The sequence below is a fragment of the Actinocrinis sp. genome, assembly GCF_035650855.1.
In the GTDB taxonomy this organism is placed as follows: Bacteria; Actinomycetota; Actinomycetes; order Streptomycetales; family Catenulisporaceae; genus Actinocrinis.
Genome location: NZ_DASRGV010000134.1, coordinates 1 through 41,044, shown reverse-complemented (window position 1 = coordinate 41,044; position 41,044 = coordinate 1). Strand labels below are relative to the sequence as shown.

Here is a 41,044-nt window from a genome sequence, read left to right as displayed (position 1 = left end):
CCTCGCGGAGACCAAGGGCTCCATCCCGGCCGCGCGGTTCGCCGACTTCGAGGAGGCCAGGCGCGCACACAAGACGCTGGTGGTCAAGCACCAGCGGATGCAGGAGCGAGCGCTGGCCAAGACCAGCGCGATGGCGTTGGCGGTCCGCCGGACCCGCTACCGGCTTCTCAACTCCCTGCCGAACAAGTACCGCATGCTCGACAAGGTGATCAACGCGCAGCACAGCGTCGACCCGGTCGACCTGCGCGCCGCGAATCAGCAGGCCGCGACGGTGGCCTGAGACCGAGGGGAAAGCGGAGCGAAGATGACTTCCGAAGCCGAAGCCGTTGCGCACGGCCACGATCCCGACCGGCTGATCGCCGTCGTCGGGGTGGCCGGGCGCTTCCCGGGCGCCCCGGACGCCGACGCGTTCTGGCGGCTGCTGACCGAGCGCCGCGACGCGATCCGCCCGGTGCCGGCCGACCGCTGGGACGCGGCGGCGCAACTGGATCCGGAGAAGTCGATCCAGGCGGTCGGCGGCTTCCTCGACGAGGTCGACCAGTTCGACCCGACCTTCTTCGGCATCTCCCCGCGCGAGGCCGAGGACATCGACCCGCAGCACCGGCTGATACTGGAGGCCAGCTGGCGGGCCCTAGAGGACGCGGGTCAGCAGGCTGCGAAGCTGAGCGCGACCCGTACCGGCGTCTACGTCGGGGCGTCCTGGCACGACTACGAGATCGTGCGCAAGGAGCGCGGCGCGGGCGCGACGCAGCACAGCGCGGTCGGCAACGCGCTCGACGTGGCCGCGGCGCGCGTCTCCTACTTCCTCAAGCTGCGCGGCCCGAGCCTGACGGTCGAGACAGGGTGCTCATCCGGTCTCGTCGCGCTGCACCTGGCCGCGCAGGCGTTGCGGCAGGGCGAGATCGACGGCGCGATCGTCGGCAGCGTCAACCTCATCCTCGACCCCTTCGTCTCGATCAACCTGACCCACTTCGGCGGCCTCTCGCCGACCGGCCGGTGCCACGCCTTCTCGGCGAAGGCCGACGGTTTCGTGCGCGGCGAAGGCGTCGTCGCGCTCTACATCAAGACCCTGTCGCAGGCTCTGGCGGACGGCGACCGGATCCACGGCGTGATCGTGCGGACCGTGGTCAACAACGACGGCGGCGGCGAAAGCCTGGTCACGCCCAGCGCTGAGGGCCAGGAGGAACTGCTCAGGCTGGCCTACGGCGACGGCGCGATCCCGCTGGACCGGCTCGCGTACATCGAGGCGCACGGCACCGGCACGCGCCGCGGCGACCCGGTCGAGGCGACCGGCGTCGGACGGGTCATCGGGCAGGGCCGGGACCGGGCGCTCGGGCCGGTCGGCATCGGCTCGGTGAAGACGAACATCGGACACCTGGAGGCCTCGGCCGGTTTGGCGGGCCTGGTGAAGGCGGTGCTGTCGCTGGAGCACCGCGTCGTGCCGCCGACCCTGCATGCGGACGAGCTGAACCCTGATATCCCCTTCGACGACCTGAATCTGCGCGTCGTGCGCGAGCCGCTGGAGCTGCCGCAGGACGGCCCGGTGTACGTCGGCGTGAACTCCTTCGGCTGGGGCGGCACGAACGCGCACGCGGTGCTGATGACCGCGCCGCCGAGTAGTGCCCCGGCGCAGGGAGCGAATTCGGATACCGACGCACTGGCGCCGATTCTGCTCCCGCTGTCCGCCCAGCGCGAGGACGTGGTCAAGCAGCGAGCCGCCGACTTGGTCGCCACCCTCCCCGAGACTCCCGAGGACCTGCTTACCCTCGCCGGCACCCTCGCCCACCGCCGGGACCACTTCCCGATGCGGGCCGCATTCGCCGGCTCGAAGCAGGACGTCGCCGGGGCGTTGGCGCGGTTCGCCGAGGATCCGGAGGCTGAGATTCCCGGTGTGGTCAGCGGCCGGGCGCGCGAGCGCGGCAAGATCGCGTTCGTATTCCCCGGCCAGGGCGCGCAATGGTCCGGCATGGGTCGCGAGCTGTACGCGAACAGCCCGACGTTCAAGGCCGTGATTCACCGCTGTGCCGAAGCGCTCAAGCCGTACTTCGCCTGGGACCTGCCCTCGATCATCGCCGGCGAGTCCGACGAGGAGTGGCTGACCCGCATCGACATGCTCCAGCCGGTGCTGTGGGCGATGTCCCTCGGCCTGGCCGAGCTGTGGCGCGAAGCAGGGGTCGAACCGGACGTCGTGATCGGCCACAGCCAGGGCGAGGTGACCGCCGCGACGCTCGCCGGGATCCTCTCCTACGAGGACGGGGCGCTGGCGATGGCCCGGCGCAGCGCCATCGCGCGGCGCGCCTCGGGCAAGGGCCGGATGCTCGCGGTCGATCTGGACGTCAAGGGCGCGCGCGAGGCCCTGGCAGGGTTCGAAGAACTCGTCTCCCTGGCCGTGAACAACGGCCCGAGCTCGTGTGTGCTGTCCGGCGAGACCGAGGCCGTGCTCACGCTCAAGGAGATCCTGGACGGCGAGGGCGTCTTCTGCCGCCTGGTGAACGTCGACTACGCCTCGCACAGTCCGCAAATGGACGAGCTGCGGCCCGACCTGCTCACCGCCCTCGAATCGATGCGGCCACGCAAGGGCGACATAGCCCTGATGTCCACCGTGCGCGTCGAAATGCTTGACGGCTCCGAGATGGATGCCGAGTACTGGACTGACAACCTGCGCCGACCGGTGATGTTCGCCGACGCGATGTCGAAGCTCTTCGACGACGCCACGCTCCTCGGCGACACGGTCACCCACGTCGTCGAGATCAGCCCGCATCCGATCCTCGCCCCGGCGATCGAGCAGTTGGCCGCGTTGCGCTCCGAGCCGCCGGCGGTCCTGTCCACGCTGCGCCGCGATACGGGTTCGGCCGCCGACTTCGCGCTGGCACTCGGCCGCGGCTACGTCTCAGGGCTCGAACCGTTCGCCGCCGTGTCGGCCGACCGTACGGTTCAGGTCCCTCCGTATCCGTGGCAGCGGTCGAGCTACTGGGTTCCGGCCGGACGGCGGCGCGCCGGCGTGTCGGGCGGCCTGGAATTCGCGCTGGCACCTGCGGTCTCGGAACACGACACCTGGCACGGCACGCTGGACCTCGGCGTCGACGAACACCCCTGGCTGGCCGACCACAAGGTGCACGACGCGGTGGTCGTTCCCGGCGCGGCGATGATGGCGCTCGCGATGAGCGCGGCCCGCGCGAGGGCGGGCTCCGTCCCTGGCGCGCTCGACGGGTTCGCCTTTCGCAGCGACCTGACACTCGCGGGCGAACCGGCGAAGGTCAGCGCGGTATGGCGGGACGACGTGACCGAGGGCGGCAGCTTCATTCTCAAATCACTGGCACCAGGCGCCACGGAGTGGACCGAGCACGCCTCGGCCCGCATTCGGCAGCCGCGATCCGATGCGCCCACGGTCCGGGACTTCCCCGTGCAGCTGGCCGAAGGCGCCGAGGCCATCGACGTCACCGAGTTCTACGAAAGCTGCGCCGCTCGCGGCCTCAACTACGGTCCCGCGTTCCAGGGCGTGCAGAGCCTGCACATTGACGAAGCGGCCAGCGCCGCACTCGGCGAGATCCGGCTGCCTGACCGCTGTCGCGCAGGTGCCCGCGCGCACAACCTGCACCCGGCGCTTTGGGACGCCGCGCTACAGGTCTCACTGGCGCTGGTGGACGGCGCCGCGACCGTGGTCCCGGTGGCCGTCGAGCGCGTGCACGTCGTCCAGGAATTGGCCGAACCGGTGCTCGACGCATGGTCGTACGCGGTGCGCCGCGACGACACACACATCGACGTGTTCGTATACGACGCCGACCGGCAGCCGTTGCTGACGATGGAGGGGCTGACGCTCCAGGCGCTGGAGTCGGCGGCCTTGGATGACGGCGACGCCGAGCGTGTGCACCGGCTCGCCTTCCGGGCCGAGGCGCTACCCGCGGCGGAGGAAAGCGAAGCCGCGTCCGCGGAGCCGGGCAACTGGATCGTCGCAGAGGTCTTCGACGGTACCGGCATCGGTTCGTCCCTCTCCGCCGCGCTGTCCGCTGCCGGACAGACCGCCGCCCGCGTCGGGCTGACCGGCGAGCGCGCCCAGGACACGTCCGCCTGGAGCGAAAAGCTGAGCTCCTCCGGCAGCCAGCCGAACGCAGTCGTCTTCGTCGCACCGCCGGCTGCCGCCGGACTCACCGAGCAGCGCGAGGCCCTGCTCGCGCTGACGGCACTGGTGCGCAGCGTGCTCGACCTGCCGCTTCCGCCGCGCCTCGCGGTGCTCACCACCGATGCCCAAGCGGTCACCGCGTCCGACCAGCCCGATCCCGGCGCGGCGCTGTTCTGGGGATTCACCAGGGTCCTGCGACGCGAGCACGCCGAGCTGCAGCCCTGCCTGCTGGACATCTCAGCGTCCGACGACGCCGCTGCCATCGCGCGCGCCCTCGCCACGGAATTGCTTGCCGACTCCGGAGAGGACCAGATCGCCCTGCGCGGCGAGCGCCGCTACGTCGGCAGGCTGGAGCGCGGCGAATCCGCGGCGTACGACGAGGACGACGCACCGTCCGCGCCGTGGCGCACCGTCTTGCAGCCGTTCCGTCTCGCGGCATCGCGGCCCGGTTTCTGGGACGGCATGGTCTACCGGCCGCTGACCCGGTGTGCGCCCGGCCGCGGTGAGATCGAGATCGAAGTCACCGCCACCGCGCTGAACTTCATCGACGTGATGAAGGCGATGGGCACCTACCCCGACCCGTCGGGCGGCGCCGACCTGCTCGGCGGCGAGGCCGCAGGACGGGTCACCGCGCTCGGCGAGGGAGTATCCGAGTTCGAAGTCGGAGATCGCGTCGTCGCTTGCGCCTTCGGCGCAGCGGCCTCACACGTCACCGTGCGCGCCGACCACGCGCGGCGCGTCCCCGCGGGGATCCAGGACGCCGAGGCCGCCGCGCTGCCGTTGGTCGTCACGACCGCTTGGTACGGCCTGGTCGATCTGGCCCGGCTGGAGCCCGGCGAGTCGGTGCTGATCCATTCGGCAGCGGGCGGTCTCGGCCTGGCCGCGGTCCGCATCGCCCAGCGCCTCGGCGCACGCATCCTGGCCACCGCGGGCAGCGAGCGCAAACGCGAGTTCCTGCGCGGTCTCGGCATCGCAGACGTCTTCGACTCACGAAGCCTGGAGTGGGGCGAGGCAGTGCTCGCGGCCACCGGCGGCCGGGGCGTCGACGTGGTGCTCAACTCGCTCACCGGCGCCGCCATCCCGCTCGGCCTGGACGTTCTCGCCGAGGACGGACGATTCGTCGAGGTCGGGAAGAAGGACATCTACAACGGCCGGGCGATCGCGCTGACCGCCTTCAAGAAGGGGATCAGCCTGGCCACGGTGGACCTCGCCGGGCTGATGGCCCGCCGGCCGCAGCGCTTTGCCCGCCTGCTGGCCGACGTCTGGAAGCTCGTCCAGGACGGCGGCATCGAGCCGCTGCCGACCATCCCGTACCGCTTCGCCGACGCCGCCGAGGCGCTGCGCGCGATGTCGCACGGCTCGCACATCGGCAAGTTCGTGCTCGTCGATCCCGGCACCGTCACCTCGGTCGCCCCGGAACCCTTGCCCGCGGGGCGATTCCGGACCGACGGCACGTACCTGCTCAGCGGCGGACTCGGCGCGCTCGGCCTCTCGCTCGCGCAGTACCTGGCCGACCGCGGTGCAGGTGCCATCGCGTTGCTGGGCCGATCCGCGCCGAGCGAGCACGCGGCCGAGCGCATCAGCGCCCTGCGAGAGCGCGGCGTGCAGGTGCGGACCGTCGCCGTCGACGTCACCGACGCTGACGCCCTGGACGCCGCCCTCACCGCGCTGCGTTCCGAACTGCCACCGCTGCGCGGAGTCTTCCATGCGGCCGGACTGCTGGATGACGCGACGATCCTCAACCTCCAGCCCGAGCAGCTGGACCGCGTGATCGCCCCGAAGGTCGACGGCGCGCGGAACCTGGATCGCGCGACCGTGGCCGACCCGCTGGACCTCTTCGTGCTGTTCTCCTCCGCCGCCGCGCTGATCGGCAACGCGGGTCAGGCTGCTTACGCGGCGGGGAATGCGTACATGGACACGCTCGCCGAGGCACGGCGCCGACGCGGCCTGCCAGGCCTGAGCGTCCAGTGGGGGCCGTTCGAGGACATCGGACTGGCCGCCGCGGACGCCAACCGGGGCGCGCGGCTCTCGGACCGGGGCATGGGCGGATTCACCGCCGAGGAAGCATGGCCGGCCCTCGCCCGCTTCCTGGGCCGCGACCAGCAGGTGGTCGGCTACGTGCCGCTCAACCTGCGCCAGTGGTTCGACGCCTACCCCGAGACAGCCGCGCAGAAGAGCTGGTCAACGCTGCGCCAGGCGGCGCAGGACGGCGGCGGCGCGGCGGCAGGCAGCAGCGAGTTCCTGGCCGGGCTGCTGGCCGCGGCGCCCGACGACCGTCCGGCGCTGGCCGAGGCCAAGGTGCGCGAGCTGGCCGGACGTGTGCTGCGTCTGGAACCGGCCGCGATCGACCGGGAGACCCCGTTCAAGGCGCTGGGCCTCGACTCGCTGATGGGCCTCGAGCTACGCAACCGCCTGGAAGCCGCGTTCGGGCTCAAGCTCTCGCCGACGCTGCTGTGGACCTACGGCAGCACCCGCGCCCTCTCCGAAGTGCTCTGCGAAAGGCTTTCCGAACCCGCCGCCGCTTGAGCCGCCAGACCACCCGCACCCGCACCGCCGAAGACGAGGACTGTGTCAGCCATGGAACCGAGCAGCAGCACCGAGAACGGCTCGGCGAGCGCCGTCACCCCGCTGTCCCGCGCCCTGGACACGATCAAGCGGCTGCGCGCCCAGCTCGACGCGGGGCAGGGCGGCAAGCCGCCGATCGCGATCGTCGGCGCCGGCCTGCGGCTGCCCGGCGGCGTCCACGACCTCGACGGCTACTGGGAGGCGCTGGAGTCCGGCCGGGACCTGATCCGGCCGCGGCCGCAGCAGCGCCTCGCGCCCTTCGCCCAGCAGTGGGCGAAGCTGCCGAACCTGGGCAGCTTCCTGGACGAGGTGCTCGGCTTCGACGCCGACTTCTTCGGCATCAGCCCGCGCGAGGCCCGCGCCGTCGACCCGCAGCACCGGCTGATGCTGGAGGTGGCGTGGGAGGCGCTGGAGGATGCGGCGCTGCCGCCGGATAACCTGCGCGACGCGCGGGTCGGCGTGTACGTCGGCATCACCGGCCGGCAGGACTATCAGGACTGGAAGAGCAGCGGGCCGGACGCGTACTGGGCGACCGGCAACGGCCACAGCTTCGCGGCAGGCCGGATCGCGTATGTCCTCGGATTCACCGGTCCGGCGGTCGCGATCGACACCGCGTGCTCCTCCTCCCTGACGGCGATCCACCAGGCGGTCAGGGCACTGCGACACGGCGAGATCGACGTCGCGCTGGCCGGCGGCGTGAACCTCGTGCTCTCACCGGGCTCGACCGAGCTGATCGCGCAAACCCGCTCGCTCGCCCCCGACGGCCGGTGCAAGACCTTCGACGCGCGCGCGAACGGCTACGTACGCGGCGAGGGCGCCGGCGTCATCGCGCTCAAGCGGCTCGACCAAGCGATCCGCGACGGCGACCGCATCCATGCGGTAATCAAGGGCTCTGCCACGAACCAGGACGGCCGCTCCTCGGGCTTCACCGCGCCGAACGTCCTGGCCCAGATCGCAGTACTCGAAGCCGCGCTCGCGGACGCAGAACTCGCACCGGCCGACATCGGCCTGATCGAGGCGCACGGCACGGGCACGGCGCTCGGCGACCCGATCGAGATGGACGCGATCGTCGCCGCGCTCGGCCGCAAGAACGGCGGCGCTCCGCTGCACGTCGGCTCGGTGAAGGCGAACATCGGCCACCTGGAGGCGGCATCCGGGATTGCTGGCGTGCTCAAGTCGATCCTCGTGCTGCGCAATGGGATCATCCCGCCGCTGGTGCATTTCAGGACGCTGAACCCGCGCATCGACCTCGACGGTACCGGCGTCACGGTCTCGGGCAGCGCGCAGCCCTGGGACCGCAGCGCCGCGGGAAGCCACGTCGGCGTCAGCTCGTTCGGCATCGTGGGCACGAACGCGCACGTGATTCTCGGTCCGGCCGACGCGGTTGCGACGGGTGCGACGGGAACGCGGCCGGGCGCCGACGCGGCGACGGGTGACGTCGCAGGCTTCGAACTTTCCGCGAAGAGCGAAAGCGCGCTGCACGAACTCGCCGGGCGCCTGGCCGAACGCCTCACGCACCTGCCAAGCGAGCAGTACGCAGCGTTCGCATACACGACCACGCACGGCCGAACCCGGCACCCGGTTGTGGCACGCGTCGCCGCGCCGACTCCGGCGAAGGCGCTCAACGCGCTGCGGGCGCTCGCGGCCGGCAAGAACTCGAAAGCGGTCACGGTCCGCGAGGGCGCGGCTGTGGCGCAACTGCCCGAGCTGGCGGGATTGGCGCAGCTGCCACGCCAGGTGATCACGCTGCCGACCTACCCGTGGGAGCGCGACATCCTCGGCCCGGAAGGCGTGCCGCTGCTGATCAGCGGCGGTGCGCAGGGCCCGGCAGCCGAGGACTCGGCGGCAGAGAACGTCGAGGTCGAGGCCCCCGGCGAGGATGCGCCGTTCGCCGAGCAATCCGCAGTCCCGATGCACGAGCTGGACTGGCAAGAGTTGTCCGGCTCAGCGGGACAAACGCAAGGCGCGGACCGGGAGGTCGTCCTTGCCGGCGACGACGCCGAGCTGATCGAACTATTGGCTGCCAGCGCTGAGGCAAACGGGCTAACACATGCGATTATCGGCCCGGCGGCGCCGGACTGGTCCGCGATTTGGGAAGAGCGCGGCGCGCAGTCGGAGGCGGGTGCGGGGGCGGGGGCGGGACAAAGCCGACCGATCAGCTTGATTCTTGCGCAGAAGGCGACGCCGCTGCCCGAGACATCAGCCGTTGTGGAGGCGTCCAATCCCACTGCGGCAGGAGCGGAGCTGTGCGCGGCGGTCACCGACGCGGTACGCGCCTTCGCCGACTCCGGTCTCGCCGGCCAGGTCTACGCACTCACTCGCGCGACGCGACAGGTCACCGGCCAGGACTCGATCATCGCCGGAAACCACGGCCTGCTGCACGGATTGCTGCCTGTCCTCGGGCTCGAATACTCCTCTGCCTGGGGTGGTGTCATCGATCTGCCCGCCTCGCCGACCGCGGACGATGCAAGCACCGCTCTCTCACTCGCCAGCTCGCGTTCGGACGCAGCGCCGGATGCAGCCTCCGACGACCTGCTCGCAGTCCGCGAGGGTCGCGCTTACGGTGCACGGATCCGACCGGTCGCGGCCGACTGGCGGCCTGAGCTGCCGGTTCACTCGGACGCGACCTACCTGCTGACCGGCGGGCTCGGCGGCATCGGGCGCGAGATGGCGCTCGACCTCATCCGGCGCGGCGCCCGTCACTTGCTCCTGCTCGGTCGCACGCCCGAGGCCGACCTGCACGCCGCAGCTGCCGCCGCGCTCGGCAACATGCGTGCACTCGGCGCGCGGGTCGTGTACAGCAGTGCGGACGTCGAGAGCCACGCGAGCCTCGCCGCCGCTATCACAGCAGCCTGCGACGGCGACGGTGGATTGCCGCCGGTGCGCGGCATCATCCACACGGCGGGCGGCCTGCCGCACAAGCCGCTCGCCGAGGCTACGGCCGCCGACTTCGCCGACGGACTGCGCGGGAAGTTCGCCGGCGCCTGGTGGTTGCACCTGCTGAGCCGCGACCGTACTTGGGATCTGGACTTCTTCGCGCAGACCTCGTCGGCCTCCGCGCTGTGGGGACACGAGGGCCGCGGCGCGTACACCGCGGCAAACGGTGGCCTCGACGCGATCGCCGCCTACCGCGATTCCACGGGATTGCCCGCGACGGCCATCGCATACGGCGCGTGGGCGCTCGACGGCATGGCTGACGAGGCCGGACGGCAAAACCTCGGCCGAGTCGGCATCATCGAGATGGACCCGGCGACCGGCTGCTCGACGCTGGCCGCTCGCTCTGCGAGTCCGGGTGGGTTCCTGATCGCCTGCCCTGTGGACTGGTCCCGGTTCACGACCGTGATGGGCACGCTGCGTCGCAGGGCCTTGTTCGACGACGTTCGGGATGCCGGCGGCGCGCTCGGGGCGGACGTTGCTGTCGGCGCGACCGGCGTGGCTGCTGGCGCGGATGGTTCGACCGGCGCGGCGGGTGCTGCCGGGTCGACGCCGCTGCGTGACGAGCTGCTGGCGCTCCCCGAGAATGCGCGCGGCGAAGCCGCAGCCGTGCACATCGGCCGCATGCTGGCCAAGACGCTCGGCTACCCCGAAGGCCGCGCGGTGCCACCGGACACAGGGTTCTTCGATCTTGGCCTCGACTCCATCATGGCTGTCGACCTCGCACGTGACTTGTCCGTGGCATTCGCCGTGAAGCTGCGTGTCGCAGAGGTCTTCAACAATCCACGCCTCACCGCACTATCGGAGCACATCGCCAAGAAGGTCGCGGCAGGACCGGCGAATGTGACAGCGAAGCCGGTGCCCCCAGCTACGCAGGCGTCCAGTCCCACGCGCAGCGCGATGCAGCCGACAGCCGCTGTGGCGCAGACTTTGTCCGCCACAGCGGGACAATCGGCCGCGTCACAGTCGTCACCTGGGACGATCGCGTCTCCCGCCGAGCCGATCGCCATCGTCGGCATGGCAGGCCGCTTCCCCGGCGCCGATTCCGTCGACGAGCTCTGGGAGCTGCTGCGCGAAGGCCGCGATGCGGTCGGACCGGTGCCAGCTAATCGGTGGGACAGCGCCGCACTGCACGACAACGACCCGTTGCGCGTCGGCACCATCAGCACCGACCAGGGCGGCTTCCTGCGCGACATCGACCGCTTCGACGCCTCCTTCTTCGGCATTCCGGCCCGCGAGGCCGAGAGCCTCGACCCGCAACAGCGCCTCCTGCTCGAATCTGCCTGGCACGCCCTCGAAGACGCCGCGATCGACCCGAAGAGCCTCAAGGGCAGCAAGACCGGCGTGTACGTCGGCGTCACGAACTCCGACTACTCCCGGCTGCTTGAGCGCGGAGGGCTGAACCAGCTCGACGCCTACTTCGGCAGCGGTACCTCACTCAACGTCGCCGCAGGCCGGATCTCTTACCTACTCGGGCTTTCCGGCCCGGCGATGGCTGTAGACACCGCGTGCTCGTCTTCCCTGGTCGCCCTACATCTCGCCATCAGGTCCCTGCGATCTGGGGAGACCGATCGCGCGCTGGCCGGCGGCGTGAACGTGATCGTGTCGCCGGAGTGCTCGGTCGCGATCAGCCGTGCGCACATGCTCTCGCCGGACGGCCGCTGCAAGACCTTCTCCGCCGATGCCAACGGATTCGTCCGCGCGGAAGGCTGCGGCGTGCTCGTCCTGAAGCGACTCAGCGACGCGCAGCGCGACGGCGACCGCGTACTCGCTGTGTTGCACGGAAGCGCGGTCAACCAGGACGGCGCGTCCTCCGGGCTCACCGTGCCCAATGGAGCCGCGCAGAAGCAGGTCATCGCCGCCGCGCTGACCGACGCGCGGATCGACGCCGCTGCGGTGTCGTATCTGGAGGCGCACGGCACCGGCACCTCCCTCGGCGACCCGATCGAGCTCAACGCCGCCTGGGCCGTCTTCGGCAAGGACCGCAAGCCGGGCGAACCGCTGCACGTCGGCTCGATCAAGAGCAACATCGGGCACTGCGAATCCGCCTCGGGCATGGCAGGGGTCTTCAAGACGGTACTCGCGCTTCGGCACCGTCAGCTCCCTGCGAGTCTGCACGCCGAGACGCTGAACCCGTTCTTCCCCTGGGACGAGGTGAACATCCGCGTCGTGGACGCGCTCACCTCCTGGCGCACGGGCGACCGGCCCCGCTACGCGGCGGTGTCTAGTTTCGGCTTCAGCGGCACGAACGCGCAGGTGATCCTTGGTGAGGCGCCGGAGGCGGCGTCGGTCGCGGCAGGCGCGGCGGCCAAGCCGAAGCCCGTCGCCGAGGGGGAACAGACGGTCCCGCACCTGGTGCCGATCTCCGCGCCCGACCCCGCCGGCCTGCGCCGGCTCACCGAGCTCTGGGATGCCCGCCTGGCGAGCGCGACAGAGGAAGAACTCGCCAGCCTGGCGACCACCGCGGGTTCCGGCCGCGCGCATTTCCCGCTGCGCAGGCTGCTGCTCGGCGCGGACAAAGCGGAACTGCTCGCGGCACTTCGCGGGCATGGCGGCGACGCCCTCGGGGACGGTCCCGAGGCTGGGCGCAGGGGCGAGCCGGCCCGCACCAAACCGCCGAAGGTCGGCTTCCTATTCTCCGGCGCGGGCAGCCAGTACTTCGGCATGGGCCGCGAGCTGTACGAGACCGAGCCGGTCTTCCGCGAGACCATCGACGCCTGCGACGTCATCGCCGCGCCGCAACTCGGCATCTCGCTGCTCGACCTGATGTTCTACGGCGCCGACGAGGAGCTGATCGACCAGATCCGGTTCACCCAGCCGACCACCGTCGCGCTCGAACTCGCCCTGGCCGCGCTCTGGAAGTCCTGGGGCGTGACAGGGTCCGTCGTCACCGGCCACAGCGTCGGCGAGATCGCCGCGGCGGTCTACGCCGGAGTCATGGACCTGGAGACCGGCCTCACCCTCGTGGTCAACCGGGCCAGGCTGATGCAGGGCACCGGCAGCGGCGCGATGCTCTCCCTGGCCGCGCCGCTGGAGCGGGTCGAGGGCTGGCTGCGCGGCACCGACTGCGACGTGGCCGCGATCAACGGACCGCAGTCCATCGTCGTCGCCGGGCTGCCCGACCAGATCGAGACCGTCGCCGAACGAGCGCGCGCCGAGGAGGTCAAGGCACGGGTGCTCACCATCTCAGCGGCCGCACATTCCCGGCTCATCGACGCGATGCTGCCCGAGCTGCGGTCCATCACCGCGCCGATGACCTTCAACCGGCCGCACACCCCGGTCATCTCGAACCTGACCGGCAAGGTCGGCGGCCCGGACGACTTCGACGCCGAATACTGGCTCCGGCACGTGCGCCAGCCGGTGCGCTTCCACGAGGGCGCACAGCAGCTCGCCGGACTCGGCATCGACGCAGTGCTCGAACTCGGTCCCGACCAGACCCTGATCAACATGATCACCGCGGCCGAGCTCGTGCCGCACGGCGGCGCCGCGCCCTCCCTCAACCGCGGCGCTCCCGACCGCGCGATCATGCTGACGGCGGCCGGAATGCTGTACCGGCAGGGCCAGGACCTCGGCTGGCCGGCCGTACACGCGGCCACCGGCAACCGCCGCACCGACGCCCCGCTGTATCCGTTCGCTGATACCCGCTACTGGACCAAGGTCAAGCCGGTCCAGGCCGCCGCGGCTGTCGAGCCGGTCGTCCCGGCAAAGGACCAGCCGAAGCACTGGGGAGTGGAGCTGCGCTCCCCGGCGATCAAGGGCCGTGCCTTCGCCTTCGAGCGCACCGCGGCCTTCCCCAAGCACCTCGGCGACCACCGGATCGAAGAGACCGTACTCGTCCCGGCCTCCTCGCACCTGGCGACGATCCTCTCCGCCGTCGGTGGGAACGGCAAGCCGGTCGCGATCAGCGACCTGGTATGCCGGCTCCCGCTCGTCATCAAGGACGGCGAGCAGTACGACGTCCAGTTGCTGTTGAACGAGAGCCAAGGCGCCAGCACCCCGCTCGCCATCCACAGCCTGGTGGATCCGGACCGGGGTACCTGGGAGACCCACCTGAACGCCAAGCTGCTCGGCGCCGCCTCCGCGACGGCTCGTCAGGCCCCTGACCGCGAGGCGTTCATCGCGAGCGCGGAGCGGCACATCTCCGGTGAGACCTTCTACGGCTTCTTCCGCGAACTCGGCTACACCCTCGGCCCGTCCTTCCGATGGATCGCCGAGATCTGGCTGCGCGGCGGCGAGGCGTTGCTGCGGTACGCACAACCGCCGGTCCCCGAACCGCTGGAGAACTACGAGATCTACCCCGGCCTGATCGACTCCTACTTCCAGAGCATCGCAGGGTTCATGGTCGACGATCAGGTCACGAAGGCGGCCTCGCTCGCGATCCCGTTCGCCATCGACAAGATCGCTTTCCCGGGGCGGCCCGCGCCGGGCGGGGAGCTGTGGAGCCACGTACAGATCGTGCAGTCCAAGCCGCTGCCGAACGGCCGCAAGAACGTCGAGACCGCCGACCTGCACCTGTTCAACGCCGCCGGGGAAAGCCTGATCATCGCCGACGGCTTCCGTGTTCGCCCGGTCGGCCGCACGGTCCTGCGACAGAGCCTGCGCAAGGGCACGCCGAACGCCTACGAACTCGCGTGGGTGGCATGCCCGGAGGAACCCGCACCGACAAGCGAGTCGCGGCGCATCGCAGTACTCGGCGACGGCTACGAACCGGGCAAGGCTCTCGCGGCGCGGCTTCGCGCGGACGGGCACGCGCTTGTCGGCGATCTGGCGGCGAGCAACGGATCGGCACCGGAACTCATCCTCGACGCCCGCTTCGCAGACCTCGATGACGCGCTCGACGCGATCGCGGCCCAGGAAGCGGCGCTCGACCTGTGGGCCACACTCAAGGACGCGCCACAGGAGGTGCCCTACGTCATCCTCGGCGACGGCCGCACGCAGGCCGCCGCGGTCCGCGAAGCGCTCTGGGGCATGCTCGCGGCGCTCGAAGCCGAGCAGCCGCGTCGCCGAGTCGTCCGCGTCGAGCTGGGGGAGAACTGGTCGACGGACACACTCACCGCGATCCTCGCCCGCACGGCCGGCGGAACAATCTCCGAGACCCGGCTGCGTCTGGACGCCGAAGGCCCGCGCATCCCGCGCCTCATCCCGGCGCCCGCGGCCGTCGAGCCTCCCACCTGGAACGGCAGCATCCTGATCACCGGCGGGCTCGGCGCCCTCGGCCTGAGCGTCGCGCGAACCGTTGTCGAGCAGGGCGCGCGGCACCTCACGCTGGTCGGTCGCTCCGAGCCGGACGAGACCGCGCGCGGCGTGATCGCCGAACTCGAGGGCGCGGGTGCGACGGTGCGAACGGTGAGCGGCGACGTCACCGACGCCGAGGCGGTCGCCCGAGCGGTCGCGACGGCGACCGAGAACGCGCCGCTGTCAGGGGTCTTCCACCTCGCCGGAGCGACCGCGGACCACGCCTTCGACCAGTTGACCGCCAAGGACTTCGCCACTGTTTTCGCCGCCAAGGCGCGCGGGGCGGAAGTGCTCGCCGCGGCGGTCGCCGGAATCGACCTGACCGCGTTCGTGCTCTTCTCCTCCGCAGCCGGACTGCTCGGCTCGGCAGGACAGGCGAACTACGGCGCGGCCAACGGCTTCCTCGACGGCCTCGCGGACACCCTGCGCGCCGCCGGAGTGCCCGCCACGAGCGTGGACTGGGGACCCTGGATCGCCACCGCGAAGGGCGGCATGGCAGCCAACGCGGCGACCGGACGCGCCGCCGAGAAGCTAGGAATCAAGGTTCTGACGGACTCCGCCGCCGCGCCGGTGCTCGCACTGGCCGCGACGACCTCCAGCGCGCGGCTGCTTGCGATCGACGCCGACTTCAAGCAGTACGCCGAACAGATCGGTGACCACACACGCGCCGCGCTGCTCGCGCACCTGACGAAGGACCGATCGCGCCCTGAGACCGCGACCGAGTCCACGCAGGCCGCCGGCAACGCAGCAGACGGCAACGCGGCAGACGGCGTGGCTGTGGAGACCGACGCGTCCGGCAAGGCGCGCGGCTGGCTACGCGACCGGCTGCGCACCCTGGATGCCGACGAGCGCTACGACCTCGCCCGCGACACCGTCCGCGGCTTCGCCGGAGACCTGCTCGGCGACCCGGCCAAGGTGGACGACGACTGCGGGTTCGAGGAGATGGACATGGACTCGATCATGATGATCGACCTCGGCGACCTGCTCAGCCACGCCATGGACGACGACCTGTCCGCCGTGGTGGCGATCAACTACCCGACCATCCAGGAACTCGCCCGGCATCTGGCCACCCTCGTGCGCGAAGAGGCCGGCGCGACCCAAACCCCGGACCCGGCACCGGCTCCGACCGCAGCGCCTGACCAGCACCCGGAACCGGATGCGGCCCAGCGCGAACTGACCGAGGAAGAACTCCTCGACGCGATCCGGCGCGACCTCGCCATGGAACTGTGAGGACGGAAATGGACAACAAGGAACTGCTTCACCTGATGGCGGAACAGCTCAAGCTGTCCAAGCAACTCAAGGCTCGTGTTCGCGAGCTCGAGGCGGAACGCACCGCACCGCTGGCGATCGTGTCCACCGCGCTGCGGCTGCCCGGCGGGCTGAACACACCGGAGGACTACTGGGAGTTCCTGCTCGGCGACCGCGACGTCGTCAGCGAGATCCCCGAGGACCGCCCCGGCCTGCGCTCCGTCTTCGACCCCAAGCCGAACACGCCGAACCGCTCCTACGTCGACCGCGCCGGATTCCTCTCCGACATCGCCCAGTTCGATCCGGCCTTCTTCGGCATGTCCCAGCGCGAGGCCGAGTCCACCGACCCGCAGCAGCGGCTGCTGATGGAGACCGCGTGGGAGGCGATGGAACGCGCCGGAATCGCGGTGCGGCGGCGCGACCGTATCAACGCAGGGGTCTTCATCGGCATCATGACCTCGGAATACGGCGAGCGGCTGACCAACCGCACCGGCGACCGCGAGGTGGACCCGTACTACGGCACCGGCGGCGGACTGTCGATGGCGGCCGGCCGGGTCAGCTACGTGATGGGCTTCTCAGGGCCCGCAGTCAGTGTCGACACCGCCTGCTCCTCCTCGCTCGTCGCGCTGCACCTCGGCGCGCAGGCACTGCGGCGCGGGGAATGCCGTTACGCGCTGGTCGGCGGCGCGAACCTGATCTTCTCGCCGGATCTGATGGTCTCGCTGTGCCAGAACCAGGCCCTCGCCCCGGACGGCCGGTCCAAGACCTTCACCGCCGCCGCCGACGGCTACGGCCGCGGCGAGGGCGTCGGTGTCGCGGTGCTGATGCGCCTCGACGACGCCGAGCGCGAGGGTCGGCCGATCCTGGCGGTCCTGCGCGGCAGCGCGGTCATGCACGACGGCGCCTCCTCCGGTTTGACCGTTCCGAACGGGATCGCGCAGCAGGAGGTGATCCGGGCCGCGCTCGCCGACGCCGGCGTCGCGGCGCACGAGGTCGGCGTCGTGGAGACCCACGGCACCGGCACCTCGCTCGGCGACCCGATCGAGGTCGGCGCGCTCGACGCGGTGATCGGCGCCGGGGCGCCGAACCGGACCGTGCCCGCGCTGCTCAGCACCCTGAAATCCCGGCTCGGGCACCTGGAGGGCGCGGCCGGGATCGCGGCCCTGATCAAGGTCGTGCTGATGCTCCAACACGGCGTGGTCCCGGTGGCCGTCGCGCCGGACGCCGGGCCGCTCAACGAGTACATCCCCTGGGACCGCGTCCGGCTCACCGTGCCGCGCGCGCAGACCCCGTGGCCGGCCGAATACGAGCGGCACATCGCAGGAGTCAGCGCCTTCGGCATGAGCGGAACCAACGCGCACGCCATCCTGGAGGCCTATACGCCTGTGGGACAGCCCGAAGCGCCGGCCGCCGCCAATGCACTTGCGCAGCTTGTGACCCTCTCCGCGAAGAACGCGACCAGCCTCACCGAACTCGTCACCGCGACCGCGTCGTACCTCGTCGGTACTCCGCAGGAACAACTGGCCGCGGCTGCGCACACGCTGCGTGCGGGCCGTGCCCCCTTTGAGCACCGCATCGCCGTGGTCGGCACCAGCGGCGGCGAGCTGGCCGAGAAGCTGGCCGTCGCGGTGGGGCACGCCGGCAAGGTCACCGCGAAGAACGCGCAGACCTCGGTCACGCTGCGGGTCGGCTCCGGCGTGGTGCGGCTGTCCGCTGGAATCAAAGCGCTGATCGCCGCCTATCCGCAGCTTGTCGCCGTCATCGGGGGAGAGGACCAGGCCCCGGCGGAGCGAATCAAGCGGCTGCTGCAGAGCCTCGGCCTTCGGGTCAAGGCCGAGCAGCGCACGCCGACGTCGGGCGCGGCGGCAGCCGAGCTGGCCTGGGGCGAGCGGGTCTTCCCGCTGATCACCGAGGAAGCTGCGGCGAGCCCGGCCAATCTGCTGAATGCGCTCGCTGCCCTCTTCGTCGACGGCGCGGACCTGCGGCTGGAAGCCCTGCGCCCGGCAGGCGCGCGCATCCTCGGCGACCTGCCGACGTACGCCTTCCGCCGCAAGCGCTGCTGGATCGACGAGCCAGTACTTCGCACCGTGCCCACGCAACATGCCGCCGCGTCAGACGAGAGCGCCGCGCCGCCCGACGAAGCCCCCGCGTCCGAGCGGTCCGCCGACACCGCGGAGACCGCGCAGACGGCGCTCGACCAGGAACTCATCCACGAGTTCCTCATCAGCGAGCTGATGAACATCATGCACGCCGAGGAGGCGCTGGACCACACCGAGACCTTCCTGGAGGTCGGTGGGGACTCGTTCACGGCGATGCAGCTGACCATGAGCATCGAGGAGCGCTACCAGGTCGAGATCCCGCTGGACGACTTCAACGAGGACCTCCAGATCAGCGTGCTGATCGACCGGCTCACCCGGCGGATCGTCGAGGCGCGGGTCCCGGCCGACAAGGCGAACGGCGCATGACGACTGCCTCCGGCTACATCCGTCCGCGCCCGCTGGACGATCCGGCGCTGCGCGTCATCGGCTTCCACCACGCCGGCGGCTCGGCCGCGGTCTACTACCCGCTGGCCCGCGAGCTGCCGGAGGACTGGGACCTGGTCCTGCTCGACCTGCCCGGCCGCGGCAAGCGGCACGCCGAGCCGCTGCGGCAGAGCCTGCCCGAAATCGTGGAGCTCGTCGTCGGTGAAGTGCAGCCGTGGACCGACGTGCCGTACGCCATCTTCGGGCACAGCCTGGGCGCGGTGCTCGCGATCGAGGTGGCGCGGGCGCTGGAGCACGGCGCGAGCAGCCCGCCGGCCTGGGTCGGCGTGTCGGGCCGGGCCGCCCCGAGCTTCCAGGCCCATCTGCGCGGCCGGTTGTATGAGCTCGACGATGACGCCCTGCTCAGCGAGCTGATCGGGATGGGCGGCACGCCCGAGCGGATCCAGGACGCCCCGGCCTTCGTCGAGCACTTCCTGCGCGTCGCGAGGGCGGATCTGCGCGCGGTCGACTCGTACGCGCCGCACCCGGACCGTCCGCCGATCAGCAGCCCGGTGACCGTGTTCGGCGGCGACGCCGATCCGCGCGCGCCGAAGCACATGCTGAGCGCGTGGTCCCGGGAAACCACCGGACAGGTACGGCAGCGCATGTTCCCCGGAGGCCACTTCTACTTCCTCGGTGAGGCTTTCACCGCATTCGCCCGGCAACTCGTCGAAGAGGCCGCATTCGCTGCGAGACGTGGAGCCGCGGATCTGCCACAGTGACGGGCATGAGGCGAACTTCGGGTAGTGCGCAGCGTTTCCGCGCCACGGCCGTATCTGCGGCCACGACTGTCATCGTATTGTTACTGGCGGTGAGCGGATGTAAGTCAGGGGCCCTGTCGAAGCTCGGCGGAGGGGAATCGAGCGGGGCGTCGCCTACCGCTGCCGGGTCCGGCAACGCTTCGATCGAGCCGCGTACCGCGGGGCTGCTCGCCGTGCACGACCCGAAGCAGGTCACGTACTCCATCAAGATAACGACCTGCCACTTCCTGGCCGGACCGCGCCCCGACCCGCAGTGCACCCCCGGCTCGTTCGACCCCGCGGTGACCCAGGCGAACATCCAGACGACCATCTGCCGCAGCGGTTACACCGCGACCGTGCGGCCTTCGACGGGCCAGACCGACAAGGCGAAGCACACGCTCTACACCGCGTACGGCGTGACCGCCGGGACGACCTCCGAACTCGACCACCTGGTCTCGCTGGAGCTCGGCGGGTCCAACGACGCCGCGAACCTCTGGCCGGAGATAGGGAAGGTCCCGAACGCCAAGGACACGGTCGAAAACGACCTGCACGACGCGGTCTGCTCTGGAAAAGTGACTCTGGCCGCGGCGCAGCAGGCGATCGCCTCGGACTGGACCACGGCCGAACAGCGACTCGGATTGAAGAAGTAGCACGGCTTGAAGTAGCAGCACGGCGACAACGGGGAACGATGACATATCTGTCCGGCCGCGAGCTTTCCGCGGCCTTTTACACCGAGCTCGTGCGGCCGTTGCTGGACCAGGCGGCCGCCGAGCCGGCTGGCTCGGCATTCGGTCACGCGGAACTCGGTCACGCAGACGCGGAACTCGAGAACAGAACCCTGAAGCACTCGGCGGCGCTCCTGGGAACCGGCTCCGAGGTCGTCGGCTACGACACCGAACGCTCGGTCGATCACGACTGGGGCCCGCGGCTGGAAGTGTTCCTGCGGCCCGAGGACCAACACCTGGCCGGGCAGCTCACGCGGCTGCTCGACGACCGCCTGCCAGAGACCTTCCGCGGCTATCCCGTGCGGTACTCGCGACGTAACGCGCCCGCACAGCATCACGTCACGGTAGGAGACCTCGGCGCGTTCCTGACCGGCATCCTCGGATTCGATCCCCGCGCCGGGGTGACGGTCGCGGACTGGCTGCGCATCCCGACGCAATCGCTGCTCGAAATCACCGGGGGAGCGGTCTTCCACGACGGGCTCGGCGAGCTGGGCCCGGTCATCGACGCGCTGGCCTGGTATCCCGACGACCTGTGGCGGTACGTGCTCGCCTGCCAGTGGACCCGGATCGGGCAGGAGGAGCACTTCGTCGGGCGTTGCGGCGAGGTCGGCGACGAGCTCGGATCCGCCGTCCTGGCCGCGCGCCTGTGCCGTGACCTGATCCGTCTGTGCCTGCTGATGGAGCGCCGCCATCCGCCCTACGCCAAGTGGCTCGGTACCGCGTTCTCACAGCTGCCGGCGGCGGACCAACTCGGCCCCGAGTTGCGCGCCACGCTCGCCGCGACGAGCTGGCAGGACCGCGAGAAACACCTGTGCGCCGCCTACGAGATCGTCGCCGCGCTGCACAACGACTCAGGGATGACCGAGTGGGTCGATCCGACGGTGCGGCACTTCCACGATCGCCCGTACCGCATCATCGGCGGCTACCGCTTCGCGACCGCACTGCAAGAGACGATCCGCGATCCGCAAGTGGCCGCGCTGCCCCCGATCGGCGCGGTCGACCAGTTCGCCGACAACACGAACCTGCTCAGCGACGCCGGAGCGCGGCTGCGACACCTGAACGGGCTAGGCCAGCCGTAGCCGTCTGACCAGCGCGATTACCAGTTCATCGGGGCACCGATGAGTTTTCCTCGGCCGCGTCGTTTCATCCGTGAGTAGCGTCGGTGACCAGGCCGACCGAACTGGTTGAGGAGAGCGCCATGGAATGGAAGCTGGAACTGATCGCGCTGCCCGTCGCGGACGTGGACCGGGCCAAGCGGTTCTACGCCGAGCAGCTCGGATTCAAGCTGGAGGTCGACTACCAGCCCAACGAGGACTTCCGGGTCGTGCAGCTGACCCCGAACGGCTCGCGCTGCTCGATCGCGCTCATGCGCAACAAGGAGGGCGCGAGCCCCATCAAGGGGCTGCACCTGGTCGTCACGGACATCGACGCCGCCCGGGCCGAACTGGCCGGGAACGGCGTGGACGTGAGCGAGGTCTTCCACTTCGAGGACGGCCGCCAGCTCTCCGGTCCGGACCCGCAGCGCGGCGACTACAACTCCTTCGCCTCGTTCAGCGACCCGGACGGCAACCAGTGGCTGGTGCAGGAGCGCAAGAAGGACCCGTACGAGAACTGACCGGAGCGGGAAACGTGGCTACCCAGGCAGGGACGGAGCAGACGGCCGACGTCGCGGCGGACATCGCCGCGGCGGTCGGCGGCGACGAGGCGGCATTCGCGCGGCTCACCCGGCGGTACCGGCGCGAACTTCACGTGCACTGCTACCGGATGCTCGCCTCCTTCGACGAGGCCGAGGACGCCGTACAGGAGACGCTGCTGAACGCCTGGCGGGCACTGGACGGCTTTGACGGCAGCATGCTGTTCCGGGCCTGGCTGTACCGGATCGCCACCAACGTCTGCCTCGACCAGCTGCGCCGCAATGCGCGCCGGCTGGCGAAGCTGCAGTCCTTCGCCGAGGTGCCGTGGCTCCAGCCGTACCCCGACCGGCTGCTGGACGAGGTCGCGCCGAGCGATCAGCAGCCTGACGCGGTCGCCGTCGACCGGGAGACCATCGAGCTGGCCTTCCTCGCCGCGATGCAGCTGCTGCCGCCCCAGCAGCGCGCGGCGTTCATCGTGCGGGACGTGCTCGGCTGGCCCGCGGACCAGACCGCGGGCCTGCTGGGCACGAGCGTCGCGGCGGCCAACAGCGCGCTGCAGCGAGCGCGCGCCACCATGCAGCAGAACCTCGCGACAAGCCGCGGCGAGTGGTCGGCCCCGGCCCTCAGCACCCAGGACAAGCAGCTGCTCGAGCAGTTCATCGACGCGCACGAACGCGGGGACGCGGTGGCCGCGGTCGCCATCTCCGCGCAGGACATCCGCATCACCATGCCGCCGTACCCGTACCTGTTCGACGGGATCGAGGCGATGGGCACGCTGCTCGAACGGGCCTTCGGCGACCAGCGCGAGGGCGACTGGCGGCTGCTGCCGACCGCCGCGAACCGCCAGCCGGCCGCGGCCAGCTATCTGCGCCGCTTCGGGGACTCGCGGTTCCGGGCGTTCAAGCTCGACGTGCTGCGCACCCGCGGCGGGCTGATCGCGGAGGCGACCACCTTCGGCCCGGACCTGTTCGCCGCGTTCGGGCTCCCGGAGGAGCTGCCGCAGTAGCCGTCGCAGGAGCTGTAGGAACTGCAAGACCCGCAGGAGCTGCAGGACCCGCAGGAGCTGCAGGACCCGCAGGACCCGCGGGAGCCGCCGCGACAGGCCCGACTCGCCGGGCCCGCGTCCGGCCGGTGGACTCACTCGGCCACGAAGGTCGAGTGAGTCCACTCGAACACGCGCAGCTCGCGGCCGCCGATCGTGACGGTCTCGGCCAGCGGGCGGAAGTGCTCGTGCCGGTTGCCCATGAACAGCTTGAGGTTCTCGTCGATCTCGTCCACCCGCCGCTCGCGGGCCCCGTCGATCAGCAGGCTGATCGGGATGCCGCGCAGGAACGCGTTCGGGATGTCGGGGACGGTTTCCGTGTCGGTGGCTTCCATCGCGCTCACTCCTCGTCGGTGATGCAGCAAGTCCGACAGCGCTGGATCGCGAACGAACCGCCCGGCACGCGGGTTGGAGGGGAGGGACACCAGTCCCGGGCGGTTCGCCGCTCGCGCCGCCTTTCAGCGCACTTATATGATGCGCCGACCTGCTAAATCCGAGCCTAAGCAGTGATCGAGTATCGGCGTGGTCGCCGGACTAGACGTCGAGGTCGTCCGCGATCGAGCGAAGCTGGTGCCGGGACATCGCGAGGTTCGAGCGCGACTTGTCCAGCGCGAGGTACATGAACAGCCCGCTGCCGTTGCGGCCGGTGAGCGGCCTGATCAGGTGGTACTGCTTGCCGAGCGTGATCAATATGTCCTCGATGGAGTCGTTCATCTTGAGCATCTCCATCGTGCGCGCCTTGGCGCGCACCACCTCGGTGTTGCCGGCCGCGGCCACCGTCAGGTCGAGTTCCTTGCTCGTGCCGAGTGTGCCCAGCGCCATGCCGCTGGTGTAGTCGACAAGGGCGGCGCCAATCGCGCCATCGATCGACATCGCCTCTTTCAAGGCCGCGTCCACGTTCATCGCAATCCTCTGCTCTCTCGGTGGGGAGGCGGAGGCGGGGTCCGCGGGTCGCTCGGATGCCGGTTCGGCGGCCCGACCGCGCTCGCGCGTGGCGTGCCGGCCGCTCCCGGAGGCGCGCTGCCGCCCCGAGCCGTCTTCACTTCCACTGCGCCGCACAGTCATGCGTGACCACCTCAGCCGCATCGTTTCGCGCCCGTCTCCTCGCCGCCGGCAGTGCCGCACGACTCCGCCTTGTCAACTCTCGGCGATCGATCGATCACGGAGAGGCGAACGGCGGCCACGCTAGTGCAGCGCGAGAAGCGGTCGCAGCGAAATCGCGCCGATTCCGCGAGGGGAATCGGCGCGACGTGGCGCAAGTCCGGAGGAAGTCCGTCGGGCGGCGGCCGGGTTGCCGTCCGGGTGTCAGAACCCGGTGAATCAGAGCAGCCGCGAAACAGAGCGGTCGCGAATCAGACTGACCGCGAATCACCCGACCGCGAATCAGATCAGGCGGCGGCCGCGGGTGCGCTCAAGCAGGATGCCGAGCGCGAGAGCGCCGGTCAGCAGGAACGCCGGAATGCCGATGCCGGTGTGCCCGTGGCGCATCATCATGATCAGGTACCAGGCGCTCACGCCGCCGATGACCAGCGCGCCGAGCACGGCGGCCTGCCGGTTGACCAGGCCGAGCGTCAGCAGGCCAGCGCCCGCGGCGTTGAGCGCGGCGACGGTCAGCATCGCCGGGCGGCTGGTGATCCCGGTGAACTCGGTGAAGATGTGCGCGTTGCGGCCGGTGATCAGGTTGATCGGAGCGACCGTGAACTCGAGGATCAGCGGGATGGACAGGGCAGTGGACAGCAGGCTCATCGCGATTCCTGGAGGGGGAGGGAAGGGGTCGGGCCCGGTCGTGCGGGCGCCGCCTTGCGGCGGGATTTGGCGGCGCGCAGGCCGAGGATCGTCGAGAGCACCTTGGTGCGTTTGTCCTCGATCCCGTTGGTCCGCAACAGCTGCAGCAGCAGCCACAGCCGCAGCTCGCCCAGATGCGCGGGAGAGCCGTGTACGTCGTCGAACTCGAGGAAGCCGACGTCGGCCAGGTGCTCGGCGAGGAAAGCCCGCTCGCCGCCGGGGATGATCTCGTCGCGCGCGCTGACGACGTACCGGACCGGCACGCGTACCGCGCCCAGTTCCTCGGGCGTCAGCGCCCAGCCGTGCCGGAACGCCTCAACCAGCGCGGCCTCGCTCGGCTGGCCGGTGAGCGCGACGAGGGTGTCCTTGGTGATGTGCGGGACGCGGGACCACCAGTTCTCGCTGGCGAAGAAGTGGGTGATCGGCGCGCCGACCGTCAGGATTCTGCCGATCCGCTCGTCGTGCGCGGCCGCGCGCAGCGCCATGTGCCCGCTGAAGCTGAGGGCCAGCAGCGAGACGTTGTGCTCCTGCGCGCGCCCCTTGAGCTGGTCGAGCAGGAGGCCGAGCAGCCGCCACGAATCCGGGCCGTATGGCAGCGTGTTCTCCCCGACGCCCGGCATCTCCGCCACGACCGTCGCGAAGCCCAGCTTCGCGAACCGCGGCAGCAGTTGCGCCCACTGCTCCTTGACGCTGACGATGCCGCCCATGACCACCAGCAGCGGCAGTGGGTTCGGCGCGTCCAAGCCGGCTGCCCACGCGCAGAAGGTGCCGTCCGGGGTCTGGAATTCGAGCTTTTCGATGCCCCGGCCGCGCGCGCCGCGCCAGGCGTCGAAGGATTCGACGACGCCGCGTTGCGCCGCGATCCGGTCCGCGTCGCCGTGATGCGGGAAGCGGGCCAACGTGTAGAACTGACAGGCCTGCACCGGTTTGCCGCGCGCCGCCATGGCCTGCGCTTCGGCGGACCAGACCCGTGCCCACGAGTCCGTCGCGCCCGGCTCGTCGGTGCGGATGCGGGCCAGGATCCGCTCCAGCCGCCGCGCCTTCATGCCCTGGCCCTTGGCGTGCAGGCGGGCGAACTCCTTCAGTTCGTCCAGGTCGTTCGAGCGAGTTCGAGTGCTCACGGTGCGCCCACTTCCGCGGGGGCCGCCGCGGCCGTACCGGCGGCGGCGATGCGTGCGGCGCCGCGCTCCTGAAGCTGGAAGTACGCTCCGGCCAGCACCCGCTGCTTGAGCGCGGGGGAGCGGTCCACCAGCCAGTACAGGCTGCGCCGCCCGGCCACCGCGAGCGGCTTGGAGAGCGCGAACATCCGCTCCTGGCGCAGTTGCAGCCCGCGCGAGCGGGCGATCGAGGGCTCGCGCTGCTGCTGGAAGCGTTGCAGCACCGCGGCCAGCTCGGCCTTGTCGGTGCGCGGGTAGTCGAGTACCGGCGCGACCATCGGGGCCAGCGTGACCGCGTCGATGATCGCGTGGTTGACGCCCTGGCCGAGGATCGGGGAGAGGGTGTGCGCCGCGTCGCCGATCAGCAGCAGGCCGGGCATCGACCACTGCGGGACCACGGTGGTGAAGATGTCCAGCATCGAGGTGTCCGACCAGCTGCGGATCTCCGACCGCACGGCCGCGGACAGCTCCGGGGCCAGGTCGTCGAGCCGCCGGTGCAGCGCGCCGATGCCCTCGGCCCGCAGGGCCTTGAGGCCACCCTTGGCGATGTTGAAGCCGACCCGCACGTCGTCGGGGTAGGTGGGGATGAACAGGCCGTGGTTGCCGCCGTTGATCCGGACGCGGTATGTCACGTCGTCCCACTCGGCGGGGAAGGGCAGCTTGAGCCACACCACGTCGCGGTCGAGCGGGATCTTCGTGTACTGCAACCCCGACATCTCGCGCACCTTGCTGAACCGGCCGTCCGCGGCCACGGTCAGCGCCGCCCGCACGTCGATCTGGCCCTCCGGACCGGCGACGCGCACCCCCGCGATGCCTGAGGCGTCGCGCAGCAACTCCACGGCGGTGGCGCGCTTGAGCAGGGTGAAGCAGCTGTGCTGCGCCGCCTCCTCCGCGAGCGCGGTGAGCAGCGCCGGCTGCGGCAGCTCGACCGGGTAAGGGTACGGATACGGGAAGTCGTCGAAGTCAGCGTTCATCACGACCCGGCCGCCGTCGGTGATCTCCATGCGCCGCATCTCGTGGTAGGTGCCGCGCAGCCGCCCGAGCATGCCGAGCCGGTCGAGCAGCCAGACCGAGTCCGGCGAGACGGACTCGCCCCGGAACGAGCGGTTGAAGTGCCCGCTCTGCTCCACCACGGCGACCCGGACCCCGAGCCGGGCTAACTCGAGGCCCAGCGTCAGGCCGGCGGGGCCGCCGCCCACCACGCACACTTGCACGGACAGTTCGTCGGGCATTGCGAACCCCTTCCAGGGAGGTCGGCACGGTCGCGGAAGGTCGGCGGTGCCGCGCGGCCGCTATGGCTCACGTTCAGGCTGCCCGGCGCGGCTAAAGGCCGGGTTTGGACCGCAGGGAGCGGCGCTACCAGCGTCCGAACGCGTCTTCGTCCGCTGACTCGGACTCGTCCTCGCCGAGCACCTCGGTCAGTGCGTCTACGAAGCTTGATTCGAGCATGGTGACCGCGGCGGTGTCCTCGGTCTCGCCGAAGCCCCGGTCGCCGACCGCGACGCTGACCACGTAGTCGTCGTCGACGCCGTAGGTGCGGAACATCCACTCCGAACCGGTGCCGGGCTGGCCGTCCGGCATGTTGACCGTGGCCGGGGCGCCAGGCCCGAAGCCGAAGTCGGTGAACCGGAACTGCATGCCCTGGCCGATCGCCTTGCTGTACGCCTCCTTCAGCGTCCAGAGGCGCACCAGCGCGTCGTTGCGCTCCGACTCAGGGAACTGCTCAAGTAGTTCGAGCTCGTGCGGAGTGCACAGGTGCTTGCCGAGCCCGGGACCGTACAGCCGCCGGTCCGCGCGCTCCGCGTCCACACCGATGACGCCGCGCGTGGTCATGCCGACCAGCAGCAGGTCGTCGGTGTGGCTCAGGCTGATGTCCACGGCGTCGTACCCGCGCAGGTAGGGTCGCCCGGTCGGGCCGTAAGTCAGCTCGATGAGATGAGCCGGGACCTCGAGCACCGCCGCGGCGGCGAACTTCAGCAGCACCCGCGAGGCGGCGAACCGCACCCGTACCTCCGGATGGGTCAGCTCCAGGTACCGCGCCCAGTCCCGGCCCAGCAGCGCGCGCAGCCGCGGCCCGCCCGCCCGGTCCGGCCGCCAGTCCGCCAGCACCGCGTAGAGCAGCACCACCCCGTGCGCGCCCAGGTCGGCGCGCACCCGGCCCCACGCGCCGTCCGGACCGGAGATCCGGATCAGCTCGCCGAAGCCTGCGGGCGCGGTCACGGCGCCGCCGCCTGACGGCGGGGCTCGGCGCGGGTCGGCTGTGCGGTCACGGCGATTCCGATCTTGAGTATGTACCTGTATTGATGATGAAGTGGACAGGGGCGGTGGGGTGGTAGGACGGTGCGCGGTGGCCTCGGGCTGCGGAGGCTTCTGGCCAAGGCGGCGTGCGGCGCCGCGCGGCGTCAGACCATTTCCAGCGCGAACCCGCCCTTGATCCACTTGCTGGACTCGACGGCGACGCCCAGGGCGCGCTGCCCCGGCGCGATCCGCCCGGCCAGCCGTTCCAGCTGGACGAACGGCAGCGCGTTGCCGTTGTTGCCGGTCTCGGCGACGCAGGAGACCTCCTGCGCGCCGGGCACACCCAGCTGCTCGAAGATCCGCTTGGTCATCCGGCCGGAAAGCTGCGGGGGCAACAGGAAATCGAGATCCTCGGCGGACCAGTCGAGCTCGCCGAGCAGCTCCCAGAGGATCTCCACGGCCATCACCGGAACCGATTCCTCGATGGCCTTGTAGTCCTCCTTGGCGGCCTGCTTGTCGCTGTCCCGGTCGGCGATCCCGAACCACTCGATCACCTGCCCGGGCGCGCGGCCGAGGCCGGTCAGCCGGTTGAGCACCCGGCGCACCGCGATCCGGCGCGCACCGGGCTCCGCGCTCAGCACGGCGGCGCCGGCCCCGTCGCCGAAGAGCACGAAGTTGACCAGCTCGCTCGGTGGGACCGCGGAGAAGTCCATGTGCACATCGAGGTGCTTGCTGCACACGTCGCCGCCCAGGACCAGCCCGGTGCGGTACCGGCCGCTGGTCACGAAGCTGTGCGCCAGATCCAAGGCCTGCACCGCGCCCGCGCAGCCGGACTGCAGCTGGTAGGTCGGCAGCTGGTTCAGCCCGAGCTGGTCCGCCACGTGGTTGACCGTCGCCGGCATCAGCGTGTCCGGCGTCGCCGTGCCCATGACGATGAACTCGATCTCGGCCGGGTCGATCCCGCTGTCCTCGACGGCCAGGTCGGCCGCGCGGGCGCACAGGTCTGCCAGCGACCACTGCACCTCGCCGGTGCTCAGGTCCTTGGCGAAGTGCCGGGTCTTGGTGCCGATGAAGGCCTCGACCCAGTCCTGGTTCACCCCGAGCACCTTGGACAGCGTCGCGTTGTCGACCGGGTCGCCGGGCAGGAACGTGCCGATGCCCGCGAGGTACGCCTCAGGCGTATCAGTGCTCGTCATCGTGCCGCCTCCACTTCATCGGAACTGGCAGTGCCGTTGGAAATCGCGCTTTGGGGGATCGTGCTCTCGGAAGTCGTGCTCTCGTACCGGGACCGCAGGTACTCGGCCAGCTCGCCGGCAGTCGCCATGACCGCCAGCAGCTCCTGGGTGGAGAGCGAGCCGAGCCCGGACAGGCGCGACTCGAGCCGGTCCCGCAGCTCCATCGCCATCACCGAGTCGAAGCCGAGGTCCTCGTACAGCCGCGAACGCGGCGAGATCTGGCTCGGCAGGTAGTCGCCGACCTGCGAGATGACCGAGACGACCGCCTCCCACACCGGGTCGCCGCCGGCGGCCGCGGCGCCGGCCGGCGCATCAGCGGGCTGGGACTTGGCGGGAGTGGCGCCGTCCAACTGCTGCGAGGTCCAGGGCGCGGCGTCCCAGCCGAGTTGGTCGTCGGCGTCCGGCTGCAGCACGGTGACCGGCTTGTGGCTCCAGTACCGGTGCGCCGCCGAGAAGCTGTACGGCGCGAGCGGCGCAAAGCGACGCCGGTCGGACTCGTCGTAGAGCGCTGACCACTCCGGGTCGACGCCGACGCGGAAGAGCTCCGCGACGGCCCCGGCCAGATCGCGCGCGCCCGACTCCTCCCTCGGCGCCGGGTGCAGCGCGCGTCGTCCGGGCTGCGCGCCGATCCTGCGGATCAGGGAGCTGAGGATCGGCTTCGGACCCACCTCGATCAGCGCGGCCGGGTTCACCTCAAGCAGCCGCTCGGCGGCGTCGGCGAACAGCACCGGCGCGCTCACGTGCCGCGTCCAGTACTCCGCGTCCATCGCCTCGTTCTTGCTCAGCGCTCTGCCATAGACGGTCGAGTGGATCGGCAGCCGCGGCACGCCGCCGCCGACCTGCTCGGCCACTGCCGCGAAGCGTTCGAGCATCGGCTCCATCAGCGGCGAATGGAAGGCGTGCGACACCGTCAGCGGCTGACTGCGAACCCTGCGTTCCTTCAGCGCCGCCGCGACCCGGCCGAGCGCGGTCAGATCGCCGGAAAGCACCGTGGATCGCGGGCCGTTGACCGCCCCGATGCCGACCAGCGGCTCGTCGGCGATCAGCTCCTCTACATCCGCCGGATCAGCCTGCACCGACAGCATTCCGCCGCCGGCCGGCAGTTCCTGCATCAGCGCACCACGCGTCGCGATCAGCTGCGCGGCGGCCTCCAGCGGGAAGACCTCGGCCAGCGTCGCGGCCACATACTCGCCGACACTGTGCCCGAGCAGGTACGCGGGCTCGATGCCCAGCTCACTGAGGGTGCGAGCCAGGGCGTATCCGACCGCGAACAACGCGGGCTGGGCGAAACCGGTGTGGTGAATCCGCTCGTCGCCGGAGGCGATGAGGTCGAGCACTGACTCGCCCGCGTGCGGCCGCAACGCTTCGTCAGCCTCGTGCAGGAAGCCGCGATACAGCGGCGCCTGCGCCGCGAGCCGCATGGTCATCTTCGGGAACTGCGAACCCTGCCCGGTGAAGAGGAAAGCCAGCTTCGGCCGGCTCTTCGGGCGTAGCACGTCGGCGCCGACCACGGCCGGATCCTCGGCCGCCGCGCGCAACGCCTCGGCCAGGTCACGGGTATCGTCGGCGGCCACGGCGTACCGGTACCGCTGCCCGGTCTTGACCTCGTTGCTGGCCCAGCACAGCGCCGCGGCGCGGCCGCGTTGCCGGGCCACCGCCTCCGCCTGCACGAGCAGGTTGCGGCGCAGCCCCTCCGGCGAGGAGGCAGTCAGCGTGAACACTCCCGCGCCGATGCCGGAGGCCGTGTCAGAACCAGCATTCGCGCCCGTCGACGTCCGGGCGAGGGGCGTGCGCGCGATCACAGGCGCCGACTCCAGCACCGCGTGCGCGTTCGTGCCGCCGAGCCCGAAGCTGCTCAGCCCCGCGATCGCCGGCTCCTTCGCCGACAGCCGCAGCGGCGCCTTGAGCAGCTTGAGCCCGCGGTCCGCGAGCTGCAACGCGGGGTTCTCCTTCGCCGCGAACCGGCTCGCCGGAACCATCCGGTGGTGCAGCGAGAGCGCGACCTTGATCAGACCCGCGATACCCGCCGCGCCCTCGGTGTGCCCGAGGTTGCCCTTCACCGAACCGAACACCAGCGGCTTGGCCCGGCCCGCGTGCAGGTCGCCGAGCGCGTTGGTCTCGATCCGGTCGCCAAGCTGCGTGCCCGTGCCGTGCGCTTCCAGGAAGGCCACGTCTTCGGGCTCGACCTCGGCGCGCCGATACGCCGCCGCGATGACCTCCCGCTGCGACCAGCGGTTCGGCGCGGTGATCCCGTTGCTGCGCCCGTCCTGGTTGACCGCGCTGCCGCGGATCACCGCGTACACCCGCTGGCCGTCGGCGATCGCGTCCTCAAGGCGACGCAGCACCACGACGCCGACGCCCTCGCCACGCCCGATTCCGTTCGCGTCTGCGCTGAACGGCTTGCACCGTCCGTCCGGCGCGGACAGCCCGGCCTGCGTGTAGAAGATGCTCAGGCTCGGCGTCACGGCGACGTTCACACCACCGGCCAGCGCATAGTCGCACTCACCGGCGAGCAGCGCGTTGGCGGCCAAGTGCACCGCGACCAGCGACGAGGAGCACGCCGTGTCGACCGCGAGACTCTGCCCCTTGAGATCCAGGTGGTAGGAGATCCGGTTCGCGGTCATGCAGTAGCCGTTGCCGGAGATCGCCTGGGCGGTGAGGTTCGCGTAGTCGGTCACCGACAGCTGCGCCCACTCGTTGCCCATGATGCCGATGAAGACCCCTGCGTTGGTGCCGGCCAGCCGCTGCGGCGCGATCCCGGCGTCCTCGATCGCCCGCCACGCGGTCTGCAGCAGCAGCCGCTGCTGCGGGTCCAGCACCGCGGCCTCGCGCGGCGAGATGGTGAAGAACTCGTTGTCGAAGGCGTCCACGTCCGCGATGAAGCCGCCCTGCGTCGTGTTCGCGTGCCCCTGCGCGCCCTCGGCCGAGTAGAACGCGCGCGCGTCCCACCGCTGCTGCGGCACCTCGCCGACGCCGTCCCCGGACCGGGTGAGCAGATCCCAGTACCCGGCCAGGTCGGCGGCGCCGGGGAACCGGCAGTCCATACCGACGATAGCGATGGGGCGCATCACGACTTCCCGGCGGCCTTCAGCTCCCCGGCCAGGTGCTCGGCCAGCGCGGCGGCGGTCGGGTAGTCCCACGCCACCGTCGGCTCGAGCACCAGGTCGAAGTCCTCCTCCACGTCGCCGCACAGGCTCAGCGCCGCGACCGAGTCCATGCCGTACTCGGCCAGCGGCTCGCTCGGGTCGATCTCCGCAGGGTCGCGCTGCAGATAGATCGCCACCCGGTCGACCAGCCAGGTGGTCAGACTCTCGACGGTGTGCCCGGCGCTTGCGGATGAAAGGTCGTGCGTCTCGATGGACATTGCGGGCTCCTCGCGGTTCTGCTTCGGCGGATCGGTCGGACTGGACTGGATCTTCTGAGTAAGCGGTCTGTCACGCGCAAAGCGGGCTGTCGTAGAGGTCGTAGCTGCGGTGCTCGCGGAAGCGGCGCAGCACTTCCTCGTGCACCCGCTCGGCGCAGCTGTCCGGCAGGTCGGGCAGCTTCTGGCCGAGCCGGCGGGCCAGCCGGTAGAGCGCCGTGGCCGCCCAGGACGGGTCGGCGAGGAACTCGTCCGCGCCGCCGCGCGCCTCCCGCCACACCCCGAGCACCGAGGCCGCGGCCAGCAGCACCGTGTAACGGTCCGCCAGGGCGAAGCTGGCCGGGCTGGCCAGCGCGGTGCGGTCCTGCGGGGAGAGGTCCAGCGCCTCCTCCTGCATCTGCCGCAGCTCGTCCATCATCCGCAGCGCGAAGCCGTGCAGCGCCCGCTCCACCGGCGAGCCGGAGGGCAGTTCGTCCACCGCGGCGATCAGCGACGCGCTCAGGCCGTCCCGGCCGCTGGCCAGGGTCAGCCGGTCGAACGGTACCGGACCGAGGGCCGCGCGCGGCTGGAACAGCTCGGCCGGGGCCGGCTCGCCGGCGAACCAGGCACGCTTGGCCAGCCGGGAAAGCTGCGGAATGATCGTGGCCTGGCAAGCCGCGGAGCCCGCGTGCCCGAGGCTGAGCACCGGCAGGTCCCGCACGTGCTTCTGGAAGATGCCGAACTCGCCGTCGCGCACGTAGAACCTTGCGCCGAGCACGATGGAGAGCTCGTACATCGCCTCACTGAGGATCTTCGGCACCAGGTACTTGACCGCCGAGGCGTAGACGCTGGTCTCCTCCGGCAGCAGATGCACCGCGCGGGTTCCGGCCAGCGACATCGAGTCGCAGATCAGCAGGTCCAGGAAAGCCGCGGACAGGGTCGCCTTCGCGTGCGGTATCTCCATCACCGAGCGGCGGTACAGCTGGCGGCCCACCGCGAACCGCACCGCCGTGCGCAGGCTGGCGTCGCCGGTGCCGATCGCCATCCCGGGCACCGCGCTGCGGGTGATCTGGAACGAGCGCAACGCCAGCTCGACGCCCTGGCCCAACTCGCCCACCAACGCCGAGCCGGGCACCGGGCAGTCGTCGAATTCGAGCCCTGAGAGGTGGCAGCCGCGCACCCCGACCGCCGTGTAGCGCGGCAGGGTCTTGAAACGCTGCGGGTCGAGCTGGTCGCGGCGCAGCAGCAGCACCGAGTGGCTGCGGCTGCCCGGAGCCGCGGAGGTCCGGCTGAACAGCGCCAGCGCCTCGGCCCGGTCCGCGTTGTTGATGACCTGCTTCCCGCCGTCGAGCAGGAAGCCGCCGCCGTCCGCCGGCTTGGCCTCGAACTCGTTGCGCACGAAGTCGTTGCCGTGCGCCAGCTCGTGATACGCCACCGAGGCCTTGCCGCCGGCCAGCAGCAGCTCGGCGAGTTCGCGCTTCTGCTGCTCGCTGCCCGCGGTCCACACGTTGACCGCGGCCATGAACGAGGTCGCGCCGTACCCGAGCCCGAGCGTGACATCGCGCCGGAAGACCTGGCGCATCACCCGCACCAGCGTGTCAAGCCGGTCGAGCCGGCCGCCGAACTCGCGCGGCACGAAGTCCGCGTTGAGCTTCAGCTCGTCCAGCACCCGCTCGCCGGCGGCGCTGATCTCGGCGGCCTCGTCGGCTTCCAGCAGCCGGGCGTTGCCCACCGGGTTGTCCGGGTCGTACGGATCGCCGAACCCGAATTCGATCTCCGCCGCCCGGGCGCTCGCGTCTGCTTCCTGATCGAGCAGGGCCGTCCCCGGGCGGTCCGCAGCGGTCGCTTCACTCAGCATGGCATCCCCTCGGCGGTGTTCTGCGGTTCCTCTCGCCGTCCCGCCAGCCGCAGCGGCAGCAGCGAGAACAGCTCGCCCTCGTCGCGGGCCGCGCACAGGTCGGACAGCAACTGCTCGTAGGCCGCGCCGTCGCCGCCCGATGACGCGGCGCCGCGTGAATCAACGCCGCCCGGCTCGCCCAGCCGCACCAGCAGCCGGTCGAGCGCCGCGCGCAGCCAGACCCCGTCCCGCCACACCCGGCCTAAGCCCGCTGCGTCAGAACCCTGCGCTCCTTCAGGACGCTGCGCTCCTTCAGGACCCTGTTCTTTTTCGGTGGGTAGCGCGTTGTGGTTGTGCGCCCACAGGCCGAGGCAGGCGGCGGCCGCGAAGCACAGCGTGTAGCGGCGCGCGGTCTCAAAGGCCTGCGGTGACACGTCGGCCAGTGCGTTCTGGTGCGATTCCATCTCGTCGTGCACCCGGTCGACCGCCTCGGCCAGCCGTTCGGCCGACGCCACCGCGCCCTTGAGCGCGGGATCCTGGTCGGCCGCGTCGCGCAGGGCCGCGACCGAGTCCGGCAGCGTGGCCAGCACCCCGCTGCCGGCGCGCGCGATCAGGGACAGCCGCGCCGGGTCGACCGGCGGCAGCGGCGCGCTCAGGTCGAAGGCCGCGACCGCCCCGGCGGTGTCGCCGGCGCCGCGCCGATACGTCCGCACCAGCGTGCGGAACTGGTTGACGATCGAGTTCAGATTCACCAGCGTGTTGCCGTCGAACAGGCCCACGATGCGGTGGTCGCGGTCGACCTTCTGGAACATCCCGTGCGCGTAGACCTCCTTGAGGTACGCGCGCGCGCCGAGCTGCCGGGTCAGATCGGCGATGACCATCTCAGTGCTCGTCGGCACCAGGTACTTCGCCACCGCCGAGACCACGCTCATCTCCTCGGTCAGCACGTGTACCGCGCGCGCGGCGACGATGGACAGCGCCTCGCTGATCAGCACGTCCGCGGCCGCGGTGGCCAGCACCGAGCGGGTCTTCGGCAGCTCGATCAGGGTCCTGCCGTAGAGCCTGCGCTCCCGGTTGAAGTCCAGCACCAGCCGCAGCGCGTGGTCGGCGGCGCCGAGGGACAGGGCCGTGCACATCGTCCGGGTCAGTTGCAGGGCCTTGAGGATCGTCTCGATCCCGCCGCCCTTGACCCCGATGATCTCCGACTCCGGAACCAGCGCCGCGTCGAAGCGGATGCCGCTGATGTCGGCCCCGCGGATGCCGAGTGTGTGGATCTTGTCGACGTACTGGTACGTGCCCTGGGCCAGCTTGCGCTTGTCGACCAGCAGCATGCTGAATCCGCGCGGTCCGCCGGCCGGATCGGTGCGTACCAGGACCGCGAGCATCCCGCCCCTGGTCGCGTTGTTGATCAGCCACTTCTCGCCGCTGACCAGCAGCCCGCCGCGGCCGTCCGGGACCGCGGCCACCTCGCCGCCGATCAGGTCGCTGCCGTGCGCCTGCTCGGTGAGCCCGAGCGAGACCGGCACGCCGGCGCGGATCTGCGCACCGAGCGTGTCAGCCTGCCGCTTCGCGCCGGCCACCCACATGCACACGCCGCCGAGGTAGGTCTTGCCGTGCCCGATCGCGACGGTCAGGTCGCGGCGCGCCACGACCCGCATGAGCTGCACCAGCTGCTCGTAGTCGTCGAGCCGGCCGCCGTGCTGCACCGGCACGTAGTAACCGGGCACGCCCCAGGCGTCGAGCTGCGCGCAGATCGCGGCCGGGAACTCCTCGCGCTCGTCGAGCTGTGCGCACCGGGCGTAGGAGAACTCGGTGTCCGGGTCCCACGGATCCCCGAGCCGCGCCTCAAGCTCCTCGGCCGGCTGATAGCGGACTGCTGCGCCCATCTCAGGCCTCTCCCGTCCCGGGCCCGCCCCGCCTCAGGCCACCGGCTCGAGGGCCGCGGCCGGCCGGATCATCGCGGCCACATCGCGGTCGAGCACCTCGTGCAGCGGCGTGATCCGGCCCTCGAGGAACAGCTTGCGCATCAGCGTCCGCTGGATCTTGCCGCTGGTGGTGCGGCGGATCGTGGACGGCTTGACCAGCACCACGTTGGCGACGGGCACGGCGAACTCGCGGGCGATCTCGCGGTGGATCGCGGCGGCGATCTCGGCCGGGTCGACCGGTCCGGCGTTGCTGCGCACCTCCTGCACGATGACCAGCTGCTCGCGGTCGGTGTCCACGGAGAACACCGCGCCCGCGCCGGTCCCGAGCGCCGGGTGCAGCGCCTGCACCGCGCGCTCCACGTCGTGCGGGTACAGGTTACGGCCGTTGATCAGGATCATCTCCTTGAGCCGGCCGGTGACGTACAGCTCGCCGCCTTCCAGCACGCCCAGGTCGCCGGTGCGCAGCCAACCCGACGAGTCAGCACCCTCAGTCCCGGCGATCCCGGCGTTGAAGGTCTCCTCGGTGCTCTGCGGGTTCGCCCAGTAGCCGGCCGCGACGCTGTCGCCCTTGACCCACAACTCGCCGACCTGGCCCTCCGCCAGCTGCGCGAAGGTCTCCGGGTCCACCACCCGCACGTCGAAGTCCTCGCGCACCACCACGCCGCTGCTGACCAGCGTGCGCACCGGCGCGTCATCGCGCGGGGCGAGCAGCTCGCCGCGCTCGAGGCCGCCCGCGTCCACCGGCCGGTAGATCGGGGCCTTGCCCAGCGGCGTGCCGGAGATCAGCAGGGTGGTCTCGGCCATGCCGTAGCAGGGGAAGAAGTGCTCGGGCCGGAATCCGGCCGGGGCGAAGCGCTCGGCGAAGGCCCGCAGCGTCTCGGCGCGGATCGGCTCGGCGCCGTTGCACGCGATGGTCCAGGACGACAGGTCCAGCGTCGCCAGCTGCTCGTCGGTGACCCGGCGCACGCACAGGTCGTAGCCGAAGTTCGGGCCGCCGCCGACGGTCACCCGGTGCGTGCTGATCATCTCCAGCCACCGGTACGGCCGCTTGAGGAACGCGCTCGGCGACATCAGCGCGGCCGAGCTGCCCAGGAACAGCGGGTGCAGGATGTGCCCGATCAGGCCCATGTCGTGGTAGAAGGGCAGCCAGCCGCCGAGCCGGGATTCCCGGTCCACGGTGCCGGTGGAGCGCTGGATCGCGGCCTCGTTGGCGAGCAGGTTCCCGTGTGTGACCATGACGCCCTTGGGCGTGCTGGTCGAGCCGGAGGTGTACTGGAGGAAAGCCAGGTGCTCGGGCCCGAAGGAGGGCTCGGCCCACGCGCCCGGGTCGCCGTACGCGAGGGCGCCCGAGGCGTCCACGGCGTTGGTGGCCAGGCATTCGATCTCGTCCAGGCCCTCCGCGGCCAGCCAGGCGCGGATCTCGCCCTCGTTCGCGGTGTCGGTGAGCACCGCCTTGACCTCGGCGTTGCGGACGATGCCGGTCACCCGCTCGAAGTGGTGCCCCATCTCGCCGGGCAGCGGCGCGGGAACGGCCACCGCCCCGGCGTAGAGGCAGCCGACGAACGCGGCGATGAAGTCGGTGCCCGACGGGTACAGCAGCAGCACCTGCCGGCCGAAGGCGGCGTGCTCCTGCAGCCAGGAGGCGATGTGCTTCGCGTGCTGGTCGAGGCCGGCATAGGTCAGGCGCTCGGTCTGCGCCCCGGCGCTGGTGTCGCTCAGGAAGATGAACGCGTCGCGCTCGGCCAGCTCGGCGGCGTGCGCCAACACCAGGTTCGTGTAGGTCCCGAAACGTGCGGCCATTGCTAAGTCACCTCGATCGTCGGCAGGCTGTGGACCGCCACCGTCGGTGGTCGGGATAGTCGCCATCGTTGATCGGGGCCCTTAAGGCCTCCTTGCGCGATTTGGGCCCGCGTGCTGTTTTCACCGGCCGCGGCGGCGTCATGGCTGGGAGCGGCGCGGAGAGCACCTATACCGGACAAAACTGATGGCGATTCCCGGCCGGGTCGTGAATGATCCGGGGAATGTGTTCGGCACAAGAGGCGCACGGCGAAGGCATCGTCGTGCGCGGGCTGACCAAGATCTTCCACACTGCGGTGCGGCGGCCCGGTTTCGCCGGCGCGGTCAGGTCGCTGATCGCACCGCGGCGAGTGGCGAAAACCGTGGTGCGTGACGTGTCCTTCGACGTGGCGCGCGGCGAGCTGCTGGCGCTGCTCGGCCCGAACGGCGCGGGCAAGTCCACCACCATCAAGATGCTGACGGGAATCCTCACCCCGACGCGCGGCGAGGTTCTGGTCGCCGGGATGAACCCGCACCTGGACCGGCGGTGCAACGCCCGGAACATCGGCGCGGTCTTCGGCCAGCGCACGCAGCTGTGGTGGGACCTGCCGGCCAGCGAATCGTTCGCGATCCTGCGCTCCATCTACGGAATGCCGGCCGACCGGCACCGCGCGCGGCTGGCCGAGCTCGACCGGCTGCTCGAGCTGTCAGAGTTCTGGGACACCCGGGTACGGCACCTGTCCCTCGGCCAGCGGGTGCGCTGCGATCTGGCCGCGGCGCTGCTGCACGACCCGGCGATCGTGTTCCTCGACGAGCCCACGATCGGCATGGACGTGGTGGTCAAGGAGCAGGTCAGAGGCCTGCTGCGACACGAGGTCGAACAGCGCGGCCGGGCCGTGCTGCTCACCACACACGACATGACCGAGGTCGAGCGCCTGGCCGAGCGCGTGGTGCTGATCAACCACGGCCGGATCGTGCTCGACGGGCCCTTGCAGGAGGTGCGCCGCGAATTCGGCGGCACGTGGCGCATCCACGCGACCATCGCCGACTCGGCCGCGGCATCGCAGCACGTCGCGGCGCGCGGCCTGCCATCCGGCCTCGAACTGCTCAGCCAGGACCGCAACGAGCTCGTCTTCGCGCCCGCCGCGGCGATCGCCGCCGCCGCGGTCACCGTCCCGGAAGCGCTGCGCGCGGTGGTCGACCGGTATCCGATCGTCGGCATCTCCATCGAGGAGACCGACCTGGAGGACGCCATGCGCGCCGCCTATCTGCGTCAGGGTATTGCATCAGCCGATTCGGAGACGGAATCACCGGAACCAGGCGCCGGACAGGTCGTCTCGTGATCCGCCGGTCGCCCCGCTCGCTTCAACCCGCCGCCGGACCGCCGCTGGAGCCGGAGTGCGGTCCGTCCCGGCCGCGTCAGCCGCTGGCATTTCGCGCCGCGTGGATCACACCGCTCGGCGAACTGCTGTCGCCGCCGCGGATCGCCGCCACCGCGGTCCGGCTCGTCATCCAGATCTTCCTGGTGGTCTACCTCTGGCACGGCCTGTACAGCCACATCGCCACCAAATCAGGGCTCGATCGCGGGCAGGCGGTGACGTTCGCGGTGCTCGCGGTGCTCATCACGCGCATCCGCGGGCTGGACCGGTTCGCCGGCCGGGACACGGTGTTCCAGCACCTCGCGTACGGCACGATCGTGTACTGGTTCCTACGCCCGCTCGCACCGCCGCGCTACTACGTGCTGCGCGCGCTCGGCGATCAGGCGTACGGGTTCGCCTGGGTTCTGGCGGGCTATGCGGTGTGCCTCGCCGCCGGGGTGATCGAGCCGCCCGCGTCGGGCACGGCGGCGGTCGCGTGCACGGCCTCGCTGTTGCTCGGCCAGGCGGTGTTGCACGAGCTGACCCTGCTCACGGACCTGATGTGCTTCTGGACGCTGCACAACGACAGCGCCGTGCAGATGGTCCAGTTCGCGCAGAACCTGCTGTCCGGGGCGTATGCGCCGCTGTGGTACTTCCCCGGCTGGTTCATCGCGATGAGCTCGTTCCTGCCGTTCCAGTCGACGCTCAACACGCCGCTGTCGCTGTACATCGGCCGGATCCCGGTGCGGCAGGCCCCGGCCGATCTGCTGTTCCAGCTGGCCTGGGTGGCCGGCCTCGCGCTGGTCTCGCGGCTGCTGTGGCGCCGGGCGTCCCGGCGCGTCGCGGTGCAAGGAGGCTGACGATGTGGCGCCGATTCACCGAGGCGTGGAGCGTGGCCTGGCAGATCACCGCGCTCAACTTCCGGGCGCAGCTGGAGTACCGGGTCGAGTTCCTGATCCGGATCGCGTTCGGCGTCGTGTGGCAGCTCTCGATCATCGTGTTCGCCGCCGTGCTGCTCTCGAAGTTCTCCGGCATGGGCGGCTGGACCAGCTCGCAGATCCTGCTGCTGGTCGCGACGCGGATGCTGTGCAACGGCTTGTACGTGCTCTACTGCGGCAGCGTGTTCAGCTTGTCCTTCTACGTGCAGCAAGGACTGATCGACGGGTACCTGCTGCGCCCGATGCCGGTGTTCCGTCAGGTGCAGCTCGTCGCCTTCCAGACCAACGGCATCGGCGACCTGCTGGTGGGGATCGGCCTGTTCGTGGGGGCGATCGCCCGCGATCCGGTGGACTGGACGCCCGGGCGCGTCGCCTACCTGGCCGCGGGCGTCATCGGCGGAACGCTCCTCATCACCGCGGTGTTCACCGCGGTCTCCGCGGCCGCGCTGCACTTTCCGGCGAGCTGGTACTGGTCGCTGTGGATCGCCGAGGTGAGTGCGACGTTCGGCAGCTATCCGCTCAGCATCCTGCCACGAGCGGTGGGCGAGCTGCTGACCTGGGTCCTTCCGATCGCCTTCATCGCCTATCTACCGGTCGGCGTGCTCACCGGGCATGGCAGCACGCTCGGCGTCCCGGTCGCTGTCGCGGCCGGTGCGCCGCTCGCCGCCCTCGCGATGTACGTCGGCTCCA

At 70.8% G+C, this 41,044-nt stretch carries 23 protein-coding genes and 1 pseudogene; 12 read left to right on the top strand and 12 right to left on the bottom strand.

Annotated features, from left to right (window positions below; all coding sequences use genetic code 11):
• From VFB40_RS10690 to VFB40_RS10650, 9 genes and pseudogenes are all read left to right on the top strand, one after another.
• Positions 1–280 (top strand): annotated as a pseudogene (locus tag VFB40_RS10690) (FAD-dependent monooxygenase); the annotation flags it as partial.
• A gap of 24 nt (positions 281–304) precedes the next feature.
• Positions 305–6,646 (top strand): type I polyketide synthase, encoded by a 6,342-nt coding sequence (locus VFB40_RS10685; protein ID WP_324849461.1) that lies wholly within the window; start codon positions 305–307, stop codon positions 6,644–6,646.
• Positions 6,647–6,697: 51 nt separating this feature from the next.
• Positions 6,698–16,084 carry an SDR family NAD(P)-dependent oxidoreductase gene (locus VFB40_RS10680; protein ID WP_324849459.1) on the top strand — a complete coding sequence of 3,129 codons (9,387 nt, stop codon included), beginning with the start codon at positions 6,698–6,700 and terminating at the stop codon, positions 16,082–16,084.
• An 8-nt stretch (positions 16,085–16,092) separates the two neighbouring features.
• The gene (locus tag VFB40_RS10675; protein ID WP_324849457.1) at positions 16,093–18,567 is read left to right on the top strand and encodes a beta-ketoacyl synthase N-terminal-like domain-containing protein; all 2,475 of its coding nucleotides are present in this window, start codon (positions 16,093–16,095) and stop codon (positions 18,565–18,567) included.
• Positions 18,564–19,346, top strand: a complete 783-nt coding sequence (locus VFB40_RS10670; RefSeq protein ID WP_324849455.1) for a thioesterase II family protein — start codon at positions 18,564–18,566, stop codon at positions 19,344–19,346. Before VFB40_RS10675 ends, VFB40_RS10670 begins: the two co-directional genes overlap by 4 nt.
• A gap of 89 nt (positions 19,347–19,435) precedes the next feature.
• Positions 19,436–20,014 (top strand): hypothetical protein, encoded by a 579-nt coding sequence (locus tag VFB40_RS10665; protein ID WP_324849453.1) that lies wholly within the window; start codon positions 19,436–19,438, stop codon positions 20,012–20,014.
• 38 nt (positions 20,015–20,052) lie between these two features.
• Entirely contained in the window at positions 20,053–21,168 is a 1,116-nt protein-coding gene (locus VFB40_RS10660) for a DUF4037 domain-containing protein (RefSeq protein ID WP_324849451.1), read from the top strand.
• Between the two features lie 119 nt (positions 21,169–21,287).
• Positions 21,288–21,704, top strand: coding sequence for a VOC family protein (locus VFB40_RS10655; RefSeq protein ID WP_324849449.1), 417 nt, complete (start codon positions 21,288–21,290; stop codon positions 21,702–21,704).
• Positions 21,705–21,718: 14 nt separating this feature from the next.
• A complete protein-coding gene (locus tag VFB40_RS10650) occupies positions 21,719–22,729 on the top strand; it encodes an RNA polymerase subunit sigma-70 (protein WP_324849447.1) in 1,011 nt (336 codons plus the stop codon).
• A gap of 131 nt (positions 22,730–22,860) precedes the next feature.
• Here the strand turns inward: VFB40_RS10650 and VFB40_RS10645 are convergent, their stop codons facing one another.
• The 12 genes from VFB40_RS10645 to VFB40_RS10590 form a co-directional block, all read right to left on the bottom strand.
• Complete coding sequence (locus tag VFB40_RS10645) at positions 22,861–23,100, bottom strand: DUF5988 family protein (protein ID WP_324849445.1); 240 nt, start codon at positions 23,098–23,100, stop codon at positions 22,861–22,863.
• 199 nt (positions 23,101–23,299) lie between these two features.
• Positions 23,300–23,668: a hypothetical protein gene (locus VFB40_RS10640; protein ID WP_324849443.1), complete on the bottom strand. Its 369-nt coding sequence runs from the start codon at positions 23,666–23,668 to the stop codon at positions 23,300–23,302.
• 480 nt (positions 23,669–24,148) lie between these two features.
• Positions 24,149–24,511, bottom strand: coding sequence for a hypothetical protein (locus tag VFB40_RS10635; protein WP_324839366.1), 363 nt, complete (start codon positions 24,509–24,511; stop codon positions 24,149–24,151).
• On the bottom strand, positions 24,508–25,671 hold the full coding sequence (locus VFB40_RS10630; RefSeq protein ID WP_324849441.1) for an alpha/beta hydrolase: 1,164 nt from the start codon (positions 25,669–25,671) through the stop codon (positions 24,508–24,510). Before VFB40_RS10630 ends, VFB40_RS10635 begins: the two co-directional genes overlap by 4 nt.
• Positions 25,668–26,939, bottom strand: a complete 1,272-nt coding sequence (locus VFB40_RS10625; protein WP_324849439.1) for an FAD-dependent oxidoreductase — start codon at positions 26,937–26,939, stop codon at positions 25,668–25,670. Before VFB40_RS10625 ends, VFB40_RS10630 begins: the two co-directional genes overlap by 4 nt.
• Positions 26,940–27,063: 124 nt before the next feature.
• Positions 27,064–27,927: a 4'-phosphopantetheinyl transferase family protein gene (locus VFB40_RS10620; protein ID WP_324849437.1), complete on the bottom strand. Its 864-nt coding sequence runs from the start codon at positions 27,925–27,927 to the stop codon at positions 27,064–27,066.
• Between the two features lie 182 nt (positions 27,928–28,109).
• Positions 28,110–29,141, bottom strand: coding sequence for a 3-oxoacyl-ACP synthase III family protein (locus VFB40_RS10615; RefSeq protein ID WP_324849435.1), 1,032 nt, complete (start codon positions 29,139–29,141; stop codon positions 28,110–28,112).
• Positions 29,138–32,248, bottom strand: a complete 3,111-nt coding sequence (locus VFB40_RS10610) for a type I polyketide synthase (protein WP_324849433.1) — start codon at positions 32,246–32,248, stop codon at positions 29,138–29,140. Before VFB40_RS10610 ends, VFB40_RS10615 begins: the two co-directional genes overlap by 4 nt.
• Positions 32,248–32,544: an acyl carrier protein gene (locus VFB40_RS10605; protein ID WP_324849431.1), complete on the bottom strand. Its 297-nt coding sequence runs from the start codon at positions 32,542–32,544 to the stop codon at positions 32,248–32,250. Before VFB40_RS10605 ends, VFB40_RS10610 begins: the two co-directional genes overlap by 1 nt.
• Before the next feature lie 70 nt (positions 32,545–32,614).
• Complete coding sequence (locus VFB40_RS10600) at positions 32,615–34,378, bottom strand: acyl-CoA dehydrogenase family protein (RefSeq protein WP_324849429.1); 1,764 nt, start codon at positions 34,376–34,378, stop codon at positions 32,615–32,617.
• A complete protein-coding gene (locus tag VFB40_RS10595; protein WP_324849427.1) occupies positions 34,372–36,243 on the bottom strand; it encodes an acyl-CoA dehydrogenase family protein in 1,872 nt (623 codons plus the stop codon). Before VFB40_RS10595 ends, VFB40_RS10600 begins: the two co-directional genes overlap by 7 nt.
• Before the next feature lie 33 nt (positions 36,244–36,276).
• Positions 36,277–38,082 carry a fatty acyl-AMP ligase gene (locus VFB40_RS10590; protein WP_324849425.1) on the bottom strand — a complete coding sequence of 602 codons (1,806 nt, stop codon included), beginning with the start codon at positions 38,080–38,082 and terminating at the stop codon, positions 36,277–36,279.
• A 221-nt stretch (positions 38,083–38,303) separates the two neighbouring features.
• Between VFB40_RS10590 and VFB40_RS10585 the strand changes: the two genes are divergently transcribed.
• The 3 genes from VFB40_RS10585 to VFB40_RS10575 all read left to right on the top strand — a co-directional run.
• The gene (locus VFB40_RS10585; protein ID WP_324849423.1) at positions 38,304–39,401 is read left to right on the top strand and encodes an ABC transporter ATP-binding protein; all 1,098 of its coding nucleotides are present in this window, start codon (positions 38,304–38,306) and stop codon (positions 39,399–39,401) included.
• An 83-nt stretch (positions 39,402–39,484) separates the two neighbouring features.
• A complete protein-coding gene (locus VFB40_RS10580) occupies positions 39,485–40,276 on the top strand; it encodes an ABC transporter permease (protein ID WP_349261429.1) in 792 nt (263 codons plus the stop codon).
• Between the two features lie 2 nt (positions 40,277–40,278).
• On the top strand, positions 40,279–41,044 hold a 766-nt coding region (locus VFB40_RS10575), incomplete at its 3' end, for an ABC-2 family transporter protein (protein ID WP_324849419.1).

Bases quoted from the DNA above. Each gene is read 5' to 3' on its own strand.
- VFB40_RS10685 (WP_324849461.1), top strand. From the start codon at position 305: ATGACTTCCGAAGCCGAAGCCGTTGCGCACGGCCACGATCCCGACCGG.
- VFB40_RS10680 (WP_324849459.1), top strand. From the start codon at position 6,698: ATGGAACCGAGCAGCAGCACCGAGAACGGCTCGGCGAGCGCCGTCACC.
- VFB40_RS10675 (WP_324849457.1), top strand. From the start codon at position 16,093: ATGGACAACAAGGAACTGCTTCACCTGATGGCGGAACAGCTCAAGCTG.
- VFB40_RS10670 (WP_324849455.1), top strand. From the start codon at position 18,564: ATGACGACTGCCTCCGGCTACATCCGTCCGCGCCCGCTGGACGATCCG.
- VFB40_RS10660 (WP_324849451.1), top strand. From the start codon at position 20,053: ATGACATATCTGTCCGGCCGCGAGCTTTCCGCGGCCTTTTACACCGAG.
- VFB40_RS10655 (WP_324849449.1), top strand. From the start codon at position 21,288: ATGGAATGGAAGCTGGAACTGATCGCGCTGCCCGTCGCGGACGTGGAC.
- VFB40_RS10645 (WP_324849445.1), bottom strand. From the start codon at position 23,100: ATGGAAGCCACCGACACGGAAACCGTCCCCGACATCCCGAACGCGTTC.
- VFB40_RS10640 (WP_324849443.1), bottom strand. From the start codon at position 23,668: ATGAACGTGGACGCGGCCTTGAAAGAGGCGATGTCGATCGATGGCGCG.
- VFB40_RS10635 (WP_324839366.1), bottom strand. From the start codon at position 24,511: ATGAGCCTGCTGTCCACTGCCCTGTCCATCCCGCTGATCCTCGAGTTC.
- VFB40_RS10625 (WP_324849439.1), bottom strand. From the start codon at position 26,939: ATGCCCGACGAACTGTCCGTGCAAGTGTGCGTGGTGGGCGGCGGCCCC.
- VFB40_RS10615 (WP_324849435.1), bottom strand. From the start codon at position 29,141: ATGACGAGCACTGATACGCCTGAGGCGTACCTCGCGGGCATCGGCACG.
- VFB40_RS10610 (WP_324849433.1), bottom strand. From the start codon at position 32,248: ATGCGCCCCATCGCTATCGTCGGTATGGACTGCCGGTTCCCCGGCGCC.
- VFB40_RS10605 (WP_324849431.1), bottom strand. From the start codon at position 32,544: ATGTCCATCGAGACGCACGACCTTTCATCCGCAAGCGCCGGGCACACC.
- VFB40_RS10600 (WP_324849429.1), bottom strand. From the start codon at position 34,378: ATGCTGAGTGAAGCGACCGCTGCGGACCGCCCGGGGACGGCCCTGCTC.
- VFB40_RS10595 (WP_324849427.1), bottom strand. From the start codon at position 36,243: ATGGGCGCAGCAGTCCGCTATCAGCCGGCCGAGGAGCTTGAGGCGCGG.
- VFB40_RS10590 (WP_324849425.1), bottom strand. From the start codon at position 38,082: ATGGCCGCACGTTTCGGGACCTACACGAACCTGGTGTTGGCGCACGCC.
- VFB40_RS10585 (WP_324849423.1), top strand. From the start codon at position 38,304: ATGTGTTCGGCACAAGAGGCGCACGGCGAAGGCATCGTCGTGCGCGGG.